A 55,785-nucleotide genomic window follows, 5' to 3' on the forward strand; every position below is an offset into this window, starting at 1 on the left:
AAACCCGGTGATCTAGCCATGGGCAGGTTGAAGGTTGAGTAACATCAACTGGAGGACCGAACCCACTAACGTTGCAAAGTTAGGGGATGACCTGTGGCTGGGGGTGAAAGGCCAATCAAACCGGGAGATAGCTGGTTCTCCCCGAAAGCTATTTAGGTAGCGCCTCGGACGAATACTATTGGGGGTAGAGCACTGTTTCGGCTAGGGGGTCATCCCGACTTACCAACCCGATGCAAACTCCGAATACCAATAAGTACTATCCGGGAGACACACAGCGGGTGCTAACGTTCGTTGTGGAGAGGGAAACAACCCAGACCGCCAGCTAAGGTCCCAAAGTTATCACTAAGTGGGAAACGATGTGGGAAGGCCCAGACAGCCAGGATGTTGGCTTAGAAGCAGCCATCATTTAAAGAAAGCGTAATAGCTCACTGGTCGAGTCGGCCTGCGCGGAAGATGTAACGGGGCTAAGTGATACACCGAAGCTGCGGCAGCATACTAGTTATGCTGGGTAGGGGAGCGTTCTGTAAGCCTGTGAAGGTGGATTGAGAAGTCTGCTGGAGGTATCAGAAGTGCGAATGCTGACATGAGTAACGATAATGGGGGTGAAAAACCTCCACGCCGAAAGACCAAGGGTTCCTGTCCAACGTTAATCGGGGCAGGGTGAGTCGACCCCTAAGGCGAGGCCGAAAGGCGTAGTCGATGGGAAACAGGTTAATATTCCTGTACTCGCTGTAATTGCGATGGAGGGACGGAGAAGGTTAGGTGGGCCAGGCGTTGGTTGTCCTGGTGAAAGTGCGTAGGCTGAGTGTTTAGGTAAATCCGGACGCTCATTAGGCTGAGACACGAGACGAACATCCTACGGGATGGAAGCCATTGATACCCTGCTTCCGGGAAAAGCTTCTAAGCTTCAGATTACAGAGAATCGTACCCCAAACCGACACAGGTGGTCGGGTAGAGAATACCAAGGCGCTTGAGAGAACTCGGGTGAAGGAACTAGGCAAAATAGTACCGTAACTTCGGGAGAAGGTACGCCGCTGACGGTGAAGTCCCTTGCGGATGGAGCTGTCGGTGGTCGCAGTGACCAGGTGGCTGGGACTGTTTATCAAAAACACAGCACTGTGCAAACTCGAAAGAGGACGTATACGGTGTGACACCTGCCCGGTGCCGGAAGGTTAATTGATGTCGTTATCCCTCGGGAGAAGCGGTTGATCGAAGCCCCGGTAAACGGCGGCCGTAACTATAACGGTCCTAAGGTAGCGAAATTCCTTGTCGGGTAAGTTCCGACCTGCACGAATGGTGTAACCATGGCCACGCTGTCTCCACCCGAGACTCAGTGAAATTGAAATCGCTGTGAAGATGCAGTGTACCCGCGGCTAGACGGAAAGACCCCGTGAACCTTTACTACAGCTTGGCACTGAACATTGAGCCTGCATGTGCAGGATAGGTGGGAGGCTTCGAAGCGGTAACGCCAGTTATCGTGGAGCCATCCTTGAAATACCACCCTTGCATGTTTGATGTTCTAACCTCGGTCCATTATCTGGATTAGGGACAGTGTCTGGTGGGTAGTTTGACTGGGGCGGTCTCCTCCCAAAGAGTAACGGAGGAGCACGAAGGTGGGCTAAGTACGGTCGGACATCGTACGGTTAGTGCAATGGCATAAGCCCGCTTAACTGCGAGACAGACACGTCGAGCAGGTACGAAAGTAGGTCATAGTGATCCGGTGGTTCTGAATGGAAGGGCCATCGCTCAACGGATAAAAGGTACTCCGGGGATAACAGGCTGATACCGCCCAAGAGTTCATATCGACGGCGGTGTTTGGCACCTCGATGTCGGCTCATCACATCCTGGGGCTGGAGCAGGTCCCAAGGGTATGGCTGTTCGCCATTTAAAGTGGTACGCGAGCTGGGTTCAGAACGTCGTGAGACAGTTCGGTCCCTATCTGCCGTGGGCGTTGGATGATTGAGAGGAGTTGCTCCTAGTACGAGAGGACCGGAGTGAACACACCTCTGGTGTTCGGGTTGTCACGCCAGTGGCACTGCCCGGTAGCTACGTGTGGAACTGATAACCGCTGAAAGCATCTAAGCGGGAAGCAGGCCTCAAGATGAGTCATCCCTAAGACTTTAAGTCTTCTGAAGGGCCGTCCGAGACTAGGACGTTGATAGGCAGGGTGTGTAAGCGTTGTGAGGCGTTGAGCTAACCTGTACTAATGACCCGAGAGGCTTAACCATACAACACCCAAGTGAGAGACGCTTGTGTGTCTTGAGAACGAATTAATCACTTTCTGGATTTAAGTTTTTTGTCTGGCGACCATAGCGCGGTGGCCCCACCTGATCCCATTCCGAACTCAGAAGTGAAACGCCGTAGCGCCGATGGTAGTGTGGGGGTTCCCATGTGAGAGTAGGTCATCGCCAGGCTTTGTTTAAGAGAAAGCCCACCCTATCGGTGGGCTTTTTTGCAGGTTCAGGCTGCTGATATAGCTCAGTTGGTAGAGCGCACCCTTGGTAAGGGTGAGGTCCCCAGTTCAAATCTGGGTATCAGCACCACGCATTCGATTTACTAAGAAAAACAAGTTTTTGCCTGATGACCATAGCGAGCTGGCACCACCTGATCCCATTCCGAACTCAGAAGTGAAACGGCTTAGCGGCGATGGTAGTGTGGGGGTTCCCATGCGAGAGTAGCTCATTATCAGGCACCTATTTTAGCCCCGGCAGATATCTGTCGGGGTTTTTTCGTTTCTGGACTTTGAGATCCCTTTTGTGCCTCAGGCTGGGTTAAAATTGGAAACGTTAACAGAGCCTGTCCTACGCTTAAAGTGAGTTAGGCAAAGGAGTGTGGGTTATGAGTAAGTTATGGGTATTGGTTGTGGCGCTATTTGGCTTTGTTTCTGTCTCACAGGCTGCGGTGGTGACTCTGGCGAATGGTGAGTGGAAACCCTATATGTCGGCAAAGATGAAGCACAATGGCTTACTGTCACATATAGCGGAAGAGGCCTTCAAGCTTGAAGGGGATCAGGTGAAGTATCAGTTCCTCCCCTGGAAACGTGGTTTTGAAGATGCCCGTAAGGGCAAGCTTGATGGCACCATTGGCTGGTCGAAGACCCCTGAGCGGGAGAAGGATTTCTACTATTCCGAGCCGGTGATCGTTCTAAATGAGGTATTGTTCCATCGCGCCGATGAGAAGGTTGACTGGAGCTCACCAAAAGATCTGACCAAGTATCGCTTTGGTGGTGTGGTTGGCTACAACTATGATCTGTTTGGGCTGGTAAAAGATGGCACCATCAAGATAAAGCGAGTCTCCAAGCCCGAGGCTAACTATATGAAGCTTTGCTCGAACAAGATAGATGTTGTACCCGAGAGCGAAGATGTGGGGTTGGCCCTTATCAAGGATATGGGATCAAAGCTCAAGTGTAAGGTTGCGGCTTCTAAACCAACCACGGCCGATCCTTACTATCTGCTGATCTCGAAGAAGGTTGCCAATGGCCAGGAGCTGATTGATCACTTCAATAAGGGACTTGCCAAGCTGAAGGCGGATGGTCGCTATGAGCAGATGATCAAGGATAGCCGGGATGGTAAATATGAATAAGTTTACCGCCTGAATATTTTAAGCCCGCTCATTGTAGCGGGCTTTTTATTCGGTGCTATGACTGCCGGCTAACAAAGATCTCGGGTTTGAGATTTCCCCAGGGATCAAAGGCTATCTTCTGGGCGAGTAGCAGATTAAGGATGCTACTTAGGGTCATGCTGATAAAGATCCCGAGCATGATCGCCAGCTGGTATTTCGCCGCCACCAGGGGTTCTGCGCCTCCGAGAATTTGGCCCGTCATCATCCCGGGAAGTGAGACCAGCCCGGTGGTGGCCAGGGTGCTGAGGATGGGTGAGGAAGCGGCTCTCAGAGCATCCTGCATAAAGGGAAGAGAGGACTCATATACGGTTCCTCCCTGCATCAGGGTATCCAGGTATCGCTCCGGTTGCTGAGCGATTCCATTAAAAAATCGCTCCAGTGAAAGGATGTTTGCGGTCAGGCAGTTGCCCAGTAGCATGCCTCCCAGCGGGATCAGATAGCGGGCATCATACCAGGGGCTGGGAGCGACCAGCATCAACAAAAACAGTGCCAGGGTCAAAATGATCATAGAGCTAAGGCTTGCCTGGCCTATCAGGACCAGCTTTTTGAGGGATAGACCCGCTCCCTTGATTATATGCAGGTTGGTGACGCTTATCATCAGCAGCAGCCAGCCAAGATTGAGCCAGGGGTTATTAAACTGGAACAGGTACCTCAGGTAGATCCCGATTAGTACCAGTTGGAGTGTCATCCGCAGGCAGCTGTAGATGAGTCGTTTGATCAGGTCTCCTATGCCAAGCAGCCAGAAGGCGATCGCCGGAAGCAGGAGCAAGGAGGCAAAACTGAGGAGTTCGAGGGAGGATATATCTTTTATCTCATTCATCTTCTGATCCTGTCAAAGCACCGTTTTCCATCTGAATGATCCGCTGACACTGCTCCAGCCATATAGGATCGTGAGAGGTCGACAGAATGCTTGTGTGTCTTTTGAGCAGCAACTCTATGACGCTGGATCTGGCTCTCCTGTCCAGAGCTGAAGTCGGTTCATCGGCGATGATGAGCCTTGGAGAAAACTGCAGGGCTCGAATGATGGCAAAGCGCTGCTGTTGGCCGCCGGAAAGTGAACTGAAGGGTTGTTTGAGTAGCTTACCAGATAGCTGTAGCTGTTCGCTGAGTTGGAAAATTGATTCCGGGTTATAGCGCTTGTCCCTGTGAGTCTTTAAAGAGAAAGGGGCCTTGAGAAACTCTTCGGTGCTTTGTGAACCCGCGGCTATCTTCTGCGGGATATAGCCTATCTGCGAGCGGACCTTCCAGATGTTATCGCAGGTTACCCTGTCACCCGAAAACAGATATTGTCCTTGTTGCCAGGGGACGGCACCGAGCAGGGTATAAAGCAGGGTACTCTTGCCACACCCGGAGGGGCCTTGTACGGCAAGGCTTTCACCCTCTTTCATCCTCAAGTTTAGCTCCCTGAGGATCGGGCTGCCACCAAGGTTCACACTCAACTCTTTAAGCTGTAGCATGTCACTCCTTAATCCTGTAGTTCTATCTGCTAGTATAGTAATATCGAAAGCCGATATCGAGTTACGATATAGGAAGAGTGAATGAAAGACAAGATCACCCGCAAGCTGTTTCTGGGGTTTATCCAGCTACACATTTTACGTCATGCATCCCAGCAACCTGTGTTTGGTAGCTGGCTGATTGAGCATCTCAAGGGGCATGGTTACGCGATGAGCCCGGGAACTCTCTATCCTCTGCTGCATCGGATGACCAAAGAGAATCTATTGATGTGTGAGCAACAAACGATCGAGGGGCGAAGCCGAAAATACTATCAGATCACGGATCTTGGGGGGAGGTGTTGGAGGAGCTCAACCAGAAGGTGCGCGAGCTGTCTCGTTACCTTGATGACTGAGGGGCTTTAAGAGAGGATTCAGGAGGCCCCTTGCGGAGCCTCGGTATGCCAAGTTTATTATCTCTGATTGATCGCAATTTTGCGTGGTTTGGCAGCTTCCGGAACCTCACGGACCAGCTCAATATTCAGGAGCCCGTTTTGTAGTTCGGCGTTGCTGACTTTGACATAGTCGGCCAGCTCAAATTTGCGCTCAAAATTCTGGTTGACTATCCCCTGATACAGGTAGTTTGCATTGTCCGTCTTGGCTTTCTTCTCGCCTTTGACTTCCAAAGTATTGTTTTGGGTGATGAGCTCTATCTCATCTTCCGCAAACCCTGCTATCGCCATGGTTATGCGATAGTTATTTTCATCGAGCTGTTCGATGTTATAAGGGGGGTAGTTAGCGTGGCCGTTTCTGTTGCTTTTTTCCAGCATGTGGGCCAGGCGATCGATACCGATGGCATTACGGTAAAGGGGTGATAAATCGATTTGCATAGTAGATCCTCCATTGAGCAATCTGTGTTGAAAACAATTCGGATGCTTCATCAAGCCATCCTGTAATCTAATATGTGGCCAGAGATTGGGCTTTCAAGGAGGCGATTGGACTTTTTTTGCACTGAGATCAAAAAAGGGTGCCGAAGCACCCCGATGAATCTTAGATTAAAGTTGGATTAGCTCCAGCTCTTCCAGGTGTTGATCAGGCCGTTGGTGGAGCTGTCATGGCTGCTCACCTCTGCCTTATCTGCCAGCTCAGGCAGGATCTGATTCGCCAGCTGCTTACCCAGCTCTACGCCCCACTGATCGAAGCTGAAGATGTTCCAGATCACACCCTGAGTGAAGATCTTGTGCTCATACATGGCGATCAGGGCACCCAGAGTCTTAGGGTTAAGCTCTTTGAACAGAATCGAGTTGGTCGGACGGTTGCCTTCGAACACCTTGAATGGAACCAGGTGTGCCACCTCAGCCAGATCTTTACCTGCGGCCTTGAACTCGTCCTCAACCTGTTCCTTGCTCTTACCAAAGCCCAGAGCTTCGGTTTGGGCAAAGAAGTTGGCGAGCAGCTTCTGGTGATGGTCGGACAGTGGATTGTGGGTTTTGGCCGGTGCCAGGAAGTCACAAGGAATCAGCTTGGTTCCCTGGTGGATCAGCTGGTAGAAGGCGTGCTGACCATTGGTTCCGGGCTCACCCCAGATGATTGGGCCTGTCTGGTAGGTGACAGGGTTGCCATTGCGGTCAACCTGCTTACCATTAGACTCCATGTTGCCCTGCTGGAAGTAGGCAGCAAAGCGATGCATGTACTGGTCATAAGGCAGGATTGCCTCGCTCTCGGCACCATAGAAGTTGTTGTACCAGATACCGATCAAGGCCAGCAGCACAGGGATGTTCTGATCGAACTCAGTGGTACGGAAATGCTGATCCATCGCATGGGCGCCCTCGAGCAGTTGCTCGAAGTTGTCATAACCGATCGACAGCGCGATCGACAGGCCGATCGCGGAGCACAGAGAGTAGCGTCCGCCAACCCAATCCCAGAACTCAAACATGTTGTCGGTATCAATACCAAATTCGGCAACCGATTTTTGATTGGTCGACAGAGCCGCGAAGTGTTTGGCAACATGGGCCTTGTCCTGAGCCTTTTCCAGGAACCAGTCGCGAGCCGAGTGGGCGTTGGTCATGGTCTCCTGAGTGGTAAAGGTCTTGGAGGCGATCAGGAACAGGGTGGTCTCCGGATCGACTTTTTTCAGGGTTTCGGCGATATGGGTGCCATCAACATTGGATACAAAGTGTAGATCCAGGTTTGTCTTGTAGGGACGCAGGGCTTCAGAGACCATGTAAGGGCCGAGATCTGAGCCGCCGATCCCTATGTTTACCACATCTGTGATCGGCTTTCCGGTATAGCCCTTCCACTCTCCACTATGGACCTTGGCGCAGAACTGCTTCATCTTGGCCAGGACTGCATTGATCTCCGGCATCACATCCTTGCCGTCGACCATGATCGGTTGGTTGGAGCGATTACGCAGAGCGATGTGCAGAACCGAGCGGTTCTCGGTCTGGTTAATAGCCTCACCATTGAACATGGCTTCGATGGCATCGGTTAGCTTGGTTTCTTTGGCAAGCTTTTGCAACAGCTCCAGAGTCTCGGTGGTGATGAGGTTCTTGGAGTAGTCGACCAACAGGTCACCATCGAAGGTTTGAGAGAAAGAGTTAAAACGTGAAGGGTCTTGGGCAAACAGGGCCTTAAGCTGGAACTTGTTACTATCGAAATGAGCTTGAAGTTCTTTCCAGGCCTGAGTGCTGGTAGGGTCAATGTTGTTTAGCATATTTGTATCCCGAATATGACTGATAAACCAATATTCCTTTGCGGCCGTCATTATGGTGGGCGGCAACCAAAATTCGCTGCTAGGCATTCTATCTCTATTAGGCGCCTGATTACCAATCTTGCGGTTACCACTGAGATTCAATTGATATCGAAAATAGCTGGATCGTTACAATTTGCACACTGTGATACTCTGAGCCGAGCTGTGTTTCCATCTGTTACCGGGAGGGAAGAGGATGAATATCGGAGAGGTGGCTAAATTAAGCGGCTTGTCGGCCAAAACCATCCGCTATTACGAAAGCATCGGGGTGATTGAGGCCGCCAGGCGTGGTGAGAATGGTTACCGCAGTTATGACAAGGTGGCGCTGCGAAAACTCAAATTTATCCGTCGCTCCCGGGATGCCGGATTTTCTCTGGAGCAGTGTCAAAAGCTCCTCAGTTTGTATCTTGATCCAACCCGTAGCAGTGCGGAGGTAAAAGCGCTGGCCGAGCAGAAACTCTCGGAGCTGGAACTGAAGATTGCCGGCCTGCAGGAGATGGCTGATAACTTGCGAGAGCTCACTCAGCAATGCCTGGGGGATGAAAACCCGCAATGTCCGATCATTGAGAATTTAAGTGATAGTGACTAAGTGTACTCCGGGAGCTTGTGACAGCTCCCTGAATGGTTTTGATTAACTGCGAAAGTGCTTTTTCACATAGAGGATCCGCTCCTCGATCCCCATCTGCTCATGTCCCCTGAGCCCTTCTATCTGCCGCAGCCGGGGTAGCAGGCCTCTACCGTTGGCAATCTGGATCGCAAGACCCGGCCGGGCGTTGAGCTCCAGCAGCATGGGGCCTTTTTTCTGATCCAATACCATGTCGGTTCCAAGGTAGCCCAGCCCGGACATCTCGTAGCAGGAGGCCGACAGGTGCAACAGGGTCTCCCAGTGAGGGATCTTAAGGCTATCCAGGGGCTTATTGGTATCCGGATGGGTGGTCAGGGGCGTATCGTATTGCACGGCACGCAGTGCATGGCCGGTGGCGATATCGATTCCGACTCCGACGGCACCCTGGTGAAGGTTTGCTTTGCCGTCAGAGGCTGCGGTCGACAGGCGCATCATAGCCATCACGGGAAACCCCTTGAAAACGATGACTCGGGTATCGGGAACACCTTCATAGGAGTAGCCTTCAAACACGTCATCAAAGTTGATCAGGGCCTCGATGACGGCAACATCAGGTTTCCCCCCCAGCGAGAAAAGGCCGGCCAGGATATTGGATACGTGACGCTCCAGATCCTCTGGAGTTTCTCCCTGGCCATTGGGTTTATAGTAGAACCCATCCTGGTGACGCAAAATCACCAGGATCCCTTTTCCACCAGAGCCTTTCGCTGGCTTGATACAAAAGCCGGGAGAGTCCTTGACTATATCGACCACACCCTTTACTTCGTACTGGTGGGAGATCACCCCTATTAGCTCGGGTGTGGTGACTTTCGCGTTCAGCGCCAGCTGTTTGGTCTTGAGCTTATCATCCACCAGGGGAAACAGGGTGCGTGGATTGTAGCGGCCAATGTAGGAGATGTTCCTGTGGTTCATCCCCATGATCCCTTTGGCATGTAGCTTCTCTGGCTTGGCGAACCACATACTAACGCTCCTCTACCATGGGCTTAAAGCGCTTAAGCTCCAGCAGGCGATATCCGGTGTAGTTACCCAGAAGCAGCACCAGGGCCATGATGACCAGCTGCAGACCGATGAAGTTGAAGGTTAGGTGGCGGATGAGTTCATTATTCATCGCCAGATAGGCAAAGACCGCGACCAGCAGAGAACCGCCGCCCTGTACCACGACCTCACGAGGGCCATCCTCTTCCCATAGAATCGACATCCGCTCAATGGTCCAGGAGAGGATGATCATCGGGAAGAAGGTGATCTTCATTCCTTCGGTCAGACCAATCTTATAGGCCAGCACAGAGAATAGGGCGATGATCAAGATAACCATGATGATCACCGCCGATATTCGTGCGACAAGCAGGAGATTAAGCTTGGACAGATAGGAGCGAATAATCAGGCCGACTCCAACGATCAACAGGAATCCGAGCAGGCCGGTGAGCAGGCTGGTCTGGATAAAGGCCAGCGCGATCAAAACCGGCATGAAGGTTCCTGAGGTGCGAAGCCCGATAATGACCCGTAGGAATACAACCACCAACACCCCGATTGGAATGAGGAGGATCCCCTTAAACAGAGACTGCTCTTCAATGGGCAGGGTGTGGATCGAAAAGTTCATCAATTCGGTATCTTTGAACTTGGCTTCCAGGGCGCGATTGATCGGAATGTTCTGTCGGATCATCGAGAAGGTAACCTGGGATGCGGTCCCACCAACCAGGTCCAGCAAAGAGCCGGTACTTTGCTCCCATAGCATTAGGTTTTTAGGCTGACCCTGCTGACCGTTGGTTGGGTTAAATAGCTGGTATTTATCCCCTTCAAAGACCTGAATATAGTTGACCAACTCCTGGCGGCGTCTCCCATCCTCAAGATTGAGAGCCTTAACCACTCGTGCCGGGATATCCGCGTTATTGAGCAGTTCAACGATGAGATCTGCCTTGGACTTTCCCTGTTGTAGCAGCAGAGCGTTTTGGCTCTCCGGGTCATTGAGCTCTTTGAGAAGCTCACGGGTCAGGGTATAGCTGTCGGAGGAGCGCTGGTGAGCCTGGGTCATCAGTTGCTCGGCGGCCGTGATGAAGGGCTCTTTTTCAACCTGTTTGTCGATAGAAGGCGGGGTTGCCAACCAGGTGGGCTTGGCATTGGGATCTGCCAGCATATCAACCTTGTAGTAGAGCTCCTGACGGCCGGTAGCTGTCCGGGCGGACCACTCCGCCCGCCCCGAGCCATCTTTTTCCACAAAGGTTAGGCCATACCCAGGACTGGCGGTGGTCTGCTGTAGCAGGGTAAAGCCAGGCTGGGTACTGGGGATCGCCAGCGAGGCCATCACGGGATCACCGTGGGCCTTAAATTCTACCTTGGCTTCAATCGACCAGATGGGGCGTTTTTGCCCCGGGGTCCAGGGAACATCAAAGCTAAAGTGGCGATATAGCATTAGGGCTAAGCCCGCCAGCAATAGCAGCGCGATCAGGATATAGAAGGGCTTACGTGAGACCATCAGCTTTTATCCGTTTTGAGTAGTTTTGGCTTGGGTTGAACATACTTCTTGGCTACATCAACCACGGCGATGTCTTTTAGAAATTCCCGACCAATCAGCACCGGATAGATCATCTCGGAGCGATCCTTAAGGGTAAACTCGGCCTGTTCTGTCAAATCCCCCATCCTTACCGTGAGTTTTACGACCGGACGGCGGTCAATTTTTTTGGCAGAAGCCTGCTTGATTCTGACATAGCGTACCAGAGGGGTTTCGATGGGGAGCTTCTCGTTGCGATCTTCATGAGCTAAATTAAATTTTACCCACTTCTTGCCATCGCGCTCAAAAACCTGGATATCCTGAGCACTGATGGAGGAGGTGGTCGCACCGGTATCGATTCGGGCATTGAAGGTGTCATTGACCGGTTCAATCCAGATGGATTCGACCTGGCCAAGGATCAGCTTTCCATCCGGGGTCTTGTCGGTACGGACGGGCTTTTTCTTGTCGAACTTGGGGCTGACTGTCACTGTTGGCTGTTTAGGGTCTATGTTGTGAGCGAGTTGTTTGAGCTGCTTGAGTTGTTCTTCTGATACCTTCTGCTGTGCATCAAGTTTGGCATTGATTCGAGCCTCGCTATCTTTGATCTGGTCCTGGACCTGTTGATAGTTTTGGCTGGACTGGTGTTGTGCCGCACACCCTGTCAGGAGCAGGGTAAGTAGACCGGCTATGAGTAATATGGGGTATCTCAACATAAACTCCGTTTTTCTTAGAACATGCTATTTCAAGTGTAACATGCTCCCCTAGCTCTATGTAAAACGGACACTTTTATCAAAGTGTGAGCAGCGACAAGAATCTGCACATCCAGCTGGCTCACTCGTAGCGAGGAGCTGGCTATCGACTTTTTATCCCGATTTGCGCATCATGTGGCGAGAAAAATTCTTTGATCTATTCACTGGCTATTATGGTTGAGCGGAGGTTTTATGCAGTGCCATCGAATTGAAGAGTTGCTTGAGCTACTTGAGCCTGTATGGCTGGAGCAGCAGGAGCTGAACCTGGTGCAGATCCTGGCTCAGCTTGCCAAAGAGGCTGGCTTTGAGGGACCGCTTGAAGAGCTAACGGATGATGTGCTTATCTATCACCTGAAGATGCGAGGTAGTGATAAGCAGGAGATGATCCCAGGCCTCAAGAAAGATTGTGAAGTTGATTTTAAAGAGGCCCTGCTTAAGGCGCGTGGCATCAAGTAAGCTGACTTTTCCATAAACTCCCCACTCAGGGGAGTTTTCCACCCCGAGATAATTGAATGCCTGAGATAGATCCTGTCGATTACGGTGCCCTGTCGCCGGAATTAATTCTTGATGCGATTGAAAGCTGTGGGATCCGAGTTGAATCGGGTCTGCTTGCGCTGAACAGCTATGAAAATCGTGTCTATCAGTTCCACGATGAGTCGCAGCGTTATGTGGTGAAGTTTTATCGCCCGCAACGCTGGAGTGATGCCCAGATCCTGGAGGAGCATCAGCTCAGCTGGCAAGCCACAGATGCCGAGCTTCCGGTGGCTGCACCTCTGGTTTTAAATGGCAAGACCTTGCAACAGTACCAGGGATACCGCTTTGCGATCTGGAATAGCCTCGGAGGACGCAGCTTTGAGGTGGATAACCTGGATCAACTGGAATGGGCGGGCCGTTACCTCGGGCGCTTTCACCTGATCTGTGAACAGCAGCCCTTTATTGAGCGCCCCGCTATTGATTGCGCCTCTTACCTGCATGGACCCAGAGCTTATCTTGAGCAGCAACAGCTGGTTCCCAAAGAGCTACAACAAGCTTTCTTTGCTGCACTGGATCCTGTCATTGAGCGGGCAGAGCAACAGTTTGGCGAGTTCAGGGCGATTCGTCTCCATGGGGATTGCCACCCGGGAAATATTTTGTGGCGTGATGGGCCGCTGTTTGTTGATCTGGATGATTGCCGAATGGGCCCGGCGATTCAGGATCTGTGGATGCTACTATCTGGCGATGATCGGGAGCGGCGGTTGCAGCTGGATGTGATCCTCGAAGAGTACGAGATGTTTCGCGAGTTTGATCGCCGTGAGCTGGCGCTGATTGAGCCTCTCAGAGCCCTTCGGATGGTCCATTATATGGGCTGGCTTGCCCGGCGCTGGAGTGATCCCGCCTTCCCGGTCGCTTTTCCCTGGTTTGGCTCGATGCATTACTGGGAGGGACAGATCCTGGCTCTCAAAGAACAACTTTCTGATCTCCAGGAGTCTTGCTGGAGTTCCAACTAACGGGGTATGGTGGGGGAGTAACCCAGCCAAACTGCAAAGGTAACAGATATGAAAAGATGGTTAGTCACTTTATTACTTGGAGCATTCGCAGCTTTTGCCGCTCAGGCTGCGCCCCTGTTCAAGCAGGGACAAAATTATACTGTGGTGAAGCAGATAGGCACAGAAAAGCCCCAGGTGATGGAGTTCTTCTCTTACCTGTGTCCTCACTGCTACCAGTTTGAGCCGATCGTTGATGGGATGAAAAAGAAGGCGCCTGAAGGAACTGAGTTCAAGCAGGTACCGATCGCTTCTCTCGGAGGCAAGGCGGGTCCCCTGCTTCAGCGAGCCTTTGCGGTGGCACAGCTACTGGAAGTGAGTGATAAGATGACTCCTGTGCTGTTTGAGTCGGTTCAGGTTGAGCGCAAACTTCCCAAGAGTGAAGCGGATATCAAGAAGCTGTTTGTCGATAACGGCGTCGATGGAAAGCTATTTGACGAGGCTTGGAGTAATTTTCAGATCGAGGGGATGATCAACGAATACAACCTGCTGACTGAGAGTTACAAGGTGTATGGGGTTCCGGCATTTATCATCAATGGTAAATATCAGGTTCGCCTGGAGGGACTGCGTGGCAGTGATGCCCAGCAGAAGATGGATTATCTGTATCAGCTGGTGAACTACCTGCTTGCTAAGACAGAGCCTAGTGCCAAGCCGGTGGCTGTTAACCCGAGCAGCATCAAGACGCTTAATGCGCAGCAGGCTGAAACAGCCAGTCACCATTCCTGAATGGTTTAGAATTTCCTCAAGAGCCCTGGCTGAATCGCCGGGGCTTTTTTATGCCAAGCCTGCCATGCCTCAGTTTCGCCGGGCTTGCTGTGCTGATGTCGAAATCTCCCGGGTTGTGCGCCGCATCAGCAGCTTTAGCAGCGTAAATGCAGCTCCTCCCTGGATCAGGCAGGCAATCAGCCAGACAAGATAATGACTTGGTGGGGTGCCGCCATGAGGATAGTTGAGCCAGGCACACTTCCCGTAAGCGATGATAGCCCCGATGACCAGGCCCCAGCGAAAACGTTCGGGCCGGATATGCCATAGCAAGGCCAGGACGATAACAAAAGTAACGGGATCGATAACTGCGATCATCAGCCGATCTAACATGAGCAAAACTCCTTTTCTGCTTTAATTTACGCTGGCGGAGTCTGGCAGAGCCCAGGGGCTCTCGCAATAGCCACGTGTTTTAAACTGAAAGGGGGGCCGATTTAGCACAGTAAAGTTAGCAACAAAGGGATTCTCTCAAGGTTCAGCTTGGATTAGGCGCTGCTGATGTTTCATGAGAGCTGCGGCATAAAGCTCCACAGAGCTATAGTGATGATAGATACAGGGCTGCTGATTTAGCCTGGGCCCAGGGAGATTTTTCATGTTAAAGAATCTGATGCTTGGTGAGCACAAAGTCGTATCAAGGTCTCTATCCAGTGTGTTGGTTCTCCTGTTGTCCCTGGCTCCGGTGGGGGCTGAGGCTTATGAGGGTAGCTATGCAGATGCAGAAGTGCACATGGTCGATTTTTTTCAACGAACCCAGGGTGCTAAGCAGCTGATTGCCAATATGGATAGAGCCCGGATCACGGATGCGATCGTGTTTGGCTTGCCGGTTGTCAAAAAATGGAGCCTGTCCGAGCCTAAGCAGCCTAGGTATGTGTTTGGCGATGACTCTCCTGTTTATTACTACGGGATGACCGATGAGATTGTAGCCAGAGAGGTTGAGTCGCTGCCGCCTCGACAGAGGCAGCGTTTACACCCTTTCATCAATGGCTTTAACCCCACGGATCAGAACGCTGTGGAGCATATTGAGCGGATGCTCAAGTGGCGTCCGGGATTTTGGCAGGGGATCGGAGAGGTATTAACCCGCCACGATAGCCTGACTGCCCTAACCGAGGGTGAGCAAGCCAGGGCCGATCATCCGGCTATGATGAAGGTCTACCAGCTGGCCGCGCGCTACGATCTACCGGTGATTGTACACTCCAACATCACTTCCGAGCGGGAGCGCTCCCCTCTTTATCTGGGGGAGATTGAGAATGCGCTGAAGGGTAATCCAAAGACACGTATTATCTGGGCTCATGCCGGAGCCAGTAATACCTTGCTGCGTCGCCAAAGCCTGGATTTTGTGCTCCCCGAGCTTCGCCAGTTGCTCGAGCGCTACCCGAATCTGTATGTCCTGGGCTCATGGAGCCTTAGGGACCTGATGATCCCCGAGGAGGGCAAGGCCGATCCGCAGTGGATTCAACTGATCAAAGATTATCCGGATCGTTTTATGCTGGGCTCGGATCTGGTTGGAACCTTTAAAAATTTAGCAAAGGCGTTGCATGGCTGGGATCCTGTCTTAGATCATTTGCCAGCAAGCATCGCTGAAAAGGTGGCGCAGACCAACATGCTGAAGCTGCTGTCAGAGGCGGAACAAACCGCGGCAACTCCCGTTAAAAAGAGAAGCTGAGCCGCACCTTTATTAGTGCGCGGTTTGAACTTGCTGATAGATCGCTTCAATCATGGCGTTGAGGCCATTGCCCCGGGAGGGACTGAGCTGCTGGCGTAATCCGAGTTGCTCAATATAGCTATGCATATCGAAGCTTAGGATCTGTTGTGAGCTTCTTTGGTTGAGAGGAGCTAGCACCACGGCGATCAAGCCCCGCACGATGCGAGCCTCACTGTCTGCACTCAGTTGCCATAATCCCTGTTCATCCGTCTGGCAATGCAGCCAGGCGGCACTTTCGCAGCCATGAACTCGACAGGCATCGGTTTTATATTTTTCCTCCAGAGGTGGAAGAGCTTTTCCTAACAGGATCAGCTGTCGCAAGCGCTGCTCAGGGGTTTTGGCATCGGCAAACTGCTCGAGGATCTGTTGGGGATCAGGGAGGGAATTTGGCTGGCTCATCATGGCTCCTAAAAATAATCCTTTAGCTGACGCAGACCTTCTACAAGATGATCGATCTCCTGATGCTGATTATAGAAGCTCATCGAGGCCCGGACTGTCCCGGATAAGCCAAGGGCACTGAGAAGAGGCATGGCACAGTGGTGGCCGACCCGTACCGCGATCCCCTGCATATCCAGCAACATGCCAACATCCTGAGGGTGGATTTTATCCAGAGTGAATGAAATCGAGCCGCTCTGTCCTTTGGTTGGATTGATAAGCTGTAGTCCATCGACACTTCTGAGTTGCTGCTTGGCATAATCCATCAGCTCCCGTTCATGCTGCATTCTTTGGTAGGAGTCATGAGACTCAAAGTAGTCGACTGCGGTTGACAGGGCCACTGCTCCGGCGATGTTCGGCGTTCCGGCTTCAAACTTAAAAGGCAGTGCAGCAAAGGTGGTTTCTTCAAAGCTGACACTTTCGATCATCTCGCCACCACTTTGCCAGGGGGGCATCTGCTCCAAAAACTCCTGGCGACCATAGAGCACCCCAATACCCGTTGGACCAAACAGCTTATGGCCGGAGAAGGCATAGAAATCACAATCGAGATCCTGAACATCAATGGGAGTATGGGCAACGGCCTGAGCTCCATCGATCAGGACGGTTGCTCCGGCTTTTTTCGCCAGCCAGCAGATCTCCATGACTGGATTTACAACCCCCAGGGCGTTAGAAATATGGTTGATGGCAACCAGCTTGGTTCTTGGAGTCAGGAGCTTGCCAAAGGCGCCGAGATCCAGCTCTCCGGCAGCAGTGAGAGGGATCACCTTAATCAGGGCTCCCTTGCGCTTAGCCAGCTGCTGCCAGGGAACGATATTGGCGTGATGTTCCAGGACACTGAGGATAATCTCATCTCCCGCCTGGATATTCTCATCCCCCCAGCTTTGTGCGACCAGGTTGATCGCCTCTGTGGTGCCCCGGGTCCAGACGATCTCCTTGCTGGAGCTGGCATTGATAAAGCGGGCCAGTCGCTCCCTGGAGGCCTCGAATCGTTCGGTTGCCCGGGCACTCAGGAGGTGTGAGGCTCGGTGAACATTGCCATTACTGGTTTGGTAAAACTGCTCAATGGCCTCAATGACCGATTTCGGTTTGTGGGTAGTGGCAGCGTTATCCAGATAGATCAGAGGTTTTTCGTTATGGCAGAGGGCCAGAGCGGGAAAATCGGCCCGTACTTTATCAAGATCAAAATGCATTATCTGTTTCCGATTTGCTAGCTGTGGAAGATCCTTAATCATCTGGAGTCAGAGTGCAAGGTAAAACCCATGTCATTTGTGGATAGTCAGTGTACAATGCTCGACCCATCAGAGGAGAGGTCGATGAAACTCAATCCAGCACAATCGGAAGCCGTTCATTTTGTTTCGGGACCATGCCTGGTTCTGGCTGGTGCCGGTAGTGGTAAGACCCGGGTGATCACCAATAAGATCGAATACCTGGTCAAGCAGTGTGACTATAAACCACGCCAGATCACGGCGGTGACCTTTACCAATAAGGCCGCCCGAGAAATGAAAGAGCGGGTCGGCCAATTGCTGGGACGCAAACTGTCCCGTGGCCTTCAGGTATCGACCTTTCATGCTCTGGGTCTGAATATTGTGCGCCGGGAACACAAGTCGCTTGGCCTGAAACCCAACTTCTCCTTGTTTGATGAGACCGATCAGATGGCTCTGTTGAAGGAGCTTACCGATGAGGTGCTGCAGGGCGATAAGGATAAGTTACAGCAGCTGGTGGGGGCGATCTCCTCCTGGAAAGATAAGCTGGTGACCCCCAAACAGGCGATCGCCCAGGCTCAGGATGCCGAGCAGGCGCAGTTTGCTCAGTTTTATGAGAGTTATCGCCGGCATATGCAGGCTTATAATGCGCTGGATTTCGACGATCTGATCTTCTGCCCGACACTTCTTCTGAAAGAGAATGAAGAGGTGCGCAGCCGCTGGCAGCAGAGGATCCGTTACCTGCTGGTGGATGAATATCAGGATACCAGTACCAGCCAGTACGAGATGGTGAAGTCTCTGGTGGGAGAGCGCTCACGCTTTACCGTAGTGGGAGATGACGATCAGTCCATCTACTCCTGGCGAGGCGCTCAGCCCGAGAACCTAGGCTTGTTAAAGAAGGACTTTCCGGCACTTAAGGTGATCATGCTGGAGCAAAACTACCGTTCTAAAGAGCGGATCCTCAAATCGGCCAACATATTGATCGCCAATAACCCGCACCTGTTCGATAAGAAGCTGTTCTCGGCGCTCGATTACGGCGACCCGCTCAAGGTGTTGTTTGCCAACAACGAGATGCATGAGGCAGAGAGGGTGGTGGCCGAGATCATCGGCCATAAGTTTATCAATCGTAGTGAATACAAGGATTATGCGATTCTCTATCGCAGCAACCACCTGGCGCGTAACTTTGAAAAGGTACTGGTAGCAAATCGGATCCCTTACCGAATGAGCGGTGGCACCTCCTTTTTCTCCCGTACCGAGATCAAGGATGTGATGGCTTACCTGCGGCTATTGGTCAACCCGGACGATGACAATGCATTCCTGAGAATCGTCAATGTGCCGCGCCGTGAAATCGGCCCAACCACCCTGGAGAAGCTGGGTAACTACGCCAACCTGCGAGGCAAGAGCCTGTTTGCTGCGAGTTTTGAACTTGGCCTGGAGCAACACCTCAGTGGGCGTGGCCTTGAGGCGTTGCGGCGCTTTTGTGAATGGGTGGTGCGTCTGGGGGACAACGCCGAGCGTGGCAACACGGTCGAGGTAGTTCGGGATTTCATTCGCGAGAGTGACTACGAACAGTGGCTCTATGAGAGCAGTGCCAGCCCAAAGGCTGCCGAGATGCGGATGCAGAATGTCTCGACCCTGTTCGGTTGGATCAAGAGCATGCTCGAGGGGATGAGCTGGAAGAGCCGATGACCCTGCCACAGGTGGTGTCCCGTCTGATGCTTCGCGACATGATGGAGCGTAACGAAGATGATGGTGAGGGAGATCAGGTTCAGTTGATGACCCTGCATGCCTCTAAGGGCTGGAGTTTCCCTATGTATTTATGGTGGGAATGGAGGAGGGGATCCTGCCTCACCAGACCAGTATCGATGAAGAGAACATCGAGGAGGAGCGGCGCCTTGCTTACGTGGGGATCACCCGGGCCCAGCGCGAGCTGATTTTTACCCTGAGCAGGGAGCGCCGTCAGTACGGGGATGCAATTAAGCCAGAGCCGAGCCGTTTTCTGCATGAGCTTCCACAGCAGGATCTCCTCTGGGAGCAGCAAAAACAGAAGGTAAGCGCCGAGCAGCGTCAGCAGAGGGCGCAGCAGGGGGTTGCGGGCTTGCGGGCGATGCTGGGTAAAAATTAATAGCCCCAGGGTGCGACAACTTTTTTGGGGAGCTCAGGCTTTAGGTTATTCTTAAACCATCTGCAACTGTTGGCTGCTTGAGTTGTCTTACTGTAAGACACTGGCTGCCGTTAGAGGGTTTAACATGCGTTTGCTGCTCGCAATTTTTCTGCCGTTTATCCTGTTTTTTACCATAGGACGACCGATCGCCGGGATCATCTGCCTGATCCTGCAGATCGCTTTGATTGGCTGGATACCTGCTGCGCTATGGGCTGTCTATGCCTTGTCTCAGTACAAGACAGACCAAAAGCTGCGTCAGGCGGGCTGGTCTGGTGGAATTCGCTAAATGGGGACAGGAGTCCGTGATTAAGCCAGCTCAGGCAGCAAGCTTAAGCCCGGACTCCCAGCCCTTGTGGTGCTTGAGCTTGCGCCGGTAGCTCCCCTTGCCCTTGCTATTGTGCTCAATGCGTTGGGCAAATAGCGGGTCGCTGACCAGTGCCTTGAGGTGGTTGTCTTTTATCTTGCCTCGCCGATGGGCGTATTTAGAACTCATCATTTTATCCTGTTTTGTTGACTTGAAATTGAAGCCGAATTGCTCGGCCTCAAAAGCTTACCCTGATCTTATCAGAGTGCAAGTTTTGCTGAGATGGCGAAGTTTACGTGTCGTGTTTTATAACACAGAACCATCCCTGGATCGGATGGACTCTCATATTGCAGCCCTGAAGGGTCGAAGTGTTTGATGAGAGGATATAAGCAACGCAGGCTGCGATCAGAATAAAAAAGATCAAGGTTGCAATGATGGTCGCAAATCGTTTGCTGAGCATGTTTTCTCCTTTTAATCCCGATGACTCGGGGCTAATAGCCGTCAGGCTAGTTTCTTCCTTGAATTTGGTGTAGTTGTAGTGAAATACCTGAACCTTGACTAATAACCAGTGAACGGTTTTTCTTTTAAAGTCTTGTAATTAGATTCTCCTTACAGTTATTTCTTCCTATAACATTAGGCTCCAGTGAGTCTCTTTTATCTGTTGATTCATATCAAATCGTTAATTTAATTCCTCCTGTAATCTGTAAATACACCTTAGATTGCCATGGTTAATGTTTTTTTCATAGTGTGAGTTATGAATGGAATTAAAAACTAATGGCTCATGAGTGTGCGAGATGTGTTTTAAATAAGAGTTCTCCGATGAGACTATTAGTAATTAATCATAAGCTTGGATTGATAATTGGGATTAATTGCTAAATGATGAAATTTCTATTCACTACCGATGGGGTTTGGCATCAGCGACACAGGAGATGTGGTTTCCGTGAAAGGTTGGATGGCTGAGATCGATCCAACCTCTGTATTGCCGACAAACTACCATCCCCCGCATTACGGTTATGTCTCAGATCCGTTTCTCATACAAAGGTGTACTGATTTCAAGGTCACCAACCTTCTGTCGCAGGGGGAAGCTTCAAAGAAGCGAAACGAGAGGTAGGATACCGAACTGGAAGAGGGTATCAGGGATGATAGCCGGGGCAGCAGAGGTTCCATGGACGGATACACACCGTGTTGGTGAGACGTGAAATCAGACATCAACAACAGATGTGAAACACGACCCGCATTACTATGCTTAAGCTACCACGGGAGAGCCTCCCGCAGGTTTAGTTAAAGGTTGATATGGATGTTGTATTTAGGGAGCAGCATATCATCCAGCTCACGATTGAGGCGATCGCGCTCCTGCTGTAGATTGGCTCGCTCATCTCGTAATGCATTGTGATCGGTTGTTGAATCATTCAGTTGATCGCGGATCTGAGCAAGGCGGGTATCGATGACGCTGATCCGCTCTTGAATTTCCTGTTTACGCTGCTCTAAGCGATACTCCGCAAGACCGCGCTGGTAGTTTTTATAAAATGCATCGCTCTCACAGACTCCATGGTACTCTTCTCCAGCTTTACCAACCCGATAGCCGTTCGCCGGATCGCAAAAGAAGGTGAGTCCATAGTCATACTCTTTTTGCCATTGGGCCTGATTCACACCTGCCCCATACTCCTGGCACTGCTTGATATAGCCATGGATGGTATCGGCAGGTTTACCCTGCTGGCCATCCTCAAGGCCGATATTACTCCAGTTGGCAGTGAGGCAATCATCTTTACTCATGCTGCTACAGCCAGTGAGTAGGGCAAGCAGGATAAGAGGGAGTATGAGGCGCATGATCTTTAATCTTAGGTAATAAATAAAATAAGTTTACACTATTGAATGCTTGTTCTTTTGGTTTTTGTTTAAATTTTCGGATTTTGCTGTATTAGGAGAAGTAAATCTAAGGAAATTTTAAGCAAGCCTGGGTTGGGACCGCAGATTATTTTCTATATCTGCAGCACCATGCTAGACGCATCTGAAGGTCAATAGTTCCTCATTATCAAATCGGTCTCAAAAGAGATAAATTTAGGCTATAAAAAGCCTGCCACCATTTTTGTGTCATGAATCAACTGAGGAGTGAGTTGTTCCTTGTGGTTGATGATTAAGGGTTTCTTACCTCCCTTGCGCATACAGAAATCGTTCGCTTTTCTGAGTGAACCATCAAGTACTTCGTTTTCGGATGAGGCGATCGCTACCATAGAATAGGTTCTGTCTTGCTCGGGAAATATGCTGGTATGCAAGGAGGTGCAAGCTGACAGGCCTGGCAGACCGAGAACCCATAATACGCAGGATAAGAGTAATCGCATGACAGATGCACCGAGACAATTTGCCTTGATGAGGGCTCCACCTGTGAGTCAGGAGAAGCCGGGTATAGATGAGTTAACCCTGTTTGGGGGCTGAGGGCTCGCCGCAACTAATAGTCAAACTACCATCACTTTTTCGGGTAAGTTTAATGACCGTTTGTGCGCTGTCTTTGCCCTCGGGGAGGTAGACGGCACAATGCTTAAACGAGGCAACAGTCATATCGGTCAGGGTTGAATCAGGGTAACTCTTATTAATATCCCCCTTATAGACCTCAATCTTGGCGATTCGTGCCAGTACCTGTTTTTTCTCGGCAGCAAAGGAGCTGCTGCTAAATGCCAGAGTGGATATTGCAATAATCCCTGCTGCCATGATTAATTTTTTCATCTTGTTGTCCTTTCGGTATCAATGAGGCTCTTCGAGCGTGAAGTCGATAGATACTCGCTTTGCATATCTGCGACGATTGGGCTTCAGGAGTTGGGTGCGGATTCCTCAAAACCCAGAATATCCCCGGGCTGACAATCCAGGGCCTTGCAGAGAGCCTCCAGGGTTGAGAAGCGAACCGCCTTGGCTTTACCATTTTTTAGGATCGACAGGTTTTGCTCGGTGATCCCTATCAGCTTGGCCAGCTCTTTGGAACGCATCTTTCGCTGGGCCATGACCACATCGAGGTTAATAATGATTGGCATCTGAACTCCCTTAAATGGTCAGGTTATTTTCATCATTGATGCGATGTGCCCGCTGCATCACATGAGCAATGATCAACACCAAAAAGCCATAGACAATATTGATGAGATCGGTGCCGGTTAGGCTGAGAGTGAGTAAGCGATGGCCCGGAGGGTTATTTAGTGAAACCACCAGGGTCAAGAGTGTGCTCGATACTATTCCTCCTATCACCCAAACGAACATGCTGTATCCGAGCTTTTGATAGCGGTTTGCATTGGTCAAAGAGAATACTTCACCCCGCTCATAGCTGCGAAACAGGCTGATGAGCTGGTGCAGGGCAAACATGATGATGGCAACCGGGATCAGGCATACCACGAATGCCAGAACTCTGATACCCAGTGTCAATGGAGCCAGCATCACATCGCTAAAATCGATGGGGATGAACTGAGAATAGTAATCCAGGGGAGTATGGTAGCTGCCCCAGAACAGCATCATCACCAGGGGGGTGACCCAGAACAGGATCTGGAACAGGATACGAAATTTTCGGGCACTCACTTCGAGCTTAGACATGGGTAGCACTCCAATCTTGAGGTGGGATCAAGATAGCATAGATTAAATGATGATCAATAATAAATTATCGAAAAACGATAAAAATGGATATTGTTAGCTTTAGGGCTGGTTAAACTCGGGAGTAGGGAGTCGCGGGTATAAAATGGCGGGCTTGGAAGAACACTACTTTTGCCAAAGAAAAAGCCGATGCGTTTGCATCGGCTTTGCTGTTGGATGGTCCATGGGGCATCAAACTGCCTCGGTCTCCTCGAGCTTCTGATGGCTAACCTTGATAGGGCTGGCCAGCTTGGCCAGCAGGTTACGACTCTGCTCATCGGCCTTGCTGATCTGGACCTGAAGTGGATCTCCTAAGCGCAGCAACTCTTTGTCATCATGCAGCAGGCGACCACTGTCCCGGCAGAACTTGAGCTCTTTATGAGACTTACTGACCTGAGCTGCGGGGATGAAGGCAAAGGCACCGATCTCTTTGAGGATGACCCGGATCCCTGCGCGATTGATATCAAAGATCTCCGCTTCAAATGTATTTCCCTGCTCTATGTGTGGCTGCAGATAGCGGCAGTAGAGGCGATCATTGACCTCCCGTTCGGCCTGGCGTTGCACTCTGCGACGATCACTGATGTGATCCGCCAGCTCAGCGGAGATCTTTGCGGGGGTCTGTTGATTGACGATCGCTTTGAGCTGACGCTGATTCACCAGATCGCTGTATTTACGAATCGGTGAGGTCCAGGTGGCGTAGCTCTCAATACCCATCGCCTGATGCGCTGTTGAGCTAAGAGAAACCAGACTTGGTGCCTGATGGCGGCGCAGCCGAAGATCCAGATACTGATCAGGGTGCTGGCTCAGGTGACGGCGGACCCTGGCAAAGCTCTCGGGCTCTTCAAGCTGTCCGGGCTCCAGTGGTAGATCGGATTGCTGAAGTAGCGTAGTTAGCTGCTCAAAGTGATCGGGATTAAATCCGGCGTGACCATTGTAGAAAGCCTGGCAGTCGTGATTTTTCAGGAGATGCCCGGCCATGCTGTTCGCTGCAATCATGGCTTCTTCAACGATACGCTGTGCCGTGCGTCGGTACTTTGCGTGGATCGCAATTACTTCTGCCTGATCATCAAGTTCGAAGCTGTAATCGGGTCGGTCCGGGAAGACCACCTGATTCTCATGGCGCCATGCCAGCCGCTGCAGGGTGCAGCTATCGAGCATCAATAGCTGTTGGCAGATTGCATCATCTCCGGGGGAGGCTGCTGACTCAGGGTTTTCCAGCCAGTCAGAGACCTCATCATAATTAAGGCGGGCCTTTGATTCGATCCACCCCTCAAAGAAGCTTGGTTCAGTGGTAATCGAGCCTGAGGCATCAATAGTCATTTTGCAGCAAAATACTGCCCGACGCTCTCCCTGGTGCAAGGAGCAGTGATCGTCGCTGAGCTCTCTTGGCAACATGGGAACATTTTGCCCCGGAAGATAGAGAGTAAAGGCACGCTTGGCTGCCTCAATATCCAGGGGAGTAGCCGGCGCAATAAAGCTGCCTGGATCGGCGATGGCAACCGTTAGCTCCCAGCCGGTATCGGTCTTTTCGATATACAGGGCATCATCCATGTCCCGGGTTGTGGCGCCATCAATGGTGATAAAAGACAGATCACAGAGATCGATGCGCTGCTGATTTTCTGGCTGTGTGACAGCTTCAGTCAACTCCGGCGCTTTTTCATCCACCTGGTGGCGAGCCAGGGTGGTCTTCCAGGGCGCGAATGGGTCGCTGGCATCAGCAATCTTATGAGTGATCTGGGCAAAGAATCCCTTGTCCCGAAGAGGGTGGCGGGTCAGCTCAGCAACAACCCAGTCACCCTTGTTCAATGTCTCCTGAGCCAAAGCCTTGGCAGGGCGCGATTTAAAGCTCTGCTTAATTTGTGGCTGATCAGGCTGCACGTACAGCTGATCCTTGTTGAGATCCAGCTGTCCGATGAAACGGGTTAATCCCTGTTCGAGCAGAGTGTCAGGCTCAGCCTGCTCACGATCTTTATCGCTGCGGATCAGTGCGGTGATTCGATCACCATGCACGACCTTGCGCATCATGGGTGGGGCAATGAAGTAGCTTTGCTGTGAGTCGGTCTCAAGAAAACCGAAACCACGGTCTGTTGCCCGAACTACACCTTCAACCTGGGGAATGCTTTCGCGCATCTGCTGTTTTAACTGCTGGAGCAGCGGATTATCGTTAAACATTGCTTTGCCTTATTACTGAGTCGAGCTGACTATAAAAGGAACGGTGTAAGAAACCAAGAGTGAATGGTTAATTTATGCAGATTAAAAAGAAAGCGGGCTCTTAATGAGCCCGCTTTTAGGTTAGCTGCTTGGTTTCAGCTCATCCCGAGCATCGGTCACCATCGGAGGTATGCTTTCATCAAACTCCTTCAATGGTTTATGAGACGATGCCAGGTAGGTGTAGATCACCGGCAGAACGAACAGGGTAAACAGGGTCCCGATTCCAAGACCGGCGATGATGGTCAGGCCGATATCGAAACGGCTGACGGCACCCGCGCCACTGGCAAATAGCAGAGGTAACAGGCCGGCGATCATCGCCGCTGTAGTCATTAGTACCGGGCGCAATCTCAGCTGAGCGGCATAGCTCACAGCCTCGATCTTGCTCATTCCATGTTTCATCTGCTCCTCTTTGGCCACCTCACAGATCAGAATACCGTGTTTGGTAATCAGACCCACCAGGGTGACCAAGCCTATCTGGGTATAGATATTCATGGTGGCAAGCCCCCAGGCCAGGGCGATCAAGGCACCACTGATGGCCAATGGTACCGACACCAGGATTACCAGAGGATCGCGCAGGCTCTCAAATTGCGCGGCCAGCACCAGGAAGATGATGATGATGGCGAACACAAAGGTGAAGTAGAGCTTGTTGCCCTCCTGCAGATACTGACGCGACTCACCCAGGTAGTTGGACTGGTAGCCTTTCGGCAGGGTCGGCACTATCTCGTTGTTGAAATAGCTGACCGCTTCACCGATCGAAGTGCCCGGAGCCGGAACCACGGAGATGGTTGCCGAGTTCATCTGGTTAAACTGAGTCAGAACCCGTGGCTTGGAAACCATCTTGATGGTGACCAGGCTGCTCAGGGGATCTGAGTCCCATCTGCGGCCTGCACATAGTAATTTCTCAGTGAACTTGGGTTGAGGCGATCCTTACGCATCACCTGAGGGATCACATCATAGCTGCGACCATCCAGGTTAACCCGGTTGACGTTACCATCACTCATCATGGCAGCCAGGGTGGTACCGATCTGCTGCATGGTCACCCCATAAGCACCGGCCTTGTCCCGGTTGATGTTGACCTCCATGGTTCCGGAATCGTACTTGAGATCCATATCGGCGAACACAAATTGATGGTTGTCGGAGACCTTGGCCAGGACGTTTGCAGCCACTTCAAACAGAGGCTTGTAGTCGTTTGGCGTTGAGATCACAAACTGAACCGGCATCCCGCTGGATGCACCGGGCAGAGTCGGGAACTGGAAGGCAGTAGCCGAGATGCCGGGTATATCCTTGAGCTGTCCATTGGTGATCTTGACCATCTCTTTTTCGCTCTCTTTACGCTGACTCCAGGTTTTAAGAGCGATGACCCCAAGACCCTGGTTGGAGCTAGGCACACCAGACAGGGCGATCACGCTGGCGACGGCATCATGCTTCTTGGCATCATCCGCCACTCTTTCCATGTTGCCCTGGATATAATCCAGATTCGCCGAGTTGGGAGCGTTAGCCATTACCATGTAGGCACCCATATCTTCCGCAGGTGCCAGCTCTGATGGGATAAACTTGAACAGCACCGGCAGCGAGCAGAACACCAGTATGGCGAACACCACGATCACCGGACGATGTTTCATCACCTTTGCCAGAAACGCCGAATACTTATCGGTCAGTTTTTCCTGCAGACCATGGGAGATCCGCTCCAGTCGTCCCGGCTTTTCATTTTGATGGAACAGTTTGGAGCACATCATGGGTGACAGGGTCAGGGCGATGACCCCGGAGATCACAACCGAACCCGCCAGAGTCAGGGCAAACTCTTTAAACAGCGAACCTGTCAGGCCTCCCATCAGGGCAACCGGAGCATAAACCGCAGCCAGGGTGATGGTCATCGAGATGACCGGAACCGCGATCTCCCGGGTACCTATGATGGCGGCCCTAAACGGTGATTCTCCCGCCTTTATATGTCGGTCGATATTTTCAACTACAACGATGGCATCATCCACCACCAGACCGATGGCGAGTACCATGGCCAACAGTGTCATCAGGTTTATCGAGAAGCCGAAGGCCTGCATCAGCAGCACCACCCCGATGAGTGACAGGGGGATGGTGACAACCGGAACTAAAGAGGCCCGAGGCGATCCCATAAACAGCATGATCACCACCAGAACCACCAGGGCTGCTTCGAAGATGGTTTTCTCTACCTCGAAGATCGATTCGCGGATCTGCTCGGTTGAGTCATACATCACCCGCATTTTGATCGCATTTGGCAGGTTGCGCTCAATGGTGGGCAGCAAATCTTTCACCTGAGCTGTGATGTCCAGCGGGTTGGCGGTTGGTGTTGGATCGATCGCCAGGATGACCGCAGACTTACCATCGGCCTGGGCCCGGTAATCATCGGTACTCTTACTCATGGTCACCTTGGCGATATCCCGCAGGTGAACCACAGTGCCATCATGGGTTGCTATGATCAGGTTCTTCAGCTGATCGGCATTGGTTACCTGGGTTTTGGCATCACCGTTATACACGGTGAAATAGCCTGTGATATTACCCGTTGAACTCTGATAGTTATTAGACTTCAGGACATTCAGAACGTCGGTTGCCGACAGGTTGTAAGCAGCCATCCGCTGTGGATCCAGCCAGACCCGCAGGGCAAACTGGGTACCACCGAACAGGTTTACATTGGCAATCCCGTCGATTGCATAGAACTGGGGCTGAACCACCCGCTCCAGGTAGTCGGTGATCTCCGGAGAGCTCAGGGTATCACTGCTAAAGGCGATATACTCCAGCGAGGTGGTATCACCGGTCGACATGCTGACCGTTGGATCTTCGGCATCCTCGGGAAGCTTGTAACGAACCGAGTTCACCTTGGCCAATACATCGGCCAGAGCTGCTTCCGGGTTGGTGTTGAGCTTCATCTGCGCCGTGATGGTGGATACACCGGGAGCACTGGTCGAGGTCATGAAGTCGATGCCATCGGCTTGGGCGACCGCCTGGCCCAGGGGCTGAGTGATCGCCCCTGGATGTTTTCAGAGCTGGCACCCGGATAGCTGGTGGTGACCGTCACCACTGTACTGGTGATTTTTGGGTACTGGCGCACCTGCATCTTGGTGATCGCCTGCACCCCCAGCAGTAGGATCAGCGCACTGATCGCAACCGCCAGTATTGGGCGCTTGATAAAAATATCGGTAAAACGCATTAGCCTCTCCCGCCTTAAAGCATCGGAATTGAGTCAGGTTTTGCCAAAGTGTCGTCTTTGACGATGCGCACATGGCTACCATTACTCAGGCGAACCTGGCCCGAGGTGACCACCATGTCTCCAGCCTTGACGCCTGAGGCAATACGCGCGTCATTGCCCTTACGCTCGGCAACCTTCACCAGTACCTGATGTGCTTGCAGATAATCTTTACCATCCTTACCCTTGGCCTCTTTGAGTACGAACAGGGTTTGTCCATAGAGGTTAAAGCTGATCGCATTTTGTGGAACCAGGATCTGATCTTTGAGAACCGGAAGCTTTACCGCAACCTGGGCAAACATGCCAGAGACCAGTTTGCCATCGGTATTGGGGATCCCGGCCTGAACTGAGACCACACCACTCTGCTTATTCACCGCAGGCTCGATAGCACTGATGGTGCCGTTAAACGGGTGGTTCGGATAGGAATCGACTGTCACCTGCAGTGGCTGGTCAAGATGAATTTTGGAGATATCGGTTTGTGGCACACTGAAGTTAATGCGCATGATCTTGTTATCTTCCAGGCGGACGATATTGGTACCGGCACTCAGGTACTCACCCAGGAAGACGTTACGGATCCCGACCACTCCATCAAAGGGAGCGCGAATATTACGCTGAGCAACTTCGGCCTTGTATGATTCGATGGTTCCCAGCAAAGACTCGTAATCGGACTTCGCCTGATCCAGATCGTTTTGAGAGACGGAGCCCTTACGGTACAGGCGCTGCATCCGCTGATAGTTAGCCTTGGTTGCAGGAAGCTTGCCCTGGGCACTCTGCAGGTTACCCTCCTGAATCGAAGAGTCCAGCTTGATCAGTAGTTGACCTTTTTGAACCAGCTGGCCCGACTTAAACAGGATATGGGTTACCTTGCCTGCAACCTCGTTGCTGACATCCACCCCTGATTCGGTTGGATAAAACCGATCGCATCAATGGTAGGTTTCCAGTCACTCTCTTTCAAAGTAATGGCTGTCACTGGATCGGTTTGGACCGGCATGTTGGCCAGGTACTTGGCAATTTCGTGCTGCTTAAACAGGTTAAACCCGATCACGCTGCCAAAAAAGACAACGATAATAAGCAGCATGATAGCCATCCACTTTTTCATAATCCTAACTCCTGAGTTGTATGGGGGTGGCGATTACAAATGGTTTCCCAGGTGATCTCGATCACCTGTTGTTTTAATTCTTCGGTCAGCTCAAGCTCGTGCTGATGATGAAGTTTTACTGTATTGGCGGCTGAGCCAAGACTAAGCTCAACCAATAGCCGAATCGGTAGCGGCTTGAACACCTTCGACTCCACGCCATGCTCGTATAGTGCGACAATGGGAGCGAAGATCTCCTCCTGTATCTGTTGCTCTCTGGCATCATTAAAGTAGGGAGAATTCTCAAACTGGGCCCGATAAGCAAAGTGATCCGGATCCTGGAGCAGATGTTCACAACAGTTGAGCCATAACAGCTTATACTGCTCAAACATAGAGGCTTTCGGATCGTGATTGTGCAGCAGGTTTTCTGCTGCGTTATGCATAAGCTGAATATGCAGGGAACGAAGCAGGTCATCTTTATTGTCGAAATAACGATAGATGGTGCCGGCAGCTACTCCGGCTGCATTGGCGACCATTTTCATCGATAGTCCGGCGATTCCATGCTGGGCGATCAGTTTTTTTGTTGCATCAAAGATGGCTTGTTTTTTATCGGACATCTCAATGGTTACGATCGTGAATGAATGTTCATTCACTAAATTTTAGGAGGTATGACCTCCAAGTCAAGATTAAAGTGGTTAAATTTTGACGACACTTGCTGGATAGAGGCTGAATAGCAGGAAAAGAGCGAGTTCGTGGGGCATTTTTGGCCAGTTGGCCGTAAAATTATATTTTTTGAAAAAAAGTTCTGGACAGCCTTTGGTGAACTCTATACTATTCGCCTCGTCCTTAAGGAGGCGCCCGTAGCTCAGCTGGATAGAGCGTTGGCCTCCGGAGCCAAAGGTCACAGGTTCGAATCCTGTCGGGCGCGCCAGTGATTTATCTTCCTTGGACAGTTTGTAGTAATGGTGGCTATAGCTCAGTTGGTAGAGCCCCGGATTGTGATTCCGGTTGTCGTGGGTTCAAATCCCATTAGCCACCCCACCCTGCGAAGGTGGCGGAATTGGTAGACGCGCTAGCTTCAGGTGCTAGTGTTCGAAAGGACGTGAGGGTTCAAGTCCCTCTCTTCGCACCAAAATCGGTGAATAGCGCAGTTTGGTAGCGCATCTGGTTTGGGACCAGAGGGTCGGGGGTTCGAATCCCTCTTCACCGACCACATTTCAAGAACCGGCCTCTGGCCGGTTTTTTTGTATCTACAGCCTCACTTTTCCTGATAGCTCCTGCAGTCCATGCTCGCAAGCCCCTTCCCGCCTACACTTAAAGGTGACGGAGTATTCCCTGTGTTGCGGGAGACTAAAGATGCTCAGCCCAACCCCTGAATTTGTTCACAACAACAGCAGTGCCCTGCGCTGGCTGCTTTTGATCTGCCTGCCTCTGCTGGTTTTGTTGCTCAGCTCCTGTGATCAGAAGCGTGACAAGCCCGATGAGATTCATCTCATTCTCTCCACTCTGGATAACCCTTTTTTCCTGAGCATGCGTGATGGTGCGATAGAGGAGGCCAGGCGTCAGGGGATCATCCTGAAAGTCTATGGTTCAGCTAACTCTCTGGAAAAAGAGCGTCATCTGGTTTACAGCAGTGTCGATAACCTGGCGAGCGTGATCTTACTTAATCCAACGGATTCTGAAGGGTCATCAAAGTCTCTTGATATCGCAAACCGTGCCGATATTCCGGTGATCACCCTGGATCGCAGCGTGGGCTCCGGGAGAGTTAAATCTCACGTATCCTCGGATAATCTGGCTGGTGGAAGAATGGTCGGGGAGTATCTGAATGCCAGGCTTAAGGGACTGAGTAACAAAGTGGGGATGCTGATTGGGATCCCCGAAAGCTCTGCGGCTCAGCAGCGTGGTAAGGGGTTTGAGCTATTTATTAAGGCCAGTCCCCTGCAGTTGGTTGGCACCGCTGTGGGTGATTTCGACCGTCATAAAGGAGAGGTGAGCTGGCTGCGACCGTGGCCCAGCAGCCCGAGAAAATGGGGGAGATCGGAGTACAGCTGGCCGTCGATCTGCTTAAAGGTAAGCGGGTTAAGTCTTATGTGGCTTCGCCGCTGAGGCTGATCACCCCTAACGACGAGTGATCAGCGCTTCCATTCGGGAAGTTCATCATCCATCTCGATATCATGAAACAGTGAGAGCACCATCCACTCCTCCAGAGGGAAGTGCAGTTCTCCGTAATCTTCACCGTACTTGGACTTAAGCTGCCTATCCAGTTTTTCATCCAGATCAAACACCCCGATGCCACGCATACCCCAGTGTTCAAACAGGCGGGCATCAATGGTGTGAAAGGCGATGAGATGGATCTCGTCATGACGTGGGTCTTTAACAATTCTCATAAATAATCGGTTCACACTCTCAAAGTTCCCTTCTATCACCTGTAAAAAATGCTTCTCGGTCGCCAGAAGTGCTCCGGTAATTCCCTCCTGTTTGTTGCGCTCTTTGCTGGCGCGCATGATCTCCCGAACCAGCTCCCAGGTGATGGGGGCTACACTGCTGCTTTTATAGATGAGTCGGTACATTTTGCTCTCAACCTGAGCGGGTTATTCCCTGAGTATAGATGAACGTTGGCGTCGAAAACTGATGGGAAGAAAGATGAAAATATAAGCATAACATTCTGAAACGTGATCTTTGTCACCCCCTGGTATTGAAACTCAGCCCCGGTTAAGGGGAGCTTTCATTTTCGATTGTCGCATGCTTGTTAGGTTCGGGAGTGCAGATCCCGGGCGAGCCTGGCCGATCGTCTACTGGTTAGTGATTTACGAAACCTTTCGTTTTATGGGCAAACGAAAGAAAAAATCGCTATTTTTAGCACTGATGACTGTGTGCGGTGGATCTCATTTTGGGTTCTTCTGCGATGTTTGAATGGGCACCGAAAGAAAGCGAAATGGTTTTATGCTTCTTTCGTAAGGAACTGAAAGGTAGCAAAGATGGCAAATACAGTTGAAAGACGAGAGCAGATCGTTGAGCAGATCTTAGAGCAGGGAGTGGTGCGGGTCGAAGATCTTTCCCGGCAGTTTTCAGTCTCCAGCGTGACGATTCGTAATGATCTTAGCTACTTGGAAAAGCGCGGTTGCCTGGTGCGTAGCTATGGTGGCGCCATGATCAATCATCACTTTGCTTTCGATCGTCCCCTGCGGGATAAGGGACGACTGAATCGGGATCAGAAGATGATGATTGCGGCTTGTGCTGCCAGTCTGATTGAGGATGGTGACTCTCTGATTATCGACTCAGGCACCACCACATCTCATATGACCCATTATCTGGCGGATAAACGGGAGCTGGTGGTGATGACCAACTCTCTGGGTGTGGCTTATGAGTTGGCTGGACTGGATAGTCTTGAGGTGATGGTCGCCGGAGGCTCCTTACGACATAACTCCTATTCGCTTTATGGCCCTGCGGCAGAGCAGAACCTTCGTAACTACCGATTTGATAAGCTTTTTTTAGGTGTTGACGGCTTTGATCTCAAGGCTGGGATCACCACGCCTCATCAGGGGGAGGCTGGCTTAAATCGGGTGATGTGTGAGGTCGCCAGCGAAGTGATCGCGGTGACCGACTCCAGCAAGTTTGGTCGCAAGAGTTTTTGCATGATTCGCGAAGCAGGGCAGATAGATAAGCTGATTACAGATAATCAGATCCCTCAATTATATCTGCAGGCGCTAACACAAATGGGAGTCGAGGTCCTGATCGCCGATCAGGACTAATCCGCACTCTCTTTCATGTGCCTGCATGGAGAGCAGGTATGCAGTCATTGTTGAAGATCCTCCGCCGTCACAAGGCGGGCGATCCCATAGGTATCTATTCTGTTTGCTCGGCCCATCCTCTGGTTCTGGAGGCTGCGATTCGTCTTGGAGCTAGGGAGAATACCCCGGTTCTTATTGAGGCAACCTCAAACCAGGTGAATCAAGAGGGGGGCTATACGGGGCTCACTCCGGATGATTTTTATCGGCAGGTCTCGGCTCTGGCCGAACGCTACCAGCTGCCTCGTCAACATTTACTGTTAGGTGGCGACCACCTGGGACCTAACTGCTGGACGCATCTTGATGCCAAAGAGGCGATGCAACGCTCTGAGCAGTTGATTGAAAGCTATATCGAGGCTGGTTTTCGTAAGATCCACCTGGATTGCTCATTTCGATGTGCCGATGACCCGGAGCGGTTGAGTGATCAGGTGATGGCACGGCGGGCAGCTCGTCTATGCCGGGTAGCTGAAGATACTTGGCAGCGCTGTGGCGGAGAGGCACCTGTGTATGTGATAGGTACCGAAGTACCTGTTCCGGGGGGAGCGGATGAAAGCCTGGATGGGACTTTGGAAGTGACCGGGGCACAGGCTGCTGCGGCGACCATAGATTTGCATCAAAGCGCCTTTGCTGCGGCGGGGTTGGATGTGACCTGGCCAAGAGTGATCGCTCTGGTGGTTCAGCCCGGGGTTGAATTTGATCACCACAAGGTCATTGCCTACCAGCCACAGGCCGCACAGCCATTGGCTCGGCAGATTGGACGTTATTCTCACCTGGTCTATGAGGCGCACTCCACCGACTATCAGTCACCCCGGGCCTATCGTCAGCTGGTTCGGGATCACTTCGCGATCCTCAAGGTTGGTCCGGCGCTGACCTTTGCACTCCGTGAGGCCCTGTTTGCTCTGGATTCGATTGAGCAGGAGCTCCTGGGGAATCAGGCATCGGGACTTAAGCAAACCCTGGAGCGGGTGATGTGTGAAGAGCCGGGTTATTGGCAGAGCTACTACAGGGGGGGAGCGGAGCAGGAGCAGCTGGATCGCCGATATAGCCTGAGTGATCGGATCCGCTACTACTGGGGGCATCCTGAGGTTCAAAGAGTCCAGCAGCGGCTGTTCGAAAATCTTACACAGCATCAGCCTCCTCTGACCCTGTTAAGCCAGTACTTGCCGCAGCAGCTCCAGGCAATTCAGAGGGGAGAGCTTACAGCCGAGCCCAGAGAGTTGGTGATTCATAAGGTGATGGAGGCGCTTATGCCCTATCAGCTGGCCTGTTTTCAAGGAGAGGTAGCATGAGTGAATTATTAGGATATAGCAGGCAGTGGCTGGAGAATCACGGGGCAATCCATACCGCCACAGAGATCTCCCAGCAACCCGAACTATGGCGTCAACTGGCCAGGGACTTAGCCGAAAACCGTGATATAGAGGCGTTTCTAAGGCCCGTTTTGCAGCACGATCAACTGAGGGTGATCCTGACCGGAGCCGGCACCTCCGCCTTTGCCGGCCGAGCCCTGGCTCCCTGGCTAAACCAAAACAGTAAGCTTCAGGTTGAGGCGATTGCGACCACAGATATTGTGGCAAATCCTTCTCAATACCTGAGCTGCGAGCGGCCAACACTGCTGGTCTCTTTTGCCCGCTCAGGGAATAGCCCCGAAAGCGTGGCGGCAGTCGCTCTGGCCGATCAGTTACTGGATGGCTGCCATCACCTGGTTCTGACCTGTAATCCGCAAGGTGAGCTGTCCAACTATGCTGAGCGAAGCGCTAATGCCTGCCGGGTGTTAATGCCCGATGGCTCAAACGATAAGAGCTTTGCCATGACCTCCAGCTTCAGCTGCATGCTGGTTGCTGCCCTGCTGTTACTTGATGGGGGAGATGTCAGCCAAAGCGCTTCTGAGCTGTCGGCTGTGGCTGAGATCTGTGAGCAAAAACTGCTGGAGTGGCAGCAAGCGGTCAGGGAACTGGCGAGCAAAGATTTCAAGCGCCTTATCTACCTTGGCTCAGGCCCCCTGCAGGGGCTTGCCGAGGAGGCTTCACTCAAGATGTTGGAGCTTAGTGCCGGTCAGGTGATGACCCGTCATGATTCGACGCTTGGCTTTCGCCACGGCCCTAAGTTTGCTTTGGGGTCCGATGGGGTGGCGATACTCTTTGCGTCTGCGGATCAGCAGACTCGCCGTTATGACAGGGATCTGTTTTCTGAGTTGCATGATGATGATCTGGCGATGCAGGTGATCGCCCTGTGTGGTGCCGATCCTCTGGGGAGTCACTGCCTGAGCCTGGAGTGTCCACAGCTCAGGGATGGCTGGCTGATATTCCCCTATATTCTGTTTGCACAGATGCTTGCCTTCGAAAAATCTTTAGCGCTGGGGTTAACCCCGGACAATCCCTGCCCGACCGGAGAGGTCAATCGCGTGGTGCAGGGCGTCACTATCTATCCATATATCGCGTAAAGGGAAACAAACTATGCCTAATATCTTACTGACTCGTATCGATAATCGTCTGGTTCATGGTCAGGTTGGGGTGACCTGGACCAATAGTCTGGGGGCTAACCTGGTGTTGGTCGCGAATGATGCGGTGGCCGGTGACACGGTTCGCCAGAACCTGATGGATATGGTGGTTTCAGAAGGGGTTCAGACCCGTTACTTTAGTTTGCAAAAAACCATAGATGTGATCCACAAGGCTGCCGACAGGCAGAAGATACTGATCGTCTGTGAGACGCCTCAGGATGTATTGACCCTGGTCAGGGGCGGGGTTCCGATCAGCAAGGTCAATGTCGGGAACATGCATTTTAGCGAGGGTAAGACCCAGGTTCATAAGACGGTTTCGGTGGATGGAGATGATGTCGATACCTTCCGCCAGTTGTGGGAGCAGGGGGTTTACTGTGAGCAAAGAGGTGTCCCGACAGAATCAGGAACGGATATGCAGAACCTGCTCAGCAGGGAGGCGATCCCATGCTAGTCGAAGCGATACTGATAGGGATCTTTGCCGGAATAGCCGGGATTGATCTCTTTGACGGGCTGACCCACATCCATCGTCCTGTGGTCGCCGGAGCTGTGGTGGGTTTGATTCTCGGGGACTTGAAGACCGGTCTGATTGTCGGTGGCTCCCTGGAGTTGGTGTGGATGGGGATGGTGCCCCTGGCGGGAGCTCAGCCACCTAACGTGGTGATTGGGGGAGTGATCGGGACGGCGTTTGCGATTTTAACCAAGTCGGATCCCAAGGTGGCGATCGGTGTTGCCATGCCTTTTGCCATAGCGGTGCAGGGCTGTATCACCCTGCTGTTTACCGCTTACTCGCCGGTGATGCACAAGTGCGACAAGATGGTGGCTCAGGGCAACTGGCGTGGAATTGAGTTGGTGAACTACTCGGGTCCGCTGATCTTATTCTGCTTTTATTTCATTATCTCGTTTTTGCCTATCTATTACGGGGCCTCGGCGGCAGGAGCCATTGTTCAGGAAGCACCTTCCTGGCTGCTTGGGGGCCTGAGTGTTGCGGGCGGCATGATGCCTGCCATCGGCTTTGCGCTACTGATGAAGATCATGCTTAAGAAGAACTATATCGCCTATTTTATCTTCGGTTTCATCGCAGTGACCTACCTCAAGCTGCCGATCATTGCGGTAGCCCTGGTTGCGCTTGGGATTGCGCTGGTGGACTACTTCAACACCAGTCGCAGCGGTGACAATAACAATAATCAGCAGCAGGAGGCTCAAGATGGCATCTGATGTGGACGTATTACTGGGGGAAGAGAAGGCGCTGCGCCGGATGGAGCAGGCACTCGAAACCTCTCAGGTCGAGGTAGATGAATATCAGGACCAGGAGCAGGCGGCAGACCTGACACGACGCGATATCAATATCATGGCGCTGCGCACCCTGCTGCTCCAGGCCTCCTTTAACTATGAGAGGATGCAGGCGGGGGCTGGCTGTATGGATTGATCCCGGGGCTTCGAAAGATCCATCGAAATAAGCAGGATCTGAGTAATTCGATGAAGATGCATATGGAGTTTATCAATGTGCATCCCTTTGATGTCAGCCTGCTTGCCGGATTAGTGTTGGCGATGGAGCAGGGCAAGGAGCGGATCTCGACGATTCGCTCGATCAAGGTTGCCCTGATGGGCCCCCTGGGGGGAATAGGTGATGCTTTGTTCTGGCTGACTCTGCTCCCCATCTGTGCCGGCATTGGTGCGGCGCTGGCGATGCAGGGCAGTATCTTTGGGCCGATCGTGTTCCTGCTGCTGTTCAATTCGGTGCATTTTGGTCTTCGCTTCGGGCTGGCTCACTATGGCTATAAAACTGGCCTTGGGGCGGTAGCCGCCCTTAAGGAGAATACCAAGAAGATCTCCCATGCAGCCTCCATTGTCGGCATGACAGTGATAGGGGCGCTTATCGCCTCCTATGTTCACCTATCGACGCCGCTGATCATTGAGGCGGGCAAGGCCAGGGTGCCACTACAGACCGGGGTACTGGACAAGCTGATGCCGAATCTGTTGCCACTGCTATTTACCTTTGGTGTCTACTGGTTGATGAAGCGGGGCTTTTCCCCGGTGAAGCTGATTGGGATCACTGTGGTGATCGGTATTGCGGGTCGCTTAAGCGGCGTGTTGTAACCCGATGAAGATGAGGTTTTAGGATGATTTCAGTTGTTTTAACCGGCCATGGCCATTTTGCCAGTGGCCTGACTCAGGCTCTGTTGCAGATCACCGGTGAGCACCCACAGTTTCGGGCTATCGACTTTCCCGAGAGTAAGAGTTCAGAGCAGTTGGAGCAGGAGATGCGGGAGGCGATCACTGAGCTCGATAGCGGCGAGGGTGTGGTATTTCTCACCGATATTCTTGGCGGGACACCCTTTCGCACCGCAAGTCTGCTGACCCTTGAGAGTCCCAATATTGAGGTAGTGACAGGAACTAACCTGCAACTTCTGACCGAGATGCTGCTGGAGCGTGATGAGTTGTCGCTCAATGAGTTTCGTGAGCAGGCGGTTGAGTCTGGTTTACGTGGTATCACCAGCTACTTCCATCAGCAGCAAACCATGTCACAGCCCGAGGATGTAACGGATGGGATCTGATTCTTTAATCTCGGCCAGCAGGTTGCTAACTCCGGATGGCTGGATTGAAAATGCCGGACTCAGGGTCGATGGGAAGGGCAAGATAACCGGCATTGCTCGTGATATCCGGCCGCCCCGGGAGGAGCTCTGGCTGCTGCCGGGACTGATCGATACTCATCTGCATGGTGCCATGGGCTGCGATGTGATGGACGCGGCCCCCGAGAGTTTGCAAACCATCTCGGACTATCTGGCATCCCAGGGCGTTACGGGATTTATCGGTGCCACGGTCACGGCGCCCCGGCCTAAGGTTGAGGCCGCTTTGACCGAGCTCAAGCATAGCTATCAGCGCGGACTTGGCGGCGCCGAGTTGCTGGGAGCTTATCTGGAGGGGCCGTTTCTCTCCTGTGCTCAGCGAGGTGCACACCCACCTGAATATCTCAAAGATCCGGATCCTGAGCTGCTGGCTCATTACCTGGAATTGGCGGGGGAGGCTCTCAAGCTGGTGGCCCTGGCTCCGGAGCGTCAGGGAGGATTGGCTGCCATCGAGCTCCTTAAATCCAGAGGTGTTCGGGTGATGCTGGGTCATTCGGATGCTGGCTTTGATCTGACCCATCAGGCTCTGGAGCTTGGGGCCGATGGTCTGGTGCACTGTTTTAACGGCATGCGAGGGATTCATCACAGAGATCCCGGAGTCGTGGGTGCCGGATTGCTGCACCCGAGCGCTTTTATTGAGGTGATTGCTGATGGGCATCATCTGCATCCTAAAGCGATCGAGCTGGCCTATCGCTGTTGTGGCAGTGAGCGATTGCTGCTCATCAGTGATTCGATGCAGGCCACCGGCCTTGAAGATGGTGATTATCAGCTGGGTGAATATCCGGTCGTTGTCAAACAGGGGGTGGTGCGCACTCATGATGGCGGGTTGGCCGGGAGTACCCTGCGCATTAAGCTGGGGGTTGAGAATATCCAAAACTGGCTGCAACTTTCCCTGGAAACCGCCTGGCGAAGTGCTTCCCTGACTCCGGCCCGGCTGTTGGGTATCGAGGATGAGCTGGGCTCCCTCGAGGTGGGTAAGTTTGCCTCCATGGTTGCCATGACTCCGCAAGGAGAGATTAGACAGACCTGGGTGAGAGGCATGAGTGTGTATAGCAAACAGCAGGAGGTTGAGCCATGTATCTGATCTCATCGCGAGAGATGCTTAAGCGGGCCCAGAGGGAAGGGTATGCGGTTCCCGCATTCAATATTCATAATCTGGAGACGGTGCAGGTGGTGGTTGAAACTGCCTCTGAGCTGGGGTCACCGGTGATCCTGGCCGGAACTCCGGGTACCTTTGATTATGCGGGTAGTGATTATTTGATCTCTATTTGCAGGGAGGCGGCACACAAGCACAGGATCCCGCTGGTGCTTCACCTGGATCATCATGAATATGAGCCGCTCATCTACTCTAGAGTTGAGGCCGGGATCCGCTCAGTGATGATCGATGGATCTCACCATCCGTTTGCCGAGAATATCGCCCTGGTCTCCCGGGTGGTTGATTTTTGCCAGCGTTATGATGCCAGTGTTGAGGCGGAGCTTGGGCGCCTCGGTGGGCAGGAGGATGATCTGATCGTTGATAGCAAAGACAGCCTGCTGACCGATCCCGATGCGGCCCTGGAATTTGTGAGTCGAACCGGGATCGACTCTCTGGCCGTGGCGATCGGCACGGCACATGGACTCTATCGTGAGGAGCCGGATCTGGATTTTGCGAGATTGGCCGAGATCCGTGAGCGTCTCGAATTGCCTTTGGTTCTGCATGGGGCCTCCGGGGTACCTGAGTCCATGGTGCATCGTGCGATCGAGCTTGGGATCTGCAAGGTGAATGTCGCCACCGAGCTGAAGATCGCCTTTGCTGATGCGGTGAAGCAGTATTTCACCGGTCACCCGGATGCCAATGATCCGCGTCGCTATATCGCTCCGGGAAAGGCGGCGATGAAGGAGGTTGTGGAGCAAAAGATCCGGATGTGTGGTAGTGAAGGAAAGATCTGATCCCTGCTACCTGCTGTGTGATTTCGATGGCACTCTGGTCGACTCAGAGTCCCTGCACCTGCAAGCATGGCAGCAGAGCCTGGCGCCTTTCACTGCATGGGGTGGCTCGGAGGCGTTACTCACCCTATGTCGTGGATTATCTTTTGAGGGGGCTTGCGAAAGGCTGGTGGCTGAGTATCGGCTGGCTATATCCCCTGGGGATCTTAACCAGCTGCGTGCCAACCACTACCAGGCTCTCACCTCCGGGCAGCCATTGCCGCTCAAACAGGGGGCAGAAAGATTTATCCGTAGTATGCAGCAGTACAGCTCTTTGTCTTTGTCTTTGGTGACAGGGTCAACGCGTGCCGAGATCAGCTCAACACTCAGTCATCTCAACTGGTGGTCTGTGTTCGATACTGTGGTGACCCGGGATGATGTGCAGGGGCCAAAGCCTTCCCCCGAGAGCTATCAACTCGCTTGTGCGAACCTTGGGGTCCACCCATCTCAATGCTTTGCCCTGGAGGATTCACTGACAGGGCTGTGGGCCGCCAGGGATGCCGGAGTGCCAGCGATCCTGGTGGCTTCACACCCCGACACATCTGCACCAAAGGGGCAGGCGAGGGTGATCTGTCACAATCTGGATGAGGCGCAGCGCTGGCTAATTGGGTTTATTGGTTCGGATCACCTGGGCCAGGGGCGAAGAGACTGATGGGGGGATCCTGTCCCCCTCCAGTAACTGTGCGGCCAGTTTGACCGCGGTTGATCCCATCTCATCGGGTTGCTGGGCTATGGTGGCAGTCAGAAGACCCCGCTCAATGGCACTGAGGGCTCGTTTGCTGCCATCAAATCCGATCACGATCGGCGGAGACGGATGATCCAGCAGGGCTTGCAGGGCTCCCAATGCCATCTCATCATTTTGTGCAAATACCGCCTTGATCTGAGGATGTTTTTTGATCAACCTCTGCATGGCGAGTTTCCCCTGGTGCCTGTCAAAGTTACCCACCTCGCTGCCGACCAAGGTTAGGGGGCCTTTTTTTATCTGCTCGATGAATCCCTTACCCCGCTGCTGTGCGGTATCCGTATCCGGGATCCCGACCAGCATGCCGATATCCCCCTCGCCTTTCAGGAAGCGCTCTAAGAGGTTCGCCGCCATCTGGCCACCGATAATATTGTCTGAGGAGACATGGGATACAGCCAGGTTCGATCGAATCGCCCGATCCAGGGTGATCACGGGTATTTTGGCTTCAGAGGCCAGCTTAACCGCGTTATCTGAGTGAAAAGAATCGGTCGGATTGAGCAAGATCACCCCGGCCTTGTTGCTGATGCACTGCTGGATCAGGGTATTTTCCTTCTGCAGTGAGTTTTCTGAGTCATAGGTATCTATGGGGTAGCCGTGACGAGCCGACTCCTTGCGGGCCGCATCGCGAATTGAGGCAAAAAATGGGTTGCTGACATTGGAGAGGATCAGGCATAACTGGGGCTTGTGTCTGCTCTGTTTTTCACAGGCGCTTAGCAGCAGCGCCAGCGAGCATATCAGCAGAGCTCGGATTGCTATTCCCAGTCTGGTCCTTTTGGGCTGATGATCGACTCTGACCATTGGCAGACTACCTTTCGCATATGGAACCTATTTTTTGAGTATAGATGGATGATCACCAGGAATGTAGTCATGAGGTGTTTTGGCTTATTTAAGTGGGATCATGGTATCAAACCGGTGCGATGACAGTTTCGCACCGGTTTGATGAGGGACTACTTCTGTGGTGATGGCTCCTGCTCCAGTCCTGCCGCCGGAGATTCATCCTGCTCTTCACTCTTGAGCGGGCGTTTGAAGCGCTGCACCATCAGGTAGACGCTGGGCACCACAAACAGGGGATCTATGATACCGATCAGCATCCCTGAGATGATGATAATTCCAAGAGAACCCATCGCCATTGCCCCCGGACCCGTCTCGATGATCAGTGGGACAGCCCCCAGCACCATGGTCAGTGATGTCATCAGAATGGGCCGTAACCGGGTCTTGGTTGCCTCCAGAATCGCCTCCCGGGGAGAGGCCCCTTCCCGGCGTAATTCATTGGCAAACTCGGTGATTAGGATCCCGTGTTTACATATGAGTCCAACCAGGGTCACCAGGCCTATCTCGGAGTAGACATTCAGGCTGTAGTCACTGAAATAGAGTACCCACAGGGCCGCTGACAGGGTCAGAGGCAGGGAGAGCATCACGATAAAGGCGTCCACCGGGCTTTCAAACTGGGCACTCAATACCAGATAGATGAAGATCAGGGCTGCCGCGAACACAAACCACATCTGAGAGCTGGTCTCCAGGTACTGCAGTGCATCATTGATGTAGTGATAGCTGGCCGAAGCCGGCATCAGGCTCGGTAGCATGCTGTCTACCGCCTTGATCCCTTCGCCCATACTGACACCATCGGCCAGGCGAATCGACAGAGAGGCCGAGGTTGCCCTGTCATACTGGGAGATCGATCTCGGTCCTACCTCTGTGGTGATGCTGATCAGCTGACTCAGGGGAACCAGTTGTCCCTCATCATTTTGGATCTTGAGCTGCTTGATCGAGCTTGGAGTGATGGTATAGCTCTTGTTCATCTGGATCTCCAGCGGGTAGTTAACCCCCTGGTAGCTCATGTCGTTATCCAGACTGGTGCCACTGAGGGCCACCTTGAGCACCTGCTGAAGATCGGTCAGGGAGACGCCGTACTGGGATGCTGCGACCCGGTTGATCTTGATCATGAACTGATTCTGATCGAACTTAAGATTACTCCGGACCTGCTTAAACAGAGGGGATTTCTCCAGCTGATTGGTGACTTCGGTCATCTGTTTAGAGAGCTGGCTATAGTCTGCGGAGCTGGAGACATTGATGTCTATTCCCCCGCTATTGCCCTTGCTGCCGCTGCCTGTATCGACCGGCGGAACCACCCCGGTAAACACCATGTTTCCTCCCTGGCGAAGGGAGCTGTCGATCATCCGGCTGATCTGTTCAGCACTCAGGGAGCGCTCATCCCAGGGCTTGAGACCGATAAAGCCGCGGATAAAGTCGGTGCTGGCCATGATGGCAACATGTTCGATTCCCGGGATCTTCTTGAGCTTCTGGCTCATGTTATCGATCATCTTTTGCTCGGTGGCATCATCACTACTGCCCACCAGTGGCTGGAATATGGTGATCTGCCCCGAGTCTTCCGATGGGATCATCTCTGAGGGACTGTGGGTCAGGGGCCAGTAGCTGGTGGCCAGCACCACTACCATCAGCAGTAGGATGGTCTTGCGGTAGTCAATGGTGTAACGCAGGGCTTTTTGGTAAAGCTCAGACAGCCGTGTGAGCTGATGGTTGATCCAGGCTTCAAAGCGACCGGCAGGCTTGTGGTCCATCATCCGGCTGCACATCATGGGGGAGAGGGTTAGTGCCACGATACCTGAGATGATCACAGTCCCGGCCAGGGTGAAGGCGAACTGTTTAAATAGCTGGCCGGTGATCCCGCTGGCAAGGCCCACCGGAATATAGACGGCAGCCAGGGTCAGGGTGGTGGCAATGATCGCAAAACCTATCTGGCGGCAGGCGATGACCGTTGCCTTGCGTACCGAGGAGTGGTGTTTGAGTTGACGATGCACATTCTCTGTCACCACGATCGCATCATCCACCACCAGGCCTACCGCCAATAGCATTGCTAGCAGGGTGAGTGAGTTGATGCTGAAATCGGCGGCCTTCATGATGATAAAGGAGCACAGCAGACACACAGGGATGGTGACGATAGGGATCAGCGCAATCCGAAGGCTCCCTAAAAATAGCCAGATCACTCCGGCAACCAGCAGGACTGCAAGACCGATCGCCAGATAAACATCGCTCAGGGCACTGTTGATAAAGGTCGACTTATCCAGCAGCACGGTTGCTTTCATGCCACTAGGCAGATTGAGTGTATCCAGCAGGCTATGTACCTGCTCCGATAGCACCAGGGTGTTGGCGGTGGCAGTATACTGGGGGGTCAAGACGAACAGCATCGAGTTCTTGCTGCCAAAATCGATTATGGGTTTTACCTCCATCTCGTTCCCCGGGGTTCCTATGGTCACGGTGGCGATTTCGGACAGACGGATCGGCTGCTGCTGATATTTGGCAACCACTGAGTCTTTAATGCTATTGAGGTTGTCGATGGCGCCATTGGAGATCAGCTGATACTGGCTGTTTTTACCCGAGGTTGAGCCACTGATGGCGGTGATTCCATCGAGATCACTGACCGTATTGATCACCGAGTTGAGATCCAGCCCGTACTGATGGATCTTATCCGGGTTGAGGGTGATCAGAACCGACTGGGTGGCATCGGGGGCGACACTGACACTCCCCGCCGATGGCAGCTGCTCCAGGCGAGGTAGCAGGGTGTTGTTACCATACTGACGAAACTCGTATTCGGGCTGGTTGGGGCCCGGAGTCAATCCGATCACCAGGGCTGGCAAGCCGTTATCATCGGACTTGCTTACGGTCGGTGAGATATCATCGGGCAGAGTGCTCTCAATATTGGATATGTCACTTTGCAGCTCGTTTACCAGGGTGTCGATACCCGCATCATCGACCCCGTCGGCCACATCTATGGTGATATCCCCCTTGCCCCGGCGTGCAGTTGCCGTGATATGCCCGATTCCCTCGGTGCCGGCAATGGCATCCTGAATCGGGATCAGCACCTCGGTCATCATGTTTTGCGCCGCGAGTCCATCATCCTTGGCCGAGATCTGGATCTTGGATTGAGCAATCTGTGGCGTATAGCGTAGCGAGAGTTTCTGGCTGAGGATGAGGCCGATCAGCACAGGAATCAGCCAGATGACGGTACAGAGTACCGGGCGACGCAGGCAGAGTTCGGTCAGTTTCATCCGTGATTCACTCCCTTGGCGCTGTTATTGGCCGCCAGCTGCTGGGCTGCATTGTTGACCGTAACCGTCTCATCGGAGTGCAGGAAGTTCTGACCGTTGGTGACCAGCTCCTCACCCGCCTTGAGGCCGCTTAAGATCTGCACATAGCCATCGTAATAATTGCCGACCTTGACCTCGCGCAGCACCGCCTTGCCGTTTTCTACCACATAGGCCTGCATCCCCTCCAGATTGGAGAGCAGGCTGCCGGTCGGAATGGTTACCTGATCTTTGAGTAGAGAGGTTTTCTGGACCACCTTGACGTTTTGCCCGGGCTTGAGGGTTGAGCCAGGAGTTACCTTTGCTTTGAGTGTCATCAGTCCGGTACTGATATTGGGAGAGATATAGATGACGGTGCCGCTGGCATGATTCTGTGCATCGGACTCAGATTGTATGCTGACCGTCTGTCCAAGCTTGAGGACAGAGCGCTCGGAGGCTGAAAGCTGATAGGTGACCGTGAGCTCGTCCGGATCGTAGAGAGTTGCAATGTCACTGCCCGAATCCAGCAGATCACCTACATGATAGTCGGTGATACTGATGATGCCGGCGAAGGGAGCCTTAATGGAGAGCTCTGACAGCAGGGCTGTATCCTGAGCCAATACGGCCCTGGCCTGCTGATAGCTGCTGTAGCTGTCATCATAGCTGCTCTGGGAGGTGAGCCCTTTTTTTAACATGGTCGACTGACGCTGCCAGTCCGCCTTGGCAAGGTTGAGTTTTGCCTGATCCTCTGCAACCTGCGCTGCTGCGGTTCGGGTATCCTGCTGTAGCAACAGCTCCCCTGCTTGACTCTCTCGCCCCCTGAAAAATTGATCTGGGTGATGGAGTTGGTCTGCAGGCTCTTGAGGGTCACATAGCGTAGAGACTTGACCGAGCCATAACCCGAGGTGCTATCGGTCAGGGTCCGGGTGGTGATCGCCTGAGTTTCGACTTGTGCGGCTGGCCGCCCTTTGGGTGCCGCAGGGCCTTTTTTAAAGAAAATAAGGCTGGCGGCTGTGATGACAACCACAGCACCCAACAGTGAACAGGTCAGTTTTTTATGTCGCATGGGGCAAATTATTCCGGCAATAACATTTTAGAGACGAGCAGGCTCTCATCCCGAGGCGCTGCACTATTTTGTGGGAGTCACTATCGCAGATAGACTGAAATATCTTTTGTCGCAGCGGTGTTTATTTGTGACAAAGTTTGTCAGCCGTCATCAAGGAAACAGCGGTTAACCTTTGATTGTTTTTTAAACGGCTAGCCAGGATGAAAGAAGAGGCCCCTGGAGGCCGAGTCGGTCAGCAATGGAGTTGTTATGGTGAACTTTCAAAATGGATCCGAGCATAGCTTCGGTACAATGGGTCAAAGTTCGGCAATTGATATCTCGCTGGGATCCGCCGAGCTTGAGCTGTTCATTCGCCTGTGTGGACATGGGCCTGATTTTGGCTATCTCCCGGCCCTGGTCAATGAGGTTTCTCAATCGATAGGGTTGGAGAACACTGAGTTGCTGCTGCAGCGAGTTGCGTTTATCAGTGCCTTTTATCGTCGCTGGCGACTGGCGGGAGAAACCCGGGTGCGGGCCAGTGAGCTCCAGCTGGCAGGCTATGAGCTGGAAGAGGATCCACGTTTTGTGCGCAGCTTTCGGCAGGCGTTAATGGCGGCTCAGGCGGAGCCAGCCTGAATATATAGTATCCTCCCTGAGGATGAAGGTCTCAGTAGCATTTATGATGTTATTCGGGCTGATTAATCTCTGAAAAATGGCTGGCTATTTTGGAGACTTGAGTCTGTGTCTAAATAGCTGACCCTATTACTGCTACATCTGTTGATGTGTGCTGGCAGACACGCTATGAATCCATCCATGGAATCTCCACCGCGTCATCCATGATGCCGAGGGGCTGCTCATTCACAATTCAACATCTGGTTCAAGTGATCTACTATTTGGAGCATTTATTTAGGCTGCTTGTAATGGACGGCGTTGTTTTCTAAATCCGAGTCTGATAATTGACTTGTACCCATTCAGGCAGCTTGCTGCCTGACAGGCATACCAAGCCCGATCACTTTGTTTAAAGCTTTAACTCCGGCCAAGGCTTCCCCAACCTGACCGTTATAACAACGTAAGCTCAGCTGTGGAGAATTGAGCTGTTTGTAGCGAGACATTGCTGTTTCTGCTAACGAGCGCTGATGGTAGTCGTTGTCATGCTTCCATTGTGAAAGCTGCCCATTTTTAAGCGCTTCGACAGCTTCATTTCTGGGATGATCTCCTTTCCAGTAAGCTGCATTACTGCGGGGAGGAATCGTTGGTTTACAACCCTTTCTCTGTAACAGTGCATAGCAAGCCTCTGTATCGTATGCACCATCTGCTGAGACTTGCTGTATCTTGCGTCGTAGTGGGTTTAATAAGGTCGGCAACACCTCGTTATCTCCAACACTATCAAGGCTGACCTCGGCTGCTATGATTTCATGAGTTTGAGCATCAACAGCCAGGTGGAGCTTGCGCCAAACTCGGCGCTTTTCTTTTCCGTGCTTGCGCATTTTCCACTCTCCCTCACCGTGGATTTTGAGCCCTGTCCCATCAACGACCACGTGAGCAACAGGGCCTCGGCTGGGGCGGCGATATTTTATCTCAACGGTCTTCGCTCGTTTGCTGATACAGCTATAAGTCGGTGACTTAAGAGGAACATTCATGAGCTGAAAGACCGAATCAAGGAATCCTTGCAACCCCCTCAGTGGAAGGCTGAATACTCCTTTGAGCATCAACGCGGTTTCGATAGCGGTATCACTGAACGTGAAGCCTCTTCCTCTGTCGCCATGGTGCTCCTGACAATGCCAGTTTTTGACTGCATTCTCATCCAACCAGAAGGTGATCGAGCCACGCTTTACCAATGCTTTATTGTATTGAGACCAGTTCTTGATTTTGCCGTTGGATTTACCCATTTGAAGCTTCCCATCATGACGATGGGAGATCAGATCTTGCTCAAACCAAAAGGTTCCATCGATTTAGGAAACAACGCCGTAATGGACTATAAATCACTCTTCTCTCCACAGAGTTGATTTACTTTAGATGACAGGAGAAGTAATTCTTTTCTTGAACTATATTTATAATGCAAGGAGGCGACATATACTAACTTAGGTAGATTATAAATATTTTTTGCCAATATTTACCCTTAAGTTAATGGTAAGTTTAGTTAAGCTCGGATCTAGTCCTTAATTGGAATGCAGATGTCGAATATCCAAAAGCGAGACTGACGATCTCTATCTGCATTTCCAATATAATCATAACGTATAAAACTAGGTTTATGCGCACATTCATAGCCGCGTTTAAATAACTCTATCCACGCATCATCTGTAGCTTTTACAAAATAATCAATGTTATTGAATTCGTAATGGCACACTAAATATTTCCCTCCTTTCAGAACTTGAACAGATAGAGGGCAATTCCTTGCTTCTTCATGTGTTAGTAATACCCCTGCATCCATACGACATTTGTTGCCCTCAGTTATATTGGATACATCCCAGTACACGCCAAAAGTATGTCGATCTCCTAAATATTCAAGCGGCCTTATTTTAGAGTATAGTTCTTCAAATGCTCCTATTGCATTCTCAATCCCATAAGATCCTCGTTTTCGTATGTAAGCTATAGAGTAATCAGGGAGGGTCGTTAGCTCACTATTGATAATTAATGATTTATATTCTTCTAATTTATTCACTTCCAGCTGTGAATTGAGAAGCCATTGATCCTGAACTTTTCCGGCATGGTGCTTTCTGAAATCGGAGGGAGAGAGGCTGAACTGTTTCTTAAATGATCTTGAAAAGTTTTGAGGATTGGAGAACCCGAATTCATAAGCTACTTCTGTGATTTCAAGCTGTGGATTTGTTAGTAGCTTAGATGCTGTCAAATTTAAGCGTGTACGCCGGGTGAACTCAGCTACAGTCTCACCCTCTATTGCCTTGAATATTCTATGGAAGTGATATTTAGAAATAGCGCATTTCTCAGAAATAACTTCAAGTGTTAGATCCTCATCCATAATATGATGACTGATAAAATTCATCGCAACTTGGATTCGACTATGATAATTGGTTGATGATGGATCCATAACTTTAAACTCAACACTTTATTGATGATTTATAAATATCAGTATAGAGCCTTTCTGGTTTTAGTGCGCTTTTTTGAGCATGTCTCAGCTCGGATCTCATATCATGATGTGAAAATTGTACCTTACTGAGACTCTGGCCTTAGTCACAGGGAGGACCTACAGCATGCCGGTTATGATTAAGTTATTGACATACACCTCTTTCACTGCTGAGTCTTAGCTATCTTTTCCGACTGGATCAACATGAAGGGTTGTGTAGATCAAAACCTGTGGCAATACTATATGTTTGGTATCAGATATTTCACCATCAGTCTACTCTGGAGTAAAGACTCCCTAATTTCCAGTCCGCCATGTTCCCGATCGAGCCCGCGCCATGGTGGAACGTGTTGACTCTGGTTGCCCGAAGCTCTCCTATTAAAATCTCATAGGGAAAGTTAGCCTAAGTAATCATATTTTTTCAGGTTAGCAAGATTTGATAAGTGCCAAGGGTTAAAATGCTTTAGACTGCAAAACAGTGGTATTAATCTTATGATATGGATACTTATGGCGCAAGATATGATAAGGCTCTACTGCAAGATTAAACCACTTTAAATAAAGCTCTCACTGAAATTGGAGTATATTTAAACGTTCTACTGTACACTCCAAAGAGAATTTTAAATATGTCTCAATGTATCTGCTTTTGTTATTCATGTATGTCTCTGGAAATACGATCAGGTATTTAGTTTTTATTTTAAGGTTGATTTTTATGGGTAAAATAATCAGGTTGCCAATCATTTTTTTTATCGCATTTGCTGCTGTTGGATGTTCCGCTATTGGAACAGCTGTTAGTCATCATAGGTTAGAGACAGAGACGTTAATGAGTAACAGTATGTTTTTATCTCCGGATGCTAATCAGGTCCCTCCAACTATATTTGTAATGATAACTAATACCAGCGCCTATCCTAAATTCAAAATAGATAGTTCACTTATTAATAAATTGAAGGAAAAAGGATATCAAATAACATCTAATAGCCGACGAGCAAGCTATGTTTTACAAGTTAACATCTTACAAGTTGGTCGAAACAGTGAAACAGCAGCTAAGGAAATGATGAGCTCTGGATATGGAGGATCTCTTCAGGGGATTGCATCAGGAGTAGCTATTGCTGCAGAAGGAGGAGGAGATATTGTTATTGGTGGACTAGCAGGTGGTGTTTCTACAACTGTGGCAGATAATTTTATTAAGAATGTTACATATAGTGTGATCAGTGATGTTAAGTTAGTTCAAAATTTTAATAATGAACCATCAATAACAAATAAGACTCGAGTTCTAAGTACTGCCAATAAGGTAAACCTTGACTTTTATTCCTCTCAAGAAAGTCTTGAAACTGGCTTGGTTAACTCATTGTCTGGAATATTTATTAATAGAAATTCATGTAAAGAGTAATATAATGAAAAATCTAGTCGCGCTATTAATTAATAGTGTTTTATCAATTTTTTTAGTTGTTTCTCTTTGCTCCTGTGCCAACCAATATCATTCACAGAATATTGGAGAAGGAGTTGTAGAGAAAAGCATTAAGATAAAAAAAGAAGATATTGCTGAGGCAATTGGAAGAGATTCAACTAAGCAAGGTTGGTCTGGAGCAAAAACAGGAGCTATTACTGGAGCTGGTTTAGGATTACTCACAGGGCCTTTTGCAATCATTGTTTCACCCATTTTAGCAACTGCCGGTGGAATTACAGGTTCGCTAGTTGGTAGTGTTAAAGGATCAATTCATGGCTATACAGAGAGTAAGGACAAGTATCTATATAGCTATGCTGTAAAAAACAAAAAATACAACAAGATATATATAGTGCATCAATACGATAAATATAGAATCCCTGATGGTTCTTTGGTTGATATTTTTATTGATGTCAGTAATATATATTTTATAAGAAAGGTAAGTGATAAATAAATAGCTTCTCCATCCTCTGATGATGGCATGCTTAATATCCATATTAGTAAAATTAAGGATGCCATAATCTTGAGGGTTTCTGGGGTTTCTGGGGTTTCTGGGGTTTCTGGGGTTTCTGGGGTTTCTGGGGTTTCTGGGGTTTCTGGGGTTTCTGGGGTTTCTGGGGTTTCTGGGGTTTCTGGGGTTTCTGGGGTTTCTGGGGTTTCTGGGGTTTCTGGGGTTTCTGGGGTTTCTGGGGTTTCTGGGGTTTCTGGGGTTTCTGGGGTTTCTGGGGTTACAGGTATTTTTATATATACTGTTAAATGTTCTGGAAAACGGTGATTAAAATTTTTATATAATTAATCATTATTCTCATAATGGTAATACTATAGTGGTTAATTAATTTTAAAATCTATAGTTAGCCTGAGATAAAGATAGTCCTGATGTTGATTGGAGTGTGGCAGATTTTCTTGTTGAGAGGCATGGTGGTTGATTTATTCAATCAGCCACCATGCGAACGTTGGTCAGGATTCGCTCACAATTTTATTTGCCGAATCAATGGCCCGGTCGAGCTCATCAAGGTTATAGACATCGGTATTTAAAGCACTACAGCGGATCCTTAATCCCCTGGAACCGAGAGAGACATGCATGAACTTCTTAATGATCGCTATGATTGCCGGGTTGAGAAAATCGTTTAAGGACTCGACCTCAAACATGATGAGGAGCTTGCAGTGATAACCGACCTCAAAGTCTAATAGTTTTACTCCGCTATCTTGAAGTTCCTTATAGACCTCATCTGACATCTGATACTTTTCATGCTCGGCGATGGCCAGATCATCTCGATCAAAGAGTTCAAGCTCAACAACATCCGTGTTATCGTTCATCTGTTTCTCCTTAGACGGATGGGTATCCACATTAAAAGTATAGGCCAACATCATTTACCGATGAAAGGGCCACAGACTCGAAAAGAGCCTTCTTCCTGATGGCAAAGTTGTTGTGCAAACAGCGCGTCAAGGGACTCGCTCAGGGCACAAAACCCGTGCTGAATCCTGTGTGCGAATATTGAGTTGATTTTATTATTCTCGCGTGGAGTCTCAGCCAAGCTTTGATCCCTTATTCAGCCTGATCGGCCAGAACCATCATGATCCCTTGCAAGGTGGCGATGACTCTGTCAATGGTGCCCGTATCCAGATCCCATTTACGGGCATCGAAGTAAAACAGCACTGTCTTATCCAGACCTAAACGCGAGGATTCGAGTTGTTCTACTGTCATCTCAAAATGATCTTCAGTGTCGTCTGCTATGCTGGCGTTGAAGCAGATGACCCCCTCCCTATATTCAATCTCCACATGGGTTACATCAAGCATGATCCATCACCGGTTATTATCTGAAAAAAGCTCACTGAGCCGAACAGCTCTATTTTTCCGTAGATTGGATTCAGTTTCAATCGGCAGAGAGTATCAGGGAGGGATAGGGGTTAAGTGATGAATCAAACGTGCCCCATCCTGAGATGGGGCACCGGAAGTGATGGGGCTGTGTGAGCGGGATTATCCGCCGACACTGATCTGCTTCATGTCTTTCATATAGCAGCGCAGGGTACGGCCGATGGCTTCGATCGGGTGAGCGCGAACTGCTTCATTCACCTCGATGAGGCGCAGGGTATCGACACCGTTATCGGTAGCATCCAGGCCTTTGCCGATCACCTGAGTATCCAGCTCTGGCATCAGGTGATCGCGCAGTGCCGGGGTTGCGGCATGGGCAAACAGGTAGCAACCATACTCGGCGGTATCTGAGATAATGACATTCATCTCATAGAGGCGCTTGCGCGCTATGGTATTTGCGATCAGTGGCAGTTCATGGAGTGACTCATAATAGGCAGACTCATCAATGATCCCCGAAGAGCACATCACCTCAAATGCCAGCTCCACGCCTGCCTTGACGAAGGCAACCAGCAAGATGCCCTTGTCAAAATACTCCTGCTCGCGGATCTCATCTTTATACTCAGGAGCGGTTTCAAAACCGCTGCTACGTGTCTGCTCGCGCCAGCTTAGCAGGTTGCGATCATCATCGGCCCAGTCTTCCATCATCACCCGTGAAAACTCGCCGCTGATGATGTCATCCATGTGCTTTTGGAACAGTGGCTTGAGCTGTTGTTTGAGGGTCTGTGCCAGATCAAAAGCACGGATCTTAGCCGGGTTACTCAGGCGGTCCATCATGGCGGTGATCCCGCCCTGTTTGAGTGCTTCGGTGATGGTTTCCCAGCCATACTGGATAAGCTTGGCCGCATAGGCTGCATCAATGCCTTCGCTCACCATCTTGTCATAACTGAGCAGAGAGCCCGCCTGTAATACACCACAGAGTATGGTCTGCTCACCCATCAGGTCCGATTTAACTTCGGCGACAAAAGAGGATTCGAGCACTCCGGCGCGATCGCCACCGGTTGCGCTGGCCCAGGCCTTAGCGATGGCTAACCCTTCACCTCTGGGATCGTTTTGCGGGTGAACAGCAATCAGGGTCGGTACCCCAAAGCCTCGTTTATACTCCTCGCGAACCTCACTACCCGGACACTTGGGAGCAACCATCACTACAGTGATGTCTTCGCGGATCTGCTGACCAACCTCGACGATATTAAAGCCGTGGGAGTATCCCAGAGTGGCGCCCTGTTTCATCAGGGGCATCACGGCTTCAACCACAGGAGAGTGCTGCTTGTCCGGAGTCAGATTGATCACCAGGTCGGCGGTTGGGATCAGCTGCTGATAGCTGCCAACGGTAAAGCCATTATTGGTCGCATTCTGATAGGATGTGCGCTGTTCGGCGATTGCCTGATCGCGTAGGGTATAGCTGACATCCAGGCCGCTATCACGCATATTAAGGCCCTGGTTTAGTCCCTGGGCTCCACACCCGACAATGACAATCTTCTTACCGTGCAAGGCATTGGCGCCATCGTTGAATTCATCGCGGGACATAAAACGGCAGCGGCCCAGCTGGTCCAGCTGCTGGCGCAGGTTCAGGCTATTGAAGTAGTTTGCCATCGGTTTCTCCAAAACAAATGGGTGGGTGTTTCTTGATACTAACCCAAGCCTTTTGTTGTCTAAAATGCTATATTCGGCATGTGTAATTGTGTTTTTTGCAATAAGGTGGGATGTGAATTTAAAGCTGCTCCATCAATTTATTCATCTGTGTGACTCGCGCCACTTTGGCAAGACGGCCCGGGCGATGCATATCAGTCCTTCGGCCCTGAGTCGCAGCATCGCCAGGCTTGAGGAGTCACTGGGTCACCCGCTATTTGTGCGGGATAATCGCCAGGTGACTCTCACCCTGGCTGGTAAGCAGCTGTTACCGGTTGCCCAGTCGATGTTGGAGCAGTGGCAGCAGCTCAGGGGGGAGTTGGCTGCTCATTCGCAGCAGCTCAGTGGTGAGCTGCGTTTTTACTGCTCGGTGACCGCCAGTCATAGCTATCTTCCTCCTCTGCTCGGTGAGTTTCGCCTCAACTGTCCCGGGGTTTCCATTAAGCTGATGACGGGGGATCCGGCACTGGCGATCCGTCAGGTGATTGAAGATCGCTGTGATATGGCTATCACCGCCCGCCCACGCCAGCTCCCGGATAAGCTGGCCTTTAACAAGATTGGTGATATCCCCCTGATGATGCTTGCTCCTCTTCAGCCTGCCGGGTGGGCTGAGTTACTGCAGCAGCAGCCGACTCCCTGGGATCATCTACCTATGATTCTGCCCGAGTCAGGGGCGGCCCGTGAGCATATCGATGAGTGGTTGAGTCGCCAGGAGGTAGAGCCCAGGATCTATGCTGAGGTTGCTGGTCATGAGGCGATTATCAGCATGGTTGCATTGGGGACCGGAGTCGGCATTGCACCCGAGGTGGTGCTTAATGCCAGCCCTGTTCGTGATCGGGTGGTGCGCCTCGATGCCGGGTTTATTGAGCCTTTTGAGCTCGGGATCTGCTGTCTTAAATCCCGGCTCAATGAGCCGTTGATCCAGGCGATGTGGCAGTTGGCTTAGTGCTGAGGAATCAGGCGATGCCGTTTCGTCCCGAGCGCTTGACCTTGAAAAGTGCCTTATCAGCGCGCCTTAGAGTATCGGAGAAATTGATATCCTTTTCCTCGGCTTGGGCTATTCCTATGCTGATACCGAGTTGGGTGCGATCAGTACTATTTTGGACATGCAGTTGATTCACTGCGGATTTAAGCTTTTCGGCTACTTTTCTGGCATCCTGATA

The 55,785-nt window shown here is 51.3% G+C and carries 52 protein-coding genes, 5 tRNA genes, 3 rRNA genes and 3 pseudogenes (2 of these 63 running past the window's edge); 33 read left to right on the forward strand and 30 right to left on the reverse strand.

The genetic code is table 11. The features are described from left to right. The 5 genes from DB847_RS00270 to DB847_RS00290 form a co-directional block, all read left to right on the forward strand. Nucleotides 1–2,228 (forward strand): 23S ribosomal RNA (locus DB847_RS00270); it begins 665 nt to the left of the window's first position. Between the two features lie 71 nt (nucleotides 2,229–2,299). Then, nucleotides 2,300–2,414: ribosomal RNA gene (gene rrf / locus DB847_RS00275) — 5S ribosomal RNA — on the forward strand. A 53-nt stretch (nucleotides 2,415–2,467) separates the two neighbouring features. Next, nucleotides 2,468–2,543 (forward strand) — tRNA-Thr (locus DB847_RS00280). A gap of 33 nt (nucleotides 2,544–2,576) precedes the next feature. Then, a 5S ribosomal RNA gene (rrf, locus tag DB847_RS00285) occupies nucleotides 2,577–2,691 on the forward strand. A gap of 147 nt (nucleotides 2,692–2,838) precedes the next feature. Continuing rightward, nucleotides 2,839–3,582: a substrate-binding periplasmic protein gene (locus DB847_RS00290; RefSeq protein ID WP_108648917.1), complete on the forward strand. Its 744-nt coding sequence runs from the start codon at nucleotides 2,839–2,841 to the stop codon at nucleotides 3,580–3,582. Between the two features lie 55 nt (nucleotides 3,583–3,637). Here the strand turns inward: DB847_RS00290 and DB847_RS00295 are convergent, their stop codons facing one another. Both DB847_RS00295 and DB847_RS00300 read right to left on the reverse strand, forming a co-directional pair. Next, complete coding sequence (locus DB847_RS00295) at nucleotides 3,638–4,441, reverse strand: ABC transporter permease (protein WP_108648918.1); 804 nt, start codon at nucleotides 4,439–4,441, stop codon at nucleotides 3,638–3,640. After that, complete coding sequence (locus DB847_RS00300; RefSeq protein WP_108648919.1) at nucleotides 4,434–5,078, reverse strand: ABC transporter ATP-binding protein; 645 nt, start codon at nucleotides 5,076–5,078, stop codon at nucleotides 4,434–4,436. Before DB847_RS00300 ends, DB847_RS00295 begins: the two co-directional genes overlap by 8 nt. Nucleotides 5,079–5,159: 81 nt before the next feature. Between DB847_RS00300 and DB847_RS00305 the strand changes: the two genes are divergently transcribed. Beyond that, nucleotides 5,160–5,477: a PadR family transcriptional regulator gene (locus DB847_RS00305; protein ID WP_199911672.1), complete on the forward strand. Its 318-nt coding sequence runs from the start codon at nucleotides 5,160–5,162 to the stop codon at nucleotides 5,475–5,477. Between the two features lie 47 nt (nucleotides 5,478–5,524). Here the strand turns inward: DB847_RS00305 and DB847_RS00310 are convergent, their stop codons facing one another. Both DB847_RS00310 and pgi read right to left on the reverse strand, forming a co-directional pair. Continuing rightward, nucleotides 5,525–5,941 carry an Hsp20 family protein gene (locus DB847_RS00310; RefSeq protein ID WP_108648920.1) on the reverse strand — a complete coding sequence of 139 codons (417 nt, stop codon included), beginning with the start codon at nucleotides 5,939–5,941 and terminating at the stop codon, nucleotides 5,525–5,527. 176 nt (nucleotides 5,942–6,117) lie between these two features. After that, nucleotides 6,118–7,764, reverse strand: coding sequence for a glucose-6-phosphate isomerase (gene pgi / locus DB847_RS00315; RefSeq protein WP_108648921.1), 1,647 nt, complete (start codon nucleotides 7,762–7,764; stop codon nucleotides 6,118–6,120). A gap of 232 nt (nucleotides 7,765–7,996) precedes the next feature. On the opposite strand from pgi, the gene cueR reads away from it, so the two are divergent. Beyond that, a complete protein-coding gene (gene cueR, locus DB847_RS00320; protein ID WP_108648922.1) occupies nucleotides 7,997–8,389 on the forward strand; it encodes a Cu(I)-responsive transcriptional regulator in 393 nt (130 codons plus the stop codon). Nucleotides 8,390–8,431: 42 nt separating this feature from the next. On the opposite strand, the gene DB847_RS00325 is transcribed toward cueR, so the two are convergent. From DB847_RS00325 to DB847_RS00335, 3 genes are read right to left on the reverse strand one after another with little or no spacing between them, the layout of a single operon-like run. Further along, a complete protein-coding gene (locus DB847_RS00325; RefSeq protein ID WP_108648923.1) occupies nucleotides 8,432–9,379 on the reverse strand; it encodes an alpha-L-glutamate ligase-like protein in 948 nt (315 codons plus the stop codon). Between the two features lies 1 nt (nucleotide 9,380). Beyond that, on the reverse strand, nucleotides 9,381–10,889 hold the full coding sequence (locus DB847_RS00330; protein WP_108648924.1) for an inactive transglutaminase family protein: 1,509 nt from the start codon (nucleotides 10,887–10,889) through the stop codon (nucleotides 9,381–9,383). Then, entirely contained in the window at nucleotides 10,889–11,614 is a 726-nt protein-coding gene (locus tag DB847_RS00335) for an ATP-dependent zinc protease family protein (RefSeq protein ID WP_234418472.1), read from the reverse strand. Before DB847_RS00335 ends, DB847_RS00330 begins: the two co-directional genes overlap by 1 nt. A gap of 231 nt (nucleotides 11,615–11,845) precedes the next feature. Here DB847_RS00335 and DB847_RS00340 point away from each other — a divergent pair, with 231 nt between their 5' ends. Genes DB847_RS00340 through DB847_RS00350 form a run of 3 tightly spaced genes read left to right on the forward strand, consistent with a single transcriptional unit; the run spans nucleotide 11,846 to nucleotide 13,902 of the window. Continuing rightward, nucleotides 11,846–12,109: a YihD family protein gene (locus DB847_RS00340; protein WP_108648925.1), complete on the forward strand. Its 264-nt coding sequence runs from the start codon at nucleotides 11,846–11,848 to the stop codon at nucleotides 12,107–12,109. 56 nt (nucleotides 12,110–12,165) lie between these two features. Then, on the forward strand, nucleotides 12,166–13,140 hold the full coding sequence (locus tag DB847_RS00345; RefSeq protein WP_108648926.1) for a serine/threonine protein kinase: 975 nt from the start codon (nucleotides 12,166–12,168) through the stop codon (nucleotides 13,138–13,140). Nucleotides 13,141–13,188: 48 nt separating this feature from the next. Continuing rightward, nucleotides 13,189–13,902 (forward strand): thiol:disulfide interchange protein DsbA/DsbL, encoded by a 714-nt coding sequence (locus DB847_RS00350; protein ID WP_108648927.1) that lies wholly within the window; start codon nucleotides 13,189–13,191, stop codon nucleotides 13,900–13,902. A 69-nt stretch (nucleotides 13,903–13,971) separates the two neighbouring features. Here the strand turns inward: DB847_RS00350 and DB847_RS00355 are convergent, their stop codons facing one another. Further along, on the reverse strand, nucleotides 13,972–14,271 hold the full coding sequence (locus DB847_RS00355; RefSeq protein ID WP_108648928.1) for a hypothetical protein: 300 nt from the start codon (nucleotides 14,269–14,271) through the stop codon (nucleotides 13,972–13,974). A gap of 259 nt (nucleotides 14,272–14,530) precedes the next feature. Between DB847_RS00355 and DB847_RS00360 the strand changes: the two genes are divergently transcribed. Then, nucleotides 14,531–15,601 carry an amidohydrolase family protein gene (locus tag DB847_RS00360; RefSeq protein WP_199911674.1) on the forward strand — a complete coding sequence of 357 codons (1,071 nt, stop codon included), beginning with the start codon at nucleotides 14,531–14,533 and terminating at the stop codon, nucleotides 15,599–15,601. A gap of 12 nt (nucleotides 15,602–15,613) precedes the next feature. Here DB847_RS00360 and DB847_RS00365 read toward each other — a convergent pair whose 3' ends face one another. Together DB847_RS00365 and DB847_RS00370 are read right to left on the reverse strand one after the other, a co-directional pair. After that, nucleotides 15,614–16,039 carry a SufE family protein gene (locus DB847_RS00365; RefSeq protein ID WP_234418473.1) on the reverse strand — a complete coding sequence of 142 codons (426 nt, stop codon included), beginning with the start codon at nucleotides 16,037–16,039 and terminating at the stop codon, nucleotides 15,614–15,616. Between the two features lie 8 nt (nucleotides 16,040–16,047). Beyond that, nucleotides 16,048–17,265 (reverse strand): aminotransferase class V-fold PLP-dependent enzyme, encoded by a 1,218-nt coding sequence (locus tag DB847_RS00370; RefSeq protein ID WP_108648930.1) that lies wholly within the window; start codon nucleotides 17,263–17,265, stop codon nucleotides 16,048–16,050. 123 nt (nucleotides 17,266–17,388) lie between these two features. On the opposite strand from DB847_RS00370, the pseudogene rep reads away from it, so the two are divergent. Beyond that, nucleotides 17,389–19,402 (forward strand): annotated as a pseudogene (rep, locus tag DB847_RS00375) (DNA helicase Rep). A 124-nt stretch (nucleotides 19,403–19,526) separates the two neighbouring features. After that, nucleotides 19,527–19,727 (forward strand): YqaE/Pmp3 family membrane protein, encoded by a 201-nt coding sequence (locus tag DB847_RS00380; RefSeq protein ID WP_108648931.1) that lies wholly within the window; start codon nucleotides 19,527–19,529, stop codon nucleotides 19,725–19,727. Between the two features lie 30 nt (nucleotides 19,728–19,757). On the opposite strand, the gene DB847_RS00385 is transcribed toward DB847_RS00380, so the two are convergent. The 9 genes and pseudogenes from DB847_RS00385 to DB847_RS00425 all read right to left on the reverse strand — a co-directional run bounded on the left by DB847_RS00385 (nucleotide 19,758) and on the right by DB847_RS00425 (nucleotide 30,471). After that, nucleotides 19,758–19,934, reverse strand: a complete 177-nt coding sequence (locus DB847_RS00385) for an alternative ribosome-rescue factor A (RefSeq protein WP_108648932.1) — start codon at nucleotides 19,932–19,934, stop codon at nucleotides 19,758–19,760. Nucleotides 19,935–21,026: 1,092 nt separating this feature from the next. Further along, on the reverse strand, nucleotides 21,027–21,572 hold the full coding sequence (locus tag DB847_RS00390; RefSeq protein WP_108648933.1) for a DUF2799 domain-containing protein: 546 nt from the start codon (nucleotides 21,570–21,572) through the stop codon (nucleotides 21,027–21,029). Between the two features lie 585 nt (nucleotides 21,573–22,157). Beyond that, nucleotides 22,158–22,466 carry a hypothetical protein gene (locus tag DB847_RS00395; RefSeq protein WP_108648934.1) on the reverse strand — a complete coding sequence of 103 codons (309 nt, stop codon included), beginning with the start codon at nucleotides 22,464–22,466 and terminating at the stop codon, nucleotides 22,158–22,160. An 83-nt stretch (nucleotides 22,467–22,549) separates the two neighbouring features. Next, nucleotides 22,550–22,768 carry a helix-turn-helix domain-containing protein gene (locus tag DB847_RS00400; RefSeq protein ID WP_108648935.1) on the reverse strand — a complete coding sequence of 73 codons (219 nt, stop codon included), beginning with the start codon at nucleotides 22,766–22,768 and terminating at the stop codon, nucleotides 22,550–22,552. 10 nt (nucleotides 22,769–22,778) lie between these two features. Beyond that, nucleotides 22,779–23,315: a DUF2975 domain-containing protein gene (locus DB847_RS00405; RefSeq protein ID WP_108648936.1), complete on the reverse strand. Its 537-nt coding sequence runs from the start codon at nucleotides 23,313–23,315 to the stop codon at nucleotides 22,779–22,781. A gap of 228 nt (nucleotides 23,316–23,543) precedes the next feature. Next, nucleotides 23,544–25,523 (reverse strand): exoribonuclease II, encoded by a 1,980-nt coding sequence (locus DB847_RS00410; protein WP_108648937.1) that lies wholly within the window; start codon nucleotides 25,521–25,523, stop codon nucleotides 23,544–23,546. A gap of 120 nt (nucleotides 25,524–25,643) precedes the next feature. Beyond that, nucleotides 25,644–28,743, reverse strand: a pseudogene (locus tag DB847_RS00415) (multidrug efflux RND transporter permease subunit). A gap of 14 nt (nucleotides 28,744–28,757) precedes the next feature. After that, nucleotides 28,758–29,878: pseudogene (locus tag DB847_RS00420) on the reverse strand (efflux RND transporter periplasmic adaptor subunit). Then, entirely contained in the window at nucleotides 29,875–30,471 is a 597-nt protein-coding gene (locus DB847_RS00425; protein WP_108648938.1) for a TetR/AcrR family transcriptional regulator, read from the reverse strand. Before DB847_RS00425 ends, DB847_RS00420 begins: the two are co-directional and overlap by 4 nt. 237 nt (nucleotides 30,472–30,708) lie before the next feature. Between DB847_RS00425 and DB847_RS00430 the strand changes: the two genes are divergently transcribed. The 5 genes from DB847_RS00430 (at nucleotide 30,709) to DB847_RS00450 (ending at nucleotide 31,960) form a co-directional block, all read left to right on the forward strand. Next, a tRNA-Arg gene (locus DB847_RS00430) sits at nucleotides 30,709–30,785 on the forward strand. A 34-nt stretch (nucleotides 30,786–30,819) separates the two neighbouring features. Beyond that, nucleotides 30,820–30,895 (forward strand) — tRNA-His (locus tag DB847_RS00435). A 4-nt stretch (nucleotides 30,896–30,899) separates the two neighbouring features. Further along, nucleotides 30,900–30,986: transfer RNA gene (locus tag DB847_RS00440), tRNA-Leu, on the forward strand. 4 nt (nucleotides 30,987–30,990) lie between these two features. Beyond that, nucleotides 30,991–31,067, forward strand: a tRNA-Pro gene (locus DB847_RS00445). 143 nt (nucleotides 31,068–31,210) lie between these two features. Continuing rightward, entirely contained in the window at nucleotides 31,211–31,960 is a 750-nt protein-coding gene (locus DB847_RS00450; protein ID WP_108648939.1) for a substrate-binding domain-containing protein, read from the forward strand. A 26-nt stretch (nucleotides 31,961–31,986) separates the two neighbouring features. On the opposite strand, the gene DB847_RS00455 is transcribed toward DB847_RS00450, so the two are convergent. After that, nucleotides 31,987–32,424: a BLUF domain-containing protein gene (locus tag DB847_RS00455; RefSeq protein WP_108648940.1), complete on the reverse strand. Its 438-nt coding sequence runs from the start codon at nucleotides 32,422–32,424 to the stop codon at nucleotides 31,987–31,989. A gap of 408 nt (nucleotides 32,425–32,832) precedes the next feature. On the opposite strand from DB847_RS00455, the gene agaR reads away from it, so the two are divergent. The 11 genes from agaR to DB847_RS00505 are packed head-to-tail and all read left to right on the forward strand — an operon-like array spanning nucleotide 32,833 to nucleotide 41,383. Further along, a complete protein-coding gene (agaR, locus tag DB847_RS00460; protein ID WP_108648941.1) occupies nucleotides 32,833–33,606 on the forward strand; it encodes a transcriptional repressor AgaR in 774 nt (257 codons plus the stop codon). Between the two features lie 38 nt (nucleotides 33,607–33,644). Continuing rightward, nucleotides 33,645–34,931 carry a D-tagatose-bisphosphate aldolase, class II, non-catalytic subunit gene (locus DB847_RS00465; protein WP_108648942.1) on the forward strand — a complete coding sequence of 429 codons (1,287 nt, stop codon included), beginning with the start codon at nucleotides 33,645–33,647 and terminating at the stop codon, nucleotides 34,929–34,931. Beyond that, nucleotides 34,928–36,082: an SIS domain-containing protein gene (locus DB847_RS00470; protein ID WP_108648943.1), complete on the forward strand. Its 1,155-nt coding sequence runs from the start codon at nucleotides 34,928–34,930 to the stop codon at nucleotides 36,080–36,082. Before DB847_RS00465 ends, DB847_RS00470 begins: the two co-directional genes overlap by 4 nt. Before the next feature lie 13 nt (nucleotides 36,083–36,095). Then, nucleotides 36,096–36,590, forward strand: a complete 495-nt coding sequence (gene agaV / locus DB847_RS00475) for a PTS N-acetylgalactosamine transporter subunit IIB (RefSeq protein ID WP_108648944.1) — start codon at nucleotides 36,096–36,098, stop codon at nucleotides 36,588–36,590. Continuing rightward, nucleotides 36,584–37,354: a PTS N-acetylgalactosamine transporter subunit IIC gene (gene agaW / locus DB847_RS00480; protein WP_108648945.1), complete on the forward strand. Its 771-nt coding sequence runs from the start codon at nucleotides 36,584–36,586 to the stop codon at nucleotides 37,352–37,354. The genes agaV and agaW overlap by 7 nt, the downstream gene beginning before the upstream one ends. Then, nucleotides 37,344–37,565 carry a PTS system mannose/fructose/sorbose family transporter subunit IID gene (locus tag DB847_RS25265; protein ID WP_234418474.1) on the forward strand — a complete coding sequence of 74 codons (222 nt, stop codon included), beginning with the start codon at nucleotides 37,344–37,346 and terminating at the stop codon, nucleotides 37,563–37,565. Before agaW ends, DB847_RS25265 begins: the two co-directional genes overlap by 11 nt. Next, on the forward strand, nucleotides 37,562–38,236 hold the full coding sequence (locus tag DB847_RS00485; protein ID WP_234418475.1) for a PTS system mannose/fructose/sorbose family transporter subunit IID: 675 nt from the start codon (nucleotides 37,562–37,564) through the stop codon (nucleotides 38,234–38,236). Before DB847_RS25265 ends, DB847_RS00485 begins: the two co-directional genes overlap by 4 nt. Nucleotides 38,237–38,259: 23 nt before the next feature. Next, nucleotides 38,260–38,694 (forward strand): PTS galactosamine/N-acetylgalactosamine transporter subunit IIA, encoded by a 435-nt coding sequence (gene agaF / locus DB847_RS00490; protein WP_108648946.1) that lies wholly within the window; start codon nucleotides 38,260–38,262, stop codon nucleotides 38,692–38,694. After that, entirely contained in the window at nucleotides 38,684–39,850 is a 1,167-nt protein-coding gene (gene nagA / locus DB847_RS00495) for an N-acetylglucosamine-6-phosphate deacetylase (protein ID WP_108648947.1), read from the forward strand. Before agaF ends, nagA begins: the two co-directional genes overlap by 11 nt. Beyond that, complete coding sequence (locus DB847_RS00500) at nucleotides 39,841–40,695, forward strand: tagatose bisphosphate family class II aldolase (RefSeq protein WP_108648948.1); 855 nt, start codon at nucleotides 39,841–39,843, stop codon at nucleotides 40,693–40,695. Before nagA ends, DB847_RS00500 begins: the two co-directional genes overlap by 10 nt. Continuing rightward, nucleotides 40,679–41,383 carry an HAD family hydrolase gene (locus DB847_RS00505; protein ID WP_159084297.1) on the forward strand — a complete coding sequence of 235 codons (705 nt, stop codon included), beginning with the start codon at nucleotides 40,679–40,681 and terminating at the stop codon, nucleotides 41,381–41,383. The genes DB847_RS00500 and DB847_RS00505 overlap by 17 nt, the downstream gene beginning before the upstream one ends. Here DB847_RS00505 and DB847_RS00510 read toward each other — a convergent pair. From DB847_RS00510 to DB847_RS24125, 4 genes are all read right to left on the reverse strand, one after another. Beyond that, nucleotides 41,333–42,271: a substrate-binding domain-containing protein gene (locus DB847_RS00510; RefSeq protein WP_108648950.1), complete on the reverse strand. Its 939-nt coding sequence runs from the start codon at nucleotides 42,269–42,271 to the stop codon at nucleotides 41,333–41,335. The two genes, DB847_RS00505 and DB847_RS00510, sit on opposite strands and share 51 nt — an antisense overlap. A gap of 149 nt (nucleotides 42,272–42,420) precedes the next feature. Further along, complete coding sequence (locus DB847_RS00515; RefSeq protein WP_108648951.1) at nucleotides 42,421–45,540, reverse strand: efflux RND transporter permease subunit; 3,120 nt, start codon at nucleotides 45,538–45,540, stop codon at nucleotides 42,421–42,423. Further along, the gene (locus DB847_RS00520; RefSeq protein WP_159084298.1) at nucleotides 45,537–46,346 is read right to left on the reverse strand and encodes an efflux RND transporter periplasmic adaptor subunit; all 810 of its coding nucleotides are present in this window, start codon (nucleotides 46,344–46,346) and stop codon (nucleotides 45,537–45,539) included. Before DB847_RS00520 ends, DB847_RS00515 begins: the two co-directional genes overlap by 4 nt. After that, nucleotides 46,244–46,621: an efflux RND transporter periplasmic adaptor subunit gene (locus tag DB847_RS24125; RefSeq protein WP_159084299.1), complete on the reverse strand. Its 378-nt coding sequence runs from the start codon at nucleotides 46,619–46,621 to the stop codon at nucleotides 46,244–46,246. Before DB847_RS24125 ends, DB847_RS00520 begins: the two co-directional genes overlap by 103 nt. A 249-nt stretch (nucleotides 46,622–46,870) precedes the next feature. Here DB847_RS24125 and DB847_RS00525 point away from each other — a divergent pair, with 249 nt between their 5' ends. Next, nucleotides 46,871–47,236, forward strand: coding sequence for a hypothetical protein (locus DB847_RS00525; RefSeq protein ID WP_108648953.1), 366 nt, complete (start codon nucleotides 46,871–46,873; stop codon nucleotides 47,234–47,236). Nucleotides 47,237–47,571: 335 nt separating this feature from the next. Here DB847_RS00525 and DB847_RS00530 read toward each other — a convergent pair whose 3' ends face one another. Together DB847_RS00530 and DB847_RS00535 are read right to left on the reverse strand one after the other, a co-directional pair. Next, complete coding sequence (locus DB847_RS00530) at nucleotides 47,572–48,489, reverse strand: IS5 family transposase (RefSeq protein ID WP_108648954.1); 918 nt, start codon at nucleotides 48,487–48,489, stop codon at nucleotides 47,572–47,574. Between the two features lie 263 nt (nucleotides 48,490–48,752). Then, nucleotides 48,753–49,649 carry an AraC family transcriptional regulator gene (locus DB847_RS00535; RefSeq protein WP_108648955.1) on the reverse strand — a complete coding sequence of 299 codons (897 nt, stop codon included), beginning with the start codon at nucleotides 49,647–49,649 and terminating at the stop codon, nucleotides 48,753–48,755. Nucleotides 49,650–50,391: 742 nt separating this feature from the next. On the opposite strand from DB847_RS00535, the gene traT reads away from it, so the two are divergent. Together traT and DB847_RS00545 are read left to right on the forward strand one after the other, a co-directional pair. Beyond that, the gene (traT, locus tag DB847_RS00540; RefSeq protein WP_159084300.1) at nucleotides 50,392–51,069 is read left to right on the forward strand and encodes a complement resistance protein TraT; all 678 of its coding nucleotides are present in this window, start codon (nucleotides 50,392–50,394) and stop codon (nucleotides 51,067–51,069) included. A 4-nt stretch (nucleotides 51,070–51,073) separates the two neighbouring features. Then, entirely contained in the window at nucleotides 51,074–51,577 is a 504-nt protein-coding gene (locus DB847_RS00545; RefSeq protein WP_108648957.1) for a hypothetical protein, read from the forward strand. Between the two features lie 503 nt (nucleotides 51,578–52,080). Here DB847_RS00545 and DB847_RS00555 read toward each other — a convergent pair. The 3 genes from DB847_RS00555 to ilvC all read right to left on the reverse strand — a co-directional run bounded on the left by DB847_RS00555 (nucleotide 52,081) and on the right by ilvC (nucleotide 54,586). Then, entirely contained in the window at nucleotides 52,081–52,440 is a 360-nt protein-coding gene (locus DB847_RS00555; RefSeq protein ID WP_108648958.1) for a hypothetical protein, read from the reverse strand. A gap of 229 nt (nucleotides 52,441–52,669) precedes the next feature. Continuing rightward, nucleotides 52,670–52,921 (reverse strand): hypothetical protein, encoded by a 252-nt coding sequence (locus DB847_RS00560; RefSeq protein ID WP_108648959.1) that lies wholly within the window; start codon nucleotides 52,919–52,921, stop codon nucleotides 52,670–52,672. Nucleotides 52,922–53,101: 180 nt separating this feature from the next. Beyond that, entirely contained in the window at nucleotides 53,102–54,586 is a 1,485-nt protein-coding gene (gene ilvC, locus DB847_RS00565) for a ketol-acid reductoisomerase (protein ID WP_108648960.1), read from the reverse strand. A gap of 112 nt (nucleotides 54,587–54,698) precedes the next feature. On the opposite strand from ilvC, the gene ilvY reads away from it, so the two are divergent. Next, nucleotides 54,699–55,568: an HTH-type transcriptional activator IlvY gene (gene ilvY / locus DB847_RS00570; protein WP_108648961.1), complete on the forward strand. Its 870-nt coding sequence runs from the start codon at nucleotides 54,699–54,701 to the stop codon at nucleotides 55,566–55,568. A gap of 10 nt (nucleotides 55,569–55,578) precedes the next feature. Here ilvY and DB847_RS00575 read toward each other — a convergent pair whose 3' ends face one another. Continuing rightward, nucleotides 55,579–55,785 carry the 3' end of a GGDEF domain-containing protein gene (locus tag DB847_RS00575; RefSeq protein ID WP_159084301.1) on the reverse strand. 687 nt of this gene lie beyond the right edge of the window, so 207 of the gene's 894 nt are visible here — the last part of the coding sequence; its start codon lies off the right edge, out of view; the stop codon is at nucleotides 55,579–55,581.

It is taken from the genome of Dongshaea marina (genome assembly GCF_003072645.1).
Classification (GTDB): domain Bacteria; phylum Pseudomonadota; class Gammaproteobacteria; order Enterobacterales; family Aeromonadaceae; genus Dongshaea; species Dongshaea marina.

Bases quoted from the DNA above. Each gene is read 5' to 3' on its own strand.
- DB847_RS00295 (WP_108648918.1), bottom strand. From the start codon at position 4,441: ATGAATGAGATAAAAGATATATCCTCCCTCGAACTCCTCAGTTTTGCC.
- DB847_RS00395 (WP_108648934.1), bottom strand. From the start codon at position 22,466: ATGAAAAAATTAATCATGGCAGCAGGGATTATTGCAATATCCACTCTG.
- DB847_RS00360 (WP_199911674.1), top strand. From the start codon at position 14,531: ATGTTAAAGAATCTGATGCTTGGTGAGCACAAAGTCGTATCAAGGTCT.
- traT (WP_159084300.1), top strand. From the start codon at position 50,392: ATGGGTAAAATAATCAGGTTGCCAATCATTTTTTTTATCGCATTTGCT.
- DB847_RS25265 (WP_234418474.1), top strand. From the start codon at position 37,344: ATGGCATCTGATGTGGACGTATTACTGGGGGAAGAGAAGGCGCTGCGC.
- agaV (WP_108648944.1), top strand. From the start codon at position 36,096: ATGCCTAATATCTTACTGACTCGTATCGATAATCGTCTGGTTCATGGT.
- DB847_RS00515 (WP_108648951.1), bottom strand. From the start codon at position 45,540: ATGAAACTGACCGAACTCTGCCTGCGTCGCCCGGTACTCTGTACCGTC.
- DB847_RS00425 (WP_108648938.1), bottom strand. From the start codon at position 30,471: ATGTCCGATAAAAAACAAGCCATCTTTGATGCAACAAAAAAACTGATC.
- DB847_RS00400 (WP_108648935.1), bottom strand. From the start codon at position 22,768: ATGCCAATCATTATTAACCTCGATGTGGTCATGGCCCAGCGAAAGATG.
- agaF (WP_108648946.1), top strand. From the start codon at position 38,260: ATGATTTCAGTTGTTTTAACCGGCCATGGCCATTTTGCCAGTGGCCTG.
- nagA (WP_108648947.1), top strand. From the start codon at position 38,684: ATGGGATCTGATTCTTTAATCTCGGCCAGCAGGTTGCTAACTCCGGAT.
- ilvC (WP_108648960.1), bottom strand. From the start codon at position 54,586: ATGGCAAACTACTTCAATAGCCTGAACCTGCGCCAGCAGCTGGACCAG.
- DB847_RS00510 (WP_108648950.1), bottom strand. From the start codon at position 42,271: ATGGTCAGAGTCGATCATCAGCCCAAAAGGACCAGACTGGGAATAGCA.
- DB847_RS00545 (WP_108648957.1), top strand. From the start codon at position 51,074: ATGAAAAATCTAGTCGCGCTATTAATTAATAGTGTTTTATCAATTTTT.
- DB847_RS00365 (WP_234418473.1), bottom strand. From the start codon at position 16,039: ATGAGCCAGCCAAATTCCCTCCCTGATCCCCAACAGATCCTCGAGCAG.
- DB847_RS00380 (WP_108648931.1), top strand. From the start codon at position 19,527: ATGCGTTTGCTGCTCGCAATTTTTCTGCCGTTTATCCTGTTTTTTACC.
- cueR (WP_108648922.1), top strand. From the start codon at position 7,997: ATGAATATCGGAGAGGTGGCTAAATTAAGCGGCTTGTCGGCCAAAACC.
- DB847_RS00405 (WP_108648936.1), bottom strand. From the start codon at position 23,315: ATGTCTAAGCTCGAAGTGAGTGCCCGAAAATTTCGTATCCTGTTCCAG.
- agaR (WP_108648941.1), top strand. From the start codon at position 32,833: ATGGCAAATACAGTTGAAAGACGAGAGCAGATCGTTGAGCAGATCTTA.
- DB847_RS00325 (WP_108648923.1), bottom strand. From the start codon at position 9,379: ATGTGGTTCGCCAAGCCAGAGAAGCTACATGCCAAAGGGATCATGGGG.
- DB847_RS00290 (WP_108648917.1), top strand. From the start codon at position 2,839: ATGAGTAAGTTATGGGTATTGGTTGTGGCGCTATTTGGCTTTGTTTCT.
- DB847_RS00410 (WP_108648937.1), bottom strand. From the start codon at position 25,523: ATGTTTAACGATAATCCGCTGCTCCAGCAGTTAAAACAGCAGATGCGC.
- agaW (WP_108648945.1), top strand. From the start codon at position 36,584: ATGCTAGTCGAAGCGATACTGATAGGGATCTTTGCCGGAATAGCCGGG.
- DB847_RS00450 (WP_108648939.1), top strand. From the start codon at position 31,211: ATGCTCAGCCCAACCCCTGAATTTGTTCACAACAACAGCAGTGCCCTG.
- DB847_RS00340 (WP_108648925.1), top strand. From the start codon at position 11,846: ATGCAGTGCCATCGAATTGAAGAGTTGCTTGAGCTACTTGAGCCTGTA.
- DB847_RS24125 (WP_159084299.1), bottom strand. From the start codon at position 46,621: ATGCGACATAAAAAACTGACCTGTTCACTGTTGGGTGCTGTGGTTGTC.
- DB847_RS00470 (WP_108648943.1), top strand. From the start codon at position 34,928: ATGAGTGAATTATTAGGATATAGCAGGCAGTGGCTGGAGAATCACGGG.
- DB847_RS00385 (WP_108648932.1), bottom strand. From the start codon at position 19,934: ATGAGTTCTAAATACGCCCATCGGCGAGGCAAGATAAAAGACAACCAC.
- DB847_RS00500 (WP_108648948.1), top strand. From the start codon at position 39,841: ATGTATCTGATCTCATCGCGAGAGATGCTTAAGCGGGCCCAGAGGGAA.
- DB847_RS00330 (WP_108648924.1), bottom strand. From the start codon at position 10,889: ATGGTCTCACGTAAGCCCTTCTATATCCTGATCGCGCTGCTATTGCTG.
- DB847_RS00355 (WP_108648928.1), bottom strand. From the start codon at position 14,271: ATGTTAGATCGGCTGATGATCGCAGTTATCGATCCCGTTACTTTTGTT.
- DB847_RS00370 (WP_108648930.1), bottom strand. From the start codon at position 17,265: ATGCATTTTGATCTTGATAAAGTACGGGCCGATTTTCCCGCTCTGGCC.
- DB847_RS00390 (WP_108648933.1), bottom strand. From the start codon at position 21,572: ATGCGCCTCATACTCCCTCTTATCCTGCTTGCCCTACTCACTGGCTGT.
- DB847_RS00350 (WP_108648927.1), top strand. From the start codon at position 13,189: ATGAAAAGATGGTTAGTCACTTTATTACTTGGAGCATTCGCAGCTTTT.
- pgi (WP_108648921.1), bottom strand. From the start codon at position 7,764: ATGCTAAACAACATTGACCCTACCAGCACTCAGGCCTGGAAAGAACTT.
- DB847_RS00525 (WP_108648953.1), top strand. From the start codon at position 46,871: ATGGTGAACTTTCAAAATGGATCCGAGCATAGCTTCGGTACAATGGGT.
- DB847_RS00300 (WP_108648919.1), bottom strand. From the start codon at position 5,078: ATGCTACAGCTTAAAGAGTTGAGTGTGAACCTTGGTGGCAGCCCGATC.
- DB847_RS00530 (WP_108648954.1), bottom strand. From the start codon at position 48,489: ATGGGTAAATCCAACGGCAAAATCAAGAACTGGTCTCAATACAATAAA.
- DB847_RS00465 (WP_108648942.1), top strand. From the start codon at position 33,645: ATGCAGTCATTGTTGAAGATCCTCCGCCGTCACAAGGCGGGCGATCCC.
- DB847_RS00310 (WP_108648920.1), bottom strand. From the start codon at position 5,941: ATGCAAATCGATTTATCACCCCTTTACCGTAATGCCATCGGTATCGAT.
- DB847_RS00455 (WP_108648940.1), bottom strand. From the start codon at position 32,424: ATGTACCGACTCATCTATAAAAGCAGCAGTGTAGCCCCCATCACCTGG.
- DB847_RS00555 (WP_108648958.1), bottom strand. From the start codon at position 52,440: ATGAACGATAACACGGATGTTGTTGAGCTTGAACTCTTTGATCGAGAT.
- DB847_RS00345 (WP_108648926.1), top strand. From the start codon at position 12,166: ATGCCTGAGATAGATCCTGTCGATTACGGTGCCCTGTCGCCGGAATTA.
- DB847_RS00535 (WP_108648955.1), bottom strand. From the start codon at position 49,649: ATGGATCCATCATCAACCAATTATCATAGTCGAATCCAAGTTGCGATG.
- DB847_RS00305 (WP_199911672.1), top strand. From the start codon at position 5,160: ATGAAAGACAAGATCACCCGCAAGCTGTTTCTGGGGTTTATCCAGCTA.
- DB847_RS00560 (WP_108648959.1), bottom strand. From the start codon at position 52,921: ATGCTTGATGTAACCCATGTGGAGATTGAATATAGGGAGGGGGTCATC.